The sequence below is a fragment of the Natranaerobius thermophilus JW/NM-WN-LF genome, from assembly GCF_000020005.1.
GTDB lineage: Bacteria > Bacillota > Natranaerobiia > Natranaerobiales > Natranaerobiaceae > Natranaerobius > Natranaerobius thermophilus.
The window spans coordinates 3,091,100-3,148,770 of sequence record NC_010718.1 but is presented as its reverse complement, the minus strand read 5'-3'; the positions used below and the strand labels follow the sequence as shown (position 1 = coordinate 3,148,770).

Annotated in this window: 55 protein-coding genes and 3 tRNA genes (2 of these 58 running past the window's edge); 49 read left to right on the top strand and 9 right to left on the bottom strand. The window is 37.0% G+C overall.

What is annotated here, in order from left to right; genetic code table 11:
* The 10 genes from rpsR to NTHER_RS14670 all read left to right on the top strand — a co-directional run.
* Nucleotides 1–114: the 3' portion of a 30S ribosomal protein S18 gene (rpsR, locus tag NTHER_RS14720; RefSeq protein ID WP_012449292.1), read on the top strand. The gene continues 111 nt to the left of window position 1, outside the view; 114 of the gene's 225 nt are visible here — the last part of the coding sequence; its start codon lies off the left edge, out of view; its stop codon occupies nt 112–114.
* Between the two features lie 245 nt (nt 115–359).
* Nucleotides 360–677, top strand: a complete 318-nt coding sequence (locus NTHER_RS14715) for a MazG-like family protein (protein ID WP_012449291.1) — start codon at nt 360–362, stop codon at nt 675–677.
* 4 nt (nt 678–681) lie between these two features.
* Nucleotides 682–1,635 carry a YybS family protein gene (locus NTHER_RS14710; protein WP_012449290.1) on the top strand — a complete coding sequence of 318 codons (954 nt, stop codon included), beginning with the start codon at nt 682–684 and terminating at the stop codon, nt 1,633–1,635.
* A 23-nt stretch (nt 1,636–1,658) separates the two neighbouring features.
* Nucleotides 1,659–2,102, top strand: coding sequence for a 50S ribosomal protein L9 (rplI, locus tag NTHER_RS14705; protein WP_012449289.1), 444 nt, complete (start codon nt 1,659–1,661; stop codon nt 2,100–2,102).
* A gap of 47 nt (nt 2,103–2,149) precedes the next feature.
* A complete protein-coding gene (dnaB, locus tag NTHER_RS14700; RefSeq protein ID WP_012449288.1) occupies nt 2,150–3,496 on the top strand; it encodes a replicative DNA helicase in 1,347 nt (448 codons plus the stop codon).
* Nucleotides 3,497–3,768: 272 nt separating this feature from the next.
* Nucleotides 3,769–5,058 (top strand): adenylosuccinate synthase, encoded by a 1,290-nt coding sequence (locus NTHER_RS14695; RefSeq protein WP_012449287.1) that lies wholly within the window; start codon nt 3,769–3,771, stop codon nt 5,056–5,058.
* A gap of 52 nt (nt 5,059–5,110) precedes the next feature.
* Nucleotides 5,111–5,186 (top strand) — tRNA-Lys (locus NTHER_RS14690).
* A gap of 6 nt (nt 5,187–5,192) precedes the next feature.
* Nucleotides 5,193–5,267, top strand: a tRNA-Glu gene (locus NTHER_RS14685).
* A gap of 1 nt (nt 5,268) precedes the next feature.
* Nucleotides 5,269–5,344 (top strand) — tRNA-Phe (locus tag NTHER_RS14680).
* A 438-nt stretch (nt 5,345–5,782) separates the two neighbouring features.
* A complete protein-coding gene (locus NTHER_RS14670; protein WP_012449286.1) occupies nt 5,783–7,195 on the top strand; it encodes a sodium/glutamate symporter in 1,413 nt (470 codons plus the stop codon).
* 119 nt (nt 7,196–7,314) lie between these two features.
* On the opposite strand, the gene NTHER_RS14665 is transcribed toward NTHER_RS14670, so the two are convergent.
* Nucleotides 7,315–7,506, bottom strand: a complete 192-nt coding sequence (locus NTHER_RS14665; RefSeq protein WP_052291992.1) for a DUF1097 domain-containing protein — start codon at nt 7,504–7,506, stop codon at nt 7,315–7,317.
* A gap of 299 nt (nt 7,507–7,805) precedes the next feature.
* Complete coding sequence (locus tag NTHER_RS14660) at nt 7,806–9,530, bottom strand: ABC transporter substrate-binding protein (protein ID WP_012449285.1); 1,725 nt, start codon at nt 9,528–9,530, stop codon at nt 7,806–7,808.
* A gap of 499 nt (nt 9,531–10,029) precedes the next feature.
* Between NTHER_RS14660 and NTHER_RS15495 the strand changes: the two genes are divergently transcribed.
* The 14 genes from NTHER_RS15495 (at nt 10,030) to NTHER_RS14590 (ending at nt 23,529) form a co-directional block, all read left to right on the top strand.
* On the top strand, nt 10,030–11,436 hold the full coding sequence (locus tag NTHER_RS15495) for a peptidoglycan DD-metalloendopeptidase family protein (RefSeq protein ID WP_012449284.1): 1,407 nt from the start codon (nt 10,030–10,032) through the stop codon (nt 11,434–11,436).
* 240 nt (nt 11,437–11,676) lie between these two features.
* A complete protein-coding gene (locus NTHER_RS15490) occupies nt 11,677–12,108 on the top strand; it encodes a NusG domain II-containing protein (protein WP_012449283.1) in 432 nt (143 codons plus the stop codon).
* Nucleotides 12,109–12,383: 275 nt separating this feature from the next.
* Nucleotides 12,384–13,088 (top strand): winged helix-turn-helix domain-containing protein, encoded by a 705-nt coding sequence (locus tag NTHER_RS14645; RefSeq protein WP_012449282.1) that lies wholly within the window; start codon nt 12,384–12,386, stop codon nt 13,086–13,088.
* Between the two features lies 1 nt (nt 13,089).
* Nucleotides 13,090–14,928, top strand: coding sequence for an ATP-binding protein (locus NTHER_RS14640; protein WP_012449281.1), 1,839 nt, complete (start codon nt 13,090–13,092; stop codon nt 14,926–14,928).
* On the top strand, nt 14,909–16,462 hold the full coding sequence (gene yycH, locus NTHER_RS14635; protein ID WP_012449280.1) for a two-component system activity regulator YycH: 1,554 nt from the start codon (nt 14,909–14,911) through the stop codon (nt 16,460–16,462). The genes NTHER_RS14640 and yycH overlap by 20 nt, the downstream gene beginning before the upstream one ends.
* A 50-nt stretch (nt 16,463–16,512) precedes the next feature.
* Nucleotides 16,513–17,460 carry a two-component system regulatory protein YycI gene (yycI, locus tag NTHER_RS14630; RefSeq protein WP_012449279.1) on the top strand — a complete coding sequence of 316 codons (948 nt, stop codon included), beginning with the start codon at nt 16,513–16,515 and terminating at the stop codon, nt 17,458–17,460.
* Between the two features lie 3 nt (nt 17,461–17,463).
* Entirely contained in the window at nt 17,464–17,997 is a 534-nt protein-coding gene (locus tag NTHER_RS14625; protein WP_012449278.1) for a ferredoxin domain-containing protein, read from the top strand.
* Between the two features lie 48 nt (nt 17,998–18,045).
* On the top strand, nt 18,046–18,672 hold the full coding sequence (locus NTHER_RS14620; RefSeq protein WP_012449277.1) for a histidine phosphatase family protein: 627 nt from the start codon (nt 18,046–18,048) through the stop codon (nt 18,670–18,672).
* Nucleotides 18,673–18,714: 42 nt separating this feature from the next.
* On the top strand, nt 18,715–19,869 hold the full coding sequence (locus NTHER_RS14615; RefSeq protein ID WP_012449276.1) for a DUF362 domain-containing protein: 1,155 nt from the start codon (nt 18,715–18,717) through the stop codon (nt 19,867–19,869).
* 65 nt (nt 19,870–19,934) lie between these two features.
* Nucleotides 19,935–20,720 (top strand): MBL fold metallo-hydrolase, encoded by a 786-nt coding sequence (locus tag NTHER_RS14610; protein WP_012449275.1) that lies wholly within the window; start codon nt 19,935–19,937, stop codon nt 20,718–20,720.
* 78 nt (nt 20,721–20,798) lie between these two features.
* On the top strand, nt 20,799–21,968 hold the full coding sequence (locus tag NTHER_RS14605; RefSeq protein ID WP_012449274.1) for a S1C family serine protease: 1,170 nt from the start codon (nt 20,799–20,801) through the stop codon (nt 21,966–21,968).
* Nucleotides 21,969–22,107: 139 nt separating this feature from the next.
* Complete coding sequence (rlmH, locus tag NTHER_RS14600) at nt 22,108–22,587, top strand: 23S rRNA (pseudouridine(1915)-N(3))-methyltransferase RlmH (protein ID WP_012449273.1); 480 nt, start codon at nt 22,108–22,110, stop codon at nt 22,585–22,587.
* A gap of 35 nt (nt 22,588–22,622) precedes the next feature.
* Complete coding sequence (gene yedF / locus NTHER_RS14595; RefSeq protein ID WP_012449272.1) at nt 22,623–22,979, top strand: sulfurtransferase-like selenium metabolism protein YedF; 357 nt, start codon at nt 22,623–22,625, stop codon at nt 22,977–22,979.
* Between the two features lie 28 nt (nt 22,980–23,007).
* The gene (locus NTHER_RS14590) at nt 23,008–23,529 is read left to right on the top strand and encodes a flavodoxin family protein (RefSeq protein ID WP_012449271.1); all 522 of its coding nucleotides are present in this window, start codon (nt 23,008–23,010) and stop codon (nt 23,527–23,529) included.
* A gap of 179 nt (nt 23,530–23,708) precedes the next feature.
* Here the strand turns inward: NTHER_RS14590 and NTHER_RS14585 are convergent, their stop codons facing one another.
* Nucleotides 23,709–24,830 (bottom strand): P1 family peptidase, encoded by a 1,122-nt coding sequence (locus NTHER_RS14585; RefSeq protein ID WP_012449270.1) that lies wholly within the window; start codon nt 24,828–24,830, stop codon nt 23,709–23,711.
* Nucleotides 24,831–25,100: 270 nt separating this feature from the next.
* Between NTHER_RS14585 and NTHER_RS14580 the strand changes: the two genes are divergently transcribed.
* The 3 genes from NTHER_RS14580 to NTHER_RS14570 are packed head-to-tail and all read left to right on the top strand — an operon-like array spanning nt 25,101 to nt 28,954.
* Nucleotides 25,101–26,183 (top strand): extracellular solute-binding protein, encoded by a 1,083-nt coding sequence (locus NTHER_RS14580; protein ID WP_012449269.1) that lies wholly within the window; start codon nt 25,101–25,103, stop codon nt 26,181–26,183.
* A gap of 45 nt (nt 26,184–26,228) precedes the next feature.
* Entirely contained in the window at nt 26,229–27,860 is a 1,632-nt protein-coding gene (locus tag NTHER_RS14575) for an ABC transporter permease (RefSeq protein WP_012449268.1), read from the top strand.
* A gap of 11 nt (nt 27,861–27,871) precedes the next feature.
* Nucleotides 27,872–28,954, top strand: coding sequence for an ABC transporter ATP-binding protein (locus tag NTHER_RS14570; protein ID WP_012449267.1), 1,083 nt, complete (start codon nt 27,872–27,874; stop codon nt 28,952–28,954).
* A 16-nt stretch (nt 28,955–28,970) separates the two neighbouring features.
* Here NTHER_RS14570 and NTHER_RS14565 read toward each other — a convergent pair whose 3' ends face one another.
* On the bottom strand, nt 28,971–30,584 hold the full coding sequence (locus NTHER_RS14565; RefSeq protein WP_012449266.1) for a CTP synthase: 1,614 nt from the start codon (nt 30,582–30,584) through the stop codon (nt 28,971–28,973).
* A 100-nt stretch (nt 30,585–30,684) separates the two neighbouring features.
* Nucleotides 30,685–31,935, bottom strand: coding sequence for a lysine 2,3-aminomutase (kamA, locus tag NTHER_RS14560; protein ID WP_012449265.1), 1,251 nt, complete (start codon nt 31,933–31,935; stop codon nt 30,685–30,687).
* A gap of 203 nt (nt 31,936–32,138) precedes the next feature.
* On the opposite strand from kamA, the gene NTHER_RS14555 reads away from it, so the two are divergent.
* On the top strand, nt 32,139–34,256 hold the full coding sequence (locus tag NTHER_RS14555; RefSeq protein ID WP_012449264.1) for a transglycosylase domain-containing protein: 2,118 nt from the start codon (nt 32,139–32,141) through the stop codon (nt 34,254–34,256).
* Between the two features lie 189 nt (nt 34,257–34,445).
* On the opposite strand, the gene NTHER_RS14550 is transcribed toward NTHER_RS14555, so the two are convergent.
* Both NTHER_RS14550 and NTHER_RS14545 read right to left on the bottom strand, forming a co-directional pair.
* A complete protein-coding gene (locus tag NTHER_RS14550; protein ID WP_202943856.1) occupies nt 34,446–34,823 on the bottom strand; it encodes a sulfite exporter TauE/SafE family protein in 378 nt (125 codons plus the stop codon).
* The gene (locus NTHER_RS14545; protein WP_012449262.1) at nt 34,805–35,158 is read right to left on the bottom strand and encodes a sulfite exporter TauE/SafE family protein; all 354 of its coding nucleotides are present in this window, start codon (nt 35,156–35,158) and stop codon (nt 34,805–34,807) included. Before NTHER_RS14545 ends, NTHER_RS14550 begins: the two co-directional genes overlap by 19 nt.
* Nucleotides 35,159–35,270: 112 nt before the next feature.
* On the opposite strand from NTHER_RS14545, the gene NTHER_RS14540 reads away from it, so the two are divergent.
* From NTHER_RS14540 to larE, 18 genes are all read left to right on the top strand, one after another.
* Entirely contained in the window at nt 35,271–35,441 is a 171-nt protein-coding gene (locus NTHER_RS14540) for a 4Fe-4S binding protein (protein WP_012449261.1), read from the top strand.
* A 154-nt stretch (nt 35,442–35,595) separates the two neighbouring features.
* A complete protein-coding gene (locus tag NTHER_RS14535; protein ID WP_012449260.1) occupies nt 35,596–36,795 on the top strand; it encodes a carboxylate--amine ligase in 1,200 nt (399 codons plus the stop codon).
* 73 nt (nt 36,796–36,868) lie between these two features.
* The gene (locus tag NTHER_RS14530) at nt 36,869–37,771 is read left to right on the top strand and encodes a PhzF family phenazine biosynthesis protein (protein ID WP_012449259.1); all 903 of its coding nucleotides are present in this window, start codon (nt 36,869–36,871) and stop codon (nt 37,769–37,771) included.
* Between the two features lie 257 nt (nt 37,772–38,028).
* Nucleotides 38,029–38,400: a response regulator gene (locus NTHER_RS14525; protein ID WP_012449258.1), complete on the top strand. Its 372-nt coding sequence runs from the start codon at nt 38,029–38,031 to the stop codon at nt 38,398–38,400.
* A 91-nt stretch (nt 38,401–38,491) separates the two neighbouring features.
* On the top strand, nt 38,492–39,346 hold the full coding sequence (locus tag NTHER_RS14520; protein ID WP_012449257.1) for a class II fructose-1,6-bisphosphate aldolase: 855 nt from the start codon (nt 38,492–38,494) through the stop codon (nt 39,344–39,346).
* Between the two features lie 29 nt (nt 39,347–39,375).
* Nucleotides 39,376–40,023, top strand: a complete 648-nt coding sequence (gene fsa / locus NTHER_RS14515; protein WP_012449256.1) for a fructose-6-phosphate aldolase — start codon at nt 39,376–39,378, stop codon at nt 40,021–40,023.
* 52 nt (nt 40,024–40,075) lie between these two features.
* Nucleotides 40,076–41,047: a class II fructose-bisphosphatase gene (gene glpX, locus NTHER_RS14510; RefSeq protein ID WP_012449255.1), complete on the top strand. Its 972-nt coding sequence runs from the start codon at nt 40,076–40,078 to the stop codon at nt 41,045–41,047.
* Between the two features lie 367 nt (nt 41,048–41,414).
* Nucleotides 41,415–42,659 (top strand): transcription termination factor Rho, encoded by a 1,245-nt coding sequence (gene rho / locus NTHER_RS14505; RefSeq protein WP_012449254.1) that lies wholly within the window; start codon nt 41,415–41,417, stop codon nt 42,657–42,659.
* 99 nt (nt 42,660–42,758) lie between these two features.
* The gene (gene rpmE, locus NTHER_RS14500; protein ID WP_012449253.1) at nt 42,759–42,959 is read left to right on the top strand and encodes a 50S ribosomal protein L31; all 201 of its coding nucleotides are present in this window, start codon (nt 42,759–42,761) and stop codon (nt 42,957–42,959) included.
* A 60-nt stretch (nt 42,960–43,019) separates the two neighbouring features.
* Nucleotides 43,020–43,907: a DUF1385 domain-containing protein gene (locus NTHER_RS14495; protein ID WP_012449252.1), complete on the top strand. Its 888-nt coding sequence runs from the start codon at nt 43,020–43,022 to the stop codon at nt 43,905–43,907.
* Nucleotides 43,901–44,974 (top strand): peptide chain release factor 1, encoded by a 1,074-nt coding sequence (gene prfA / locus NTHER_RS14490; RefSeq protein ID WP_012449251.1) that lies wholly within the window; start codon nt 43,901–43,903, stop codon nt 44,972–44,974. The genes NTHER_RS14495 and prfA overlap by 7 nt, the downstream gene beginning before the upstream one ends.
* A 19-nt stretch (nt 44,975–44,993) precedes the next feature.
* A complete protein-coding gene (gene prmC / locus NTHER_RS14485; RefSeq protein ID WP_012449250.1) occupies nt 44,994–45,959 on the top strand; it encodes a peptide chain release factor N(5)-glutamine methyltransferase in 966 nt (321 codons plus the stop codon).
* Nucleotides 45,960–46,236: 277 nt separating this feature from the next.
* A complete protein-coding gene (gene sigG / locus NTHER_RS14480) occupies nt 46,237–47,058 on the top strand; it encodes an RNA polymerase sporulation sigma factor SigG (protein WP_012449249.1) in 822 nt (273 codons plus the stop codon).
* A 1-nt stretch (nt 47,059) separates the two neighbouring features.
* A complete protein-coding gene (locus NTHER_RS14475) occupies nt 47,060–47,755 on the top strand; it encodes a stage II sporulation protein R (protein WP_158438308.1) in 696 nt (231 codons plus the stop codon).
* Between the two features lie 87 nt (nt 47,756–47,842).
* On the top strand, nt 47,843–49,453 hold the full coding sequence (locus NTHER_RS14470; RefSeq protein ID WP_012449247.1) for a Na/Pi cotransporter family protein: 1,611 nt from the start codon (nt 47,843–47,845) through the stop codon (nt 49,451–49,453).
* A gap of 59 nt (nt 49,454–49,512) precedes the next feature.
* A complete protein-coding gene (locus tag NTHER_RS14465; RefSeq protein WP_012449246.1) occupies nt 49,513–49,962 on the top strand; it encodes a Fur family transcriptional regulator in 450 nt (149 codons plus the stop codon).
* A gap of 5 nt (nt 49,963–49,967) precedes the next feature.
* A complete protein-coding gene (locus NTHER_RS14460; protein WP_012449245.1) occupies nt 49,968–51,323 on the top strand; it encodes a YibE/F family protein in 1,356 nt (451 codons plus the stop codon).
* Entirely contained in the window at nt 51,298–52,134 is an 837-nt protein-coding gene (gene larE / locus NTHER_RS14455) for an ATP-dependent sacrificial sulfur transferase LarE (RefSeq protein WP_012449244.1), read from the top strand. Before NTHER_RS14460 ends, larE begins: the two co-directional genes overlap by 26 nt.
* Before the next feature lie 88 nt (nt 52,135–52,222).
* On the opposite strand, the gene larC is transcribed toward larE, so the two are convergent.
* Nucleotides 52,223–53,458: a nickel pincer cofactor biosynthesis protein LarC gene (larC, locus tag NTHER_RS14450; protein ID WP_041367227.1), complete on the bottom strand. Its 1,236-nt coding sequence runs from the start codon at nt 53,456–53,458 to the stop codon at nt 52,223–52,225.
* 32 nt (nt 53,459–53,490) lie between these two features.
* Nucleotides 53,491–54,255: a nickel pincer cofactor biosynthesis protein LarB gene (larB, locus tag NTHER_RS14445; RefSeq protein WP_012449242.1), complete on the bottom strand. Its 765-nt coding sequence runs from the start codon at nt 54,253–54,255 to the stop codon at nt 53,491–53,493.
* Nucleotides 54,256–54,397: 142 nt separating this feature from the next.
* On the opposite strand from larB, the gene NTHER_RS14440 reads away from it, so the two are divergent.
* The 3 genes in view from NTHER_RS14440 to NTHER_RS14430 are tightly spaced (at most 44 nt apart) and all read left to right on the top strand, a layout consistent with a single transcriptional unit that may run on beyond the window.
* Entirely contained in the window at nt 54,398–55,501 is a 1,104-nt protein-coding gene (locus NTHER_RS14440) for an L-threonylcarbamoyladenylate synthase (protein ID WP_012449241.1), read from the top strand.
* A 44-nt stretch (nt 55,502–55,545) separates the two neighbouring features.
* Nucleotides 55,546–56,097: a low molecular weight protein arginine phosphatase gene (locus NTHER_RS15485; RefSeq protein WP_012449240.1), complete on the top strand. Its 552-nt coding sequence runs from the start codon at nt 55,546–55,548 to the stop codon at nt 56,095–56,097.
* Nucleotides 56,098–56,121: 24 nt separating this feature from the next.
* Nucleotides 56,122–57,671, top strand: partial view of a methyl-accepting chemotaxis protein gene (locus tag NTHER_RS14430; protein WP_012449239.1) — the 5' portion only. The gene runs 118 nt beyond the window's last position; 1,550 of the gene's 1,668 nt are visible here — the first part of the coding sequence; its start codon is at nt 56,122–56,124; its stop codon lies off the right edge, out of view.

The window sequence follows — 57,671 nt, the reverse complement described above, 5'->3', positions numbered from 1 at the left end:
AAAATTTTACCGCGCAGAATCAACGGAAATTGTGCTAAACATCAAAGACAGTTAACTACTGCTATCAAAAAAGCAAGGCAGTTAGCTTTACTTCCGTACACTGTTGAAAACTAAGCATTTTAAGCATTAGGACAATACCTGCCAATACAAGCTAATACAACTATCATGAGGGGGCAATTTTGCTCCCTCTTTGTGTTTGGCTGTATTTAGGTTTGATACATCTAATACTTTCAATTGAAGACTTTTACAGTATCAACTACTAAATATCACAGTGTCTTGTGTTTAAAGACAGGAATTCTACTTATCTTGGCGAATTATACTTAGGCGGGTGGAAATAAGGAGAGGTAGGAGGCTAAAGGATGAGCTGGAAAAATGAAAGTGGTAATATAGCGAAGAATATTCGTTTTTTAGAATGGCTTAAGGGAGAACTAGTTGAATCAGTAGGAAAGCTATTTAAGGCACTCATAGAAGGATCTGAAAAGTTAATACTAGATGCCTTGACAGGTATTTTAATTACAGTGTATTTACTGGCCAAAAGAGTGGGGATTGATTTTGACGATCTGGAAGCAGCTTCAATTGAGAAAATTGATGATCAAATAGAAAAAGGTCATGAAGCTGAGAGTTGGTATGGTGATTTAAGTGCCCTCAAGTCATATCTAGATAATCAAAAGAGGTGACTGCATGACTGGTCCTGACAATACAAAAAATATAGCAGAAGGAGCTATCCTAACTGCCTTATTTCTAGTACTTGCCATCCTAACTTATTATACTCCATTGTTTATTTTGTCTTTTGTGATACTACCAACTCCCTACGTAGTGATTATGGTACGTACCAATTTTAAAATTTTTCTAATGGCTGCTATTGTAGGTTTGGCAGCACTATTTACAATAGTAGACCCTGTATTTGCACTTAGTATGGGGATAACTGCCTTACTAATTGGAGGAGGTCTAGGCTACGCTTTTAAAGCAGGGTGGAAAGCTTCAACAGCCATGGTTATGGCAACAGTAGCCATTTTAGCAATATTTCTGGCTTTTTTTGGACTCATACAGCTGGTTTTAGATATTGACCTGTTTCAAGAAATGTTAGTTACCTTTGAAGGAGCATTCAAAAGTCAAATAGAGATTTTAGAAATGATGGGTGCCCCTGAAAGTCAAATTGAAGAGTTACAAGATGTTAAAGAAATTATCAGGGAAAATGTTGTGATTTTTATCCCTGCAAGTTTGGTCGCTGTTTCAATTATTCTAGCTTATTTACAAAATCTAATAAATGGTAAAATTTTGGAAAAATTAGGGTATGTAATAACAAAACTTCCAAATTTCAGGGATTGGCGCTTCCCTCCATTTTTTACCTGGTTTTATATAATTTCTGCCTTTATGCTTCTTTTTCAGCTTGACCTGCATGGATACTGGGGCATGTTAGCAGCCAATTTATTTTTAATATCTAATTACATCCTGTTAATTCATGGTTTAGCTTTTGCTTATTGGTTTCTCAATGAAAAAAAAGGTTTCTCAAATATCTTGATTATAGTAATATTAATTATAGGGCTAGTTATGCCTATCTTAAATATGCTCTTAGTTCTGATAGGAATAATTGATCAACTCTTGAATTTAAGGGTTAAATTAGAAAAGCAGTAATTACACAGAAGGAGGTTATTAAGATGAAGGTTATTTTAAAACAAGATGTTAAAAAATTAGGAACAGCAGGAGAAGTTAAAGAGGTCAGTGATGGCTATGCTAGAAATTTTTTAATTCCAAGAGGTATAGCTGTTGAAGCAAGCAAAGGACATATGAAAGACTTAGAACTTCAACGCAAACAAGAGGAAGAAAGGCAGCAAAAATTAAAAGAAGAAGCTGAAGAGTTAAAACAAAAATTAGATAATGAAAAAGTTGTTATTTACCAGAAAACTGGAGATGAGGGAAAACTATTTGGTTCTGTAACCAATAAAGATGTAGCTGAAGAACTTAAAAGCAAAGGATACACTGTAGAAAAAAAGAAAATTGAAATGGAACCTATTAAGTCCTTAGGGACACATAAAGTACATGTTAAACTACACCCCGAAGTCACTGTAGATATAGATGTTCAGGTATCAGAAAAAAAGTAAAATAAATCAATACAGTATGGAACAAATTTTAGAAAGAAGGGATAGGAGTGGCTGGTATAACAGATCGAATTCCACCGCAAAATATAGAAGCTGAACAATCAGTTCTTGGTGCGATGTTACTTGATGGTGAAGCTATATCATCCGTGACGGAATTTCTCAGACCAGGTGATTTTTACAAAGAGGCTCATGAAAAGATATTTAGAGCGGTGGTTTCCCTGGCAGAAAACAATGAGCCAGTAGATTTAGTTACTCTTTCAGAACAGTTACGCAATGAGGGGCTGCTAGAAGAAGTTGGTGGTGCATCATATTTGGCTGACTTAGCTAATGCGGTGCCCACAGCAGCCCATGTTCATTATTATGCAAAAATAGTAGAAGAAAAATCTTTGCTCCGCCAACTAATCTCAGCATCAACAAAAATTGTTAGTATGAGTTATGAAGATCCCGATGAAGTTGATAAAATTCTTGACGAAGCAGAAAAACTTATTTTTGAAGTTAGTCAAAAGACTACTACTCAGGATTTCGTTCCAGTGAAAGAAATTTTAATGGAAACCTTTGATAACATTGAAAATTTATATCATAATCAAGGGAATGTTACAGGACTTCCTACTGGTTTTATTGATTTAGATCAAAGGTTGTCAGGGTTTCAACCTTCTGATTTAATCATTCTTGCGGCTAGGCCTTCCATGGGTAAAACAACTTTGGCCTTGAATATGGCTCAACATGTATCTATTAGAGAGTCCCGACCAGTGGCAATTTTTAGTTTAGAGATGAGTAAAGATCAACTGGTACAAAGAATGCTATGTGCCGAGGCTAATATCGACGCCCATCGTTTACGTACAGGTGATTTAACAAGTGAAGACTGGCCTAAACTAACCAAAGCTATTGGACCGATATCAGAGGCACCTATATTCATTGATGATACGGCTTCTATTTCTGTAATGGAAATGAGGGCTAAGGCCAGACGATTAAAGGCAGAGCATGGATTAGAGGCAATATTTATTGACTATCTGCAATTAATGCAGGGTCATCAGAACCCAGAAAACAGACAGCAAGAAATTTCACAAATTTCCAGATCATTGAAGTCTCTAGCTAAAGAATTAAATGTACCTGTCATAGCTCTTTCTCAGTTATCTAGAGCGGTTGAGCAAAGACAGGACAAGCGTCCAATGTTAAGTGATTTGCTTGAATCAGGTGGAATTGAAGCTAATGCTGACGTTGTATTATTTATTTACAGAGATGGTTATTATAATAGTGAAAGCGAAAAACCAAATATAGCAGAGGTAATAGTTGCCAAACAAAGAAACGGTCCTGTAGGAACTGTTGAATTATTTTTCAAAAATGACTTTAATAAGTTCTTAAATACTGAATATAGATATGATGAACAGGTAGAATGAATAATACAAGGGAATACTCCCTTGTATTATTTTGTTTATGGAAATTAACGGTTATATAATAGAGTTTATTTGGAGGAAGTCTCTCAATAGTATAGAGCTTAGTTCCCGAACGAATAAATTTTAAATAATAAAATGTTCGGAAATATATTGACACTAGTTATCACCTTTGGTAAACTAAAACCCGTTAAAAGTGAGATTTATTGTATAAAATTGATTTGATAGAGTTATTAATAGATTATACCAATAAAAGGTATGAGAGGTGGGGTAATTTAATGTCAAGTGTTATAGTGGTAGGAAGCCAATGGGGAGACGAAGGTAAAGGAAAGGTTACGGACTATCTAGCCGAAGATTCAGGTGTCATCGTTCGCTATCAAGGTGGCAATAATGCAGGACATACTGTTAGTATTGGAGATAAAGTTTATAAATTACATTTGATTCCCTCTGGGATTTTCCATGGTAACAAAACTTGTGTTCTAGGGAATGGTATGGTAATAGACCCCAAAAGCCTGATTGAGGAACTAGAATACTTGAAAAATCATGGTATTACTTCCTTTGAATTGATTATTAGTGACCGGGCTCATGTGATAATGCCATATCATAAAGTCATCGATGAAATGGAGGAACAGGAAAAAGGAGATAAGAAAATTGGTACTACTGGTAAAGGAATTGGCCCATGCTATATGGATAAAGCTTCAAGAGTAGGAGTGAGAATGGGCGACCTAGTTGATGAAGAAGAATTAGAGGACAAAGTGCGCTGGGCCGTTGAGAAAAAAAATGAGCTACTAAAGGATGTATATGGAGCGGACGGTTTTGACTCAGAATCTGTAATTCAAGAGTATAAGAAATATGCCGAGAAACTAAAGCCATTTATTAAAGATGCATCAGTATTTTTAGAGCAAGCATATAATAGGGGTGAAGAGATCCTTTTTGAAGGTGCACAAGGAACTCTACTGGATTTAGACCATGGTACTTATCCTTACGTGACAGCTTCGAATCCTGTAACAGGTGGAGCTTGCGTTGGCGCTGGAGCACCACCCCACCTTATCAACAGTGTAGTAGGTGTGGTCAAAGCATACTCTACCAGAGTTGGTGACGGTCCTTTTCCCAGTGAACTGACAGGTGAAATTGGAGATCAAATTAGGGAAAAAGGCAAGGAGTACGGAACTACTACTGGAAGACCTCGTAGAGTTGGCTGGCTTGACACAGTAATATTAAATTACTCCAGAAGAATTAACGGTTTTAACCATATTGCATTGACATTGCTTGATGTTTTATCAGAATTTGATACAATAAAGATCTGTGTTGCATATAAATATAGAGGAGAAACAATTGAACATTTTCCAGCAAGTCAAAAAATATTATCGGAATGTGAACCGGTATTTGAAGAACTACCTGGTTGGAAAGAAGATATATCTCAGATTCAGGACTGGGATGAATTACCCGATGCAGCTAAATCTTATATTAAAAGAATAGAAGATCTGACCTCTGTACCAGTCTCTATAGTTTCTTATGGTCCCCGGCGATCTCAAACTAAGATAAGAAATAAAATAAAAAATAAATAAAGGGTTGACAGATTAAGCTGAGTAGTGTACCATTAGTAAATGTCAGAGGCGTGAGCCATTAGCTCAGTTGGCAGAGCACCGGACTTTTAATCCGGGTGTCCCAGGTTCGAATCCTGGATGGCTCACCATCTAGTGGCCCCTTGGTCAAGTGGTTAAGACATCGGCCTTTCACGCCGAAGTCAGGGGTTCGAATCCCCTAGGGGTCACCATGGCGAGATAGCTCAGTCGGTAGAGCAGCGGACTGAAAATCCGCGTGTCGGCGGTTCGATTCCGTCTCTCGCCACCAACACAAAATTCCTTGAAAGCGGTTCTCGAGAAATTCGAGAACCGCTTTTTTGTTTGGATGTATTAAAGTTGAATGTTGATTACTGTTCAATTGTCAGAAACATAATAAGTGGCCCACTTATTCAATAGCACGTGGCTCAGTAATTGCTAGAATAGGTGGCTCAAAAATTCATGAGCAGGTGGGTCAGATTTTCATTGACATTCGCATGCTCTAGTTTAAATAAGCTTTTTTAAAAAATGCAATAACATTATGAACATTTTTAGCCATCGCTCAACTGAAAGGGTATTAGCCAATAATGTTGAATTAAATAATGTCGGATTATGTTGAATTATGGTGAATTCCATGTCCATCTGAAATTGACTAAAGGTTTTAATACCGGCTTTTAAAACAAATTGAGACAGTTGAATCAAATAAACTTCGCCATAGGAGGTGGTGCTCATGACTGAGTACTCCGTTGGTTTTAGCATTTTGCTCTTAGGTATGCTATTATTAATTGGAAAATTTATTAGGGTTAAAATCACTTTATTACAGGATTTATTTCTCCCTAGTTCTGTAATAGCAGGTTTTGTAGCTTTATTATTGGGCCCAGAAGTTCTAGGTAATATAGTAAATCTAACTGACGTATTTCACTGGTCTGAGGCAGGTCTATTTCCTAAACATAGCCTGGAAACTTGGGGGTATTTACCTGCTCTAATGATCAATGTAGTTTTTGCCGCTCTTTTTCTTGGAAAGAAACTGCCAACTTTAAGTAAGGTTTGGAATTTGGCGGGACCTCAAATAGTTTTAGGGTATATATTTTCTTTTGGTCAATATATTGTAGGTCTACTATTAGTTATTTTCTTTTTAACTCCTGTCTTCGGAGTTGATCCATTAGCAGGAGCATTAATTGAGATTGGTTTTGTAGGAGGTCATGGTACAGCAGCTGGATTGGGAGACACCTTTGCGGAAATGGGCTTTGAAGACGGAGAAGCACTTGCTACAGGTATGGCTACAGTTGGAGTATTAGGAGGAGCCATTATTGGTATCACTCTGATTAATTGGGGTGTTAGAAAGCAAAAGTTTCAAAACAAAACTGAACCTCAAACAAGAGATGATGTTGAAAAGAAAGGATTAACTGAGCTAGATCAAAGACCTCCCGCCGGTCACCTTAGCACTAAAGCCGAATCTATTGAACCATTATCATTGCATTTTGGGTATATTGCTTTGTCAATTATATTGGGTTACGGTATTTTACAAGGACTTGTTTGGATAGAATCCTTGACCTGGGGAAGTGCTACTGGTGTTTATTTAATTGAATACGTCCCTCTCTTTCCTCTGGCAATGGTGGGAGGTATTATAGTTCAGTATGTTTTGGATAGGATTGATGTTTATAAAACTCTCGATCCGGATTTGATTTCTAGAATTCAAGGCTTTGCTTTAGATATTTTGATAGTTAGTTCTTTGGCTACTCTTGAATTAGCTGTAATTAGGGATAATATAGTTCCGTTTACGGTGTTAGCTCTTGGTGGAATTATTTGGACTGTATTTGTCTTTAGAGTACTTGCTCCTAGAATTTTAACTTCGTTTTGGTTTGAAAGGGGTATAGGTGACTTTGGACAGTCTATGGGAGTTGCCGCTACTGGTTTATTATTAATGAAAGTAGCAGATCCAGATAACGATACACCTGCCCTAGAAAGTTTTGGGTATAAACAAATTCTTTTTGAACCTATCGTTGGTGGAGGTTTGTTTACAGCAGCCTCGGCACCACTAATTTTCCAATTTGGAGCTGTTAATATATTAATTTTTCTTTCAATTATTACAGTAGCGTTGTTGATTTTTGGATTACTCTACTTTAAGAAAATGAGGATATAATTAATAAAAAAAGAGCGGCCTTAGCCAATGTTCTAATAGGCTAAGGCCGCTTAAATTAACTCAACCGTTCTACATTATGTACCAATGGGATTAGTTTATCAAGACAACTCTATATCGTACTATCGTCCAGAAAACCCACTCAGAGTTGTAAAAAGGGCACTTTTAAACCCTTCGAATTTTCCGTCTGCTGCAAAAAAGGCAGTACAACCTGCAAAGCCTGCCCATGCAGGAAGGTTTATAAAGTAACTTACCTCAATCCAAATACCGCACAAAATAGCTGTCGTAATCGATAAAGCAGTTAACTGTTTCAATTTTTTCCCCTCCTAAGGTTAACCTTACTTAATTTTAAGTTATTCGAGTTAACTTTTCGTAAATCAATAAAGGTCCACTATAACACCTTGCTTAATACTGTCTAAAAAGTCTAATATTACAAATAACCCTAGACCGAACCTATTGGCCGGTCTAGGGCTTAAAAGTCTTGTGTTTAGATATGAAATTTAGTCCGAGATATTCTGGAACGAAGCCGTATTGGATTAGTAAATTTGCGGCAGTAAGAGGGACGGCGGTTAGTCACTGTTATCTAACTTAATTGTTTTAGTTTAAAATTATTTTATTCTTGATACTCTGATACTTCCCATTCGTGAACATTCCAGCTTAATGCTTGCCACGCTGAAGGCTCAAAGTTTTCTACCCTATCATTTTGGGACCAGAGTTCTTTGGAACTATATACGAAAATATAGGGTAGATCTTCATTAAATACATGTGCTAATTCATGATATATTTCTTGTCTATCGTCTTGATCAAAGGTTCTGATACCTTCTTCCATTAACTCTTCTGCTTCTTCATTGTGATAATGTCCTGTGTTAAATTCACCAATACCAGTGTATTCTACACTAAAGATATTGCTTGGATCTGGGTCTGTACCCAAACTCCAGCCCATATTCCAAAGATCGAATTCTCCACGTGCATCATCTAGACGGTCCACCATTGAGTTAAATTCATAGTTATCAATATTGAGTTCAACCCCGATTTCCGGCCATTGCTCTAAAGCTAAAGTAGTCAGGTGCTCTGACCATTCATTATCCGCTATGGTGTCCCATTGTAGAGAAAGTTTTTCGCCATCTTCATCAACTCTAAACTCTTCATTTTCATCCCATTCGTAACCAGCCTCATCTAATAATTCATTTGCCTTTTCTGGATCATATTCGTAGTAATTTAACTCACCTTCAGGATAAGCCCAACTTACAGGTGAAAATGGAGCAGCAATAGCTCTACCTAACTCATCACCTAGTAAACCTTCAATAAAAGCATCTATATCTAAACCATAGGCCAACGCTTGCCTAACTTTTTGATTTTCTACATGCTTATTATCGTGCTGAATTCCAATATAATTATAAGAATTATCCAAGAAAGTTAATTCTTCTTGAAAATCTATATCTTGTAACATTTCTAAATTTTCAGGAGTTGAAGAAACTTGAACGATATCAGCTTCACCAGTTTCAACCAATGGTAACTGCTGTTCGGATTCTATTTCTTCGTAAATGATTCTATCCACTTCAGGCTCTCCTAGATAGTAATCTTCATTTGCTACCAGAATTGCGTGTTCATCGGGTCTATACTCTTCAAGCTTAAAAGGACCACTACCCATGGGGTCATCAGTTAACTCATGCAGTTCCTCATACTCGTCAAATTCATAGTAATGACTTGGCATTACCCAGGTAGAATAATCATAAATGTCACCAGCATTGGGTTCTTGTGAAGTGATTTGAATGGTGTAATCATCAATGATTTCGATACCTTCAATTTCATCGGTTTCACCTTCTCGATATTCTTCTACTCCCACAATATTATCGGACCAAGTAGAACGAGGGCCGTCGTATTCAGGATGTGCAGTAACTTCTAAAGTGAAGGCCACATCCTCGGCTGTAATTTCCACACCATCATGAAACTTCCACCCTTCACGCAGGTAAAAAGTGTATTCTAGACCATCATCTGATATCTCGTAATCTTCAGCAACTGACCTTTGGCCTGTAGTTAATTCACCATCTTCATTAACTGTTAAAACTGTGTCAAAAATCATACCCAAAATCCAGGAGTCATAAACGGTGCTTTGTAATGGCGGATTAAAGATTCCATCAAGATCAGGTCCACCAATAATAATCTCATTTGGTCTTTCAACAGCAGGATTTTCTACTTCATCCGGGTCTTCTTTTTCTTCATCTTCGACTTGGGGTTCTTCGTCTTTAGCTTCTTCAGGAGGTGCGCAACCCGCCAAAGCAAAGGAACTCGCAAACAACAAGACAACAAAGAGAACTAGTAATTTTGAGTTTCTCAAAGAATCCCCCTCCAAAATAATTGTTTTAGTTCACTAACTTTAGTTCAATGGGCAAATAACTATTTAATTATGTTAACAAATATCACCTCCTGTTTTTTTATTTAAGTTCTAAATTATATGCTTGTCATTAAATTGATTACGACCTTATAAAGCTCTTTATAAATATATATTTATAAGGTCACGTACATTATTAAAACTTTTTTCTGGTAGTAGTATATAGTTAATTCTATTTTTATGTTAATTTTCCTGCTGAAAAATTAAAAATAATTTCAATATTATGAAATTTCACTATTAATAAAAAAATTGCATATACAGATCAAATTTTATAAAGTTTTTTATCGTTTTTTTAAATTTAATGGCAAAACATGTTTTAAAGTATTACATTTTGTAAAAATATAATGAAATTGTAAAAAATTTAAAGAAGGTATTTTTGCATTTCTGAAGAATAAAAGTTGACGGGTCTGAGTATACTAGGATAACAGTTTAGGGGAGGGATATTATGGAAGATAAATCAGGAAATGACAGTTTAAAAGAAAGTTTCAAGAGTATAATGGCTCCTAAAAAACTATTTTGTGGATTCGTGGCAGTACTTACTTTAGGAGCTGGCTTATATACATATTCCCAAACAAAAGAATTCAATGCAGGGTATGTAAATACCTTATATATACAGAATGAAGAAATAGCAGTAATTGATAGAGAGCAAAGGGATAAAATTGAGGAAATTTTAAAGGAAATTAAGTCAGAAGTAGAGGACGAATACGATATTGATAATTTATATATTGCAGAAGAACTTGAAATTGAAGAAGAACATAGACAAACTAGTCCTACTGACGATATGATTGAAATCAAAGAAAAGCTCAAAGAAAACTTGACTTTTCACACCAGAGGTTACGCTTTATACGTGGATAATGAGAAAATAGGGGTTATTAGAGAAGAGCTCTCTCCTGATGAGATAGCAGAAGATGTGGCTCAACACTTTGTAGATGGTGATATTGAAGAAGTTGAAATTGAAGAAGATATTAGAGTGGAAACTAAAGAGATTTATCCTGGTAAATTAATAGACAAGGATAGTGCTATAAGTATTATTTTAAATGGGACTGAGTACACAGAAACTTATGAAGTTCAATCAGGGGACTCCCTTTGGACTATTGCCGATGAAACCGATAAAACAGTAAGTCAATTGAGGGAGGCAAATCCTCAGCTTGATGAAGATGAAATGTTGCGCCCTGGTGAAGAGATAGAGTTAGTGAAAACCGAGAGTTATGTCAATGTGCGTACTACTAAAAAACGAAAGGTTAAAGAATCAATTTCCTATGATACAGAATATCGAACTGATTCTTCTCTTTGGTGGGATGAATCTAAGGTAATGGAACCAGGAAATGTAGGGAAAAGGGAAGTAGAATATAGAGTCCATAAAAAAAACGGGCAAGAAAAGGAACAAGAAGTTTTAAGAAAAGAAATATTAGAAGAACCTGAAAATCAAGTAATTGTTAGAGGTTCAGCGCAAAGGCCTAGAGCTGAAGGTGATAGGTTTTTATTTCCTATAAACCCTTCTAGTGGACGTTTCACCTCAGGTTATGGCCCTCGTGGAGCAGGCTTTCATAGTGGTGTTGATTTTGCTGCTCCTCGGGGAACACCAGTTAGGGCAGCTGCAAGCGGAACAGTTACTTTTTCAGGTTATAAAGGTGGTTACGGAAATCTAATTGTAATAGAACATTCTGGCGGTTATGAGACCTATTACGCTCATAATTCTGAAAATCACGTTCAAGAAGGGCAACAGGTTAACAGAGGAGATGTAATTGGCCTTGTAGGTAGTACAGGCCGTAGTACCGGGGCACATCTTCATTTTGAAATTCACCGACATGGGAGCCATACTAATCCGTTAAATTACTTTGCACCTCAATAATAAAAATAAATACCCAAACTAGGATTTTTGTAAAGTGATTTAGGTGAACAGGCTCTACCTTTTATTGGTAGGGCCTTGTTTATTTGTAATCATTTTAATTAGGAGCTGCTATAACTAGCTGATACTGTATAATTGAAATTTTACAGTTATAGATATCCAACTTTAATACAGCCATAATTAATAATCTTGCTAAATATATTATTTATTTGTATAATCAAGAAGACTCTGGAGGTGAGGAAATTGAGCTTGTCTAAATACTTACAGGTGATTACAAAAGGCGATATAGTTGTTGCTGTTTTAATATTAGTGGCTTTTTTAGCTAGCATGGCTTTTTTTTGGTTGAATCCTGGGGCAGGTCAAGAAACTCAGGATATAATAGCAGTTATTGAATTACATGGAGAAGAGGTAGATCGTGTAGAGTTACCTCCTGAAGGAGAATCAAAGGAAGTGGAGGTACCATTGCAAGATGTGGATTATGAAGCTATTATTGAACTGGAACACAATCGGGCGCGAATTCAAAGAATGCCAGAAGATGTTTGTCCAAGAGGTATCTGTGCAGACACTGGATGGGTACAGAGAGAAGGACAGGCTATTGTTTGTGTCCCCAATAGGCTGATAATTCATTTAGAGGGGATTGAAGATGATGATGATTTAGATAGAATTACAGGTTAATGAATCCTTTGATAATGTAACTTGTGACTCACAGAGGGGGTTGTTACGGAATTTTAACCTGTTTGTAATATTCTTGTAACATTTATGGGTTATAATAAAGATAACAGTTAATCAAATTAGGTCTGACCCCCTCTTAATATAGATTTATCGATAGCGGTGCTAAGCACCGCTATCTTTTTTTATGTAATTTTATCCTTTTATATATGAGCAGGAATTGTTTAGTTAAGAGCGAAATAATGTATAAAAGTAATAATTATGTTAAGCAGGTGAATTAAATGAGTTACAGAGTTTTAATTGTAGAAGATGAACAACCTATAGCTGATATCATTAATTTCAATCTTGTCAAAGAAGGGTATGAAACAGAGGTCGCCTATAATGGTGAAGATGGATTAGAGAAGTTTGCCAGCTTTTCTCCACACATAATAGTTTTAGACCTGATGTTACCTGGAAAAGATGGTTTTTCAGTTTGTAAGGAGATTCGCTCCCAAAGTTCGGTTCCCATTTTAGTATTAACAGCCAAGGATTCGGAAGTTGATAAGGTGTTGGGATTAGAATTGGGAGCAGATGATTACGTTACTAAGCCCTTTGGAAACAGAGAACTGTTAGCCAGGATTAAGGCCTTACTCCGAAGAGTCAATTTATCTGGGCAAGATTCTTCAAGTAGTGAAAAAGATGAGGATATTTTGAAGTATAACGATGTTGAAATAAATCTAAAAACTGCTGAAGTAAAAAAACAGGGGCAAGCCATAGATCTGACTTATCGGGAATTTCAATTATTCGTTTATTTAGTCAAACGACAAGGAGAAGTAATTTCTCGGGAACGGATGATTGAAGAAGTCTGGGGATACGACTTTATTGGGGAAGACCGTACCGTTGATGTTACCATTAGGCGCTTAAGAGAGAAATTAGAAGATGATCCAGGGAGCCCAAGCTATATAATGACTAAAAGAGGTATGGGTTATTACCTTAGGAGGACTTAATATGTTTAAAACAGTCCAGTGGAAACTGGTTGTTATATATCTATTACTGGTGCTATTAGCCATGGAGCTAATTAGTGTTTATCTATTACAGTCACTTGATCAATACTATCTAGATGATTATAGTGAACGTATGTCAACAGAAGCCGAACTAGCAAAAAGCTTGCTGCAAAGGCACATGACCGAAGAACAAGATGCTGATCAAATTTCTCAATTGCTCGGGGAGTTTGGCCAGCAAGCTCATAATGAGATTACAATATTAGATGAAAATGGTAGAGTCCTGGCTACTTCCTCGGGCGAGGAAGAACTTCAAGGAAATATTATTGTGGAAGAAGAAATTACTAGAGCCCTAGCTGGGAGTCAAGGGAGTAATATTAGAATAAATCCAAATACAAATATTCGACAAAAATCCCTTGCAATTCCTATAGAAAGCGGGAACCAAGTAATAGGAGCTGTTTATTTGGTAGGTTCATTAGAACGTGTTGATAATACATTGAGTGAAATTAGAACTATTTTATTTACAGGGACACTTTTCGCCATGCTTGTAACAGCTCTCCTAGGGATTATCTTATCTAAGACGATAACTAAGCCTGTGAAAGTAGTTACAAGGACAGCTCAGGCTATGGCCCAAGGTGATTTTAATCAACGTATCGATGTAAAAAGTGATGATGAAATCGGGAATCTTGGTCGAATGTTTAACCATTTAGCCTCTCGCTTGGACTCGACTTTGAAAGAAATTTCGTCAGAAAAAGGGAAAATTGAAGCTATCCTAACACAAATGAGTGACGGAGTTATTGCTGTTAATAGCAATAAGGAAATAATTCATATTAATCCAGCTGCGGAAAGAATGTTAAATGTTGAAAGAGAAAAGTTACGAGGTCAGTGCGCCAAAGAGTTACTATCTAAGTTTTTTACTGATGAAGAATTTGATCAAATACTGAAAGGTGAAACAAATGTTAAGGAAGAAAAAAACCTGACAACAAATGAAGATATGGTGGTGAGAGCACAATTAGTCCCCTTTAAATCTGAAGAAAAACAATACGAAGGAGTCATCATTGCTTTAAATGATATAACGGAGCAGGAAAAATTGATTCAAATGCGCCAAGAATTTGTAGCCAATGTTTCTCATGAACTTCGAACTCCTTTAACCTCAGTTAAGAGCTATGTGGAGACTCTTTTAGATGGTGCCCACAAGGATGATGAGATTGCTCCACGGTTCTTAAAAGTAGTGCAACAAGAGACAGATCGAATGGTAACTATGGTGAAAGATCTGCTAGTATTGTCCCAGCTTGACAGGAAGGAGCCTATTATAGAATGTAGAGATATTAATTTTATGGATGTACTTGATAGAAGTATATCTGCAATTGAATCACTTACAAAAGATCAAAAAATAGAACTGCATTTAGATTATAAAAGTTTAGAAGGAGAGTATATTGACGTCTTTAATGAAAAACCTGAATTTATCAGGATTTCTGGGGATTCAGATAAACTGACTCAGGTATTTACAAATATATTAGAAAACGCAATTAAATACAGTCCTTCTGGTGAATGGATTCAAATCACCGTTGAAGATTATTATGAAAACATTAAAATTTCAGTGAAAGACAATGGTATGGGTATCCCGGCTGAAGATTTACCCCGGATCTTTGAACGGTTTTACCGGGTGGAAAAGGCTCGCTCTAGGGCCCGGGGAGGAAGTGGCCTCGGCCTGGCTATTTCCCGGGAAATAATCAGAAATCATGGTGGAGACATTAACGTATCCAGTCAAGAGGGAAGGGGAACGGAAGTGATCGTTTATCTCCCGAAAAATCAGGAGGTTCAATATGAATTGGGAGCAAATTAAAACTGTATTGTTAGTTATATTAGTCATAAATAGTATTTTCCTTACTAGTCGTCTTTGGGTCACGGATTATCACTATGAAAGGTCTGAAGAACCAAATATAGAAGAAATAACCTATGGCGACAATCCTGAACTATTTCAACAGGTTAAACCTGAAAAAATTGTCTATCATGCTAATGAGCAAATTTTTCTTTTAAGACGGGACAGAGAGGTATATGAACAAGTCTGGAAGCTATTTTGGGACAACATTATAACAGGAGAGAATTTTACTACTGGAAATATTAAAGATAAAGAATCATTAGAGCTAACTAAACCTTATTTTATATATAAATTTTCTGGAGTATCACCTTTAAACTTGATGCTGAATGGAGAATACGGGTTACCTTCCAATTATGACGAAGAATATTCAGATTTACTTGTGACCTTAGATGAAAATCCCCAAATTTATCTAGTTGATAACGGCTCTCAAGATGGTTATCCTGTTAACATGTCAGTGTTAGGATTTGAAGAGTTTGAACAAGAAGAATTAGAAAAACGGAATTTAGAATCAGGTCAAGAAATAACTTCTCAGGATATAGCTGAAATTTTCTATCATACGGGACAGGAGTACTTGGCGGATATTGAAGACCTGTTAGGTCAAGTTCCTGACTCCATTTCAAAAGAATGGTATGAAATCTTAAAATTAAAATCAGAGGAGATTCACGATAAAGGGTATACAATGTACTTACCCACTGACAAAGAGCTTGAAAACCTTGATCTGATTCCTCAAGTTTTAAATTTTGAAGAGCAGAACAAGGAGAAATTGGCGAAAGCTTTCTTTTTAGACTTATCCTTTGTTAGAAAAATAGAGGAACGAGATGGTACTACTATATATACCGATGGTCAAAGAGGGCTCAGGTTTTATCCTGATGGCGGTTTACAATATAATGCCCCACAAACCAGGGATAGTATAAGAACTGCTGATTCTAATACTTTCTTAGATAGAGGTGGACGATTTATTTCACTTTATGGTGGCTGGGTTGATAATCTGAAAGCAGCACAGCTAACTACGCCTAGCAGTGAATTTCAAGACTCTACCTACAATTTGACTGAAATAAATTATCTGTATTATCATCATGGTTTTCCAATTTTGAATGAATTTTTATTGAATATATCTATGGCAGATAATAAGTTAGTAGAGTATTTTAGACATATACCAGAGAGCTTTAAAAAGCTTGATAAAGAAGAGGGGAATTTGGTAGAGATTCAAGAAATTATCAAAAACTGGATTGCTGAAGAACTTTATGATGGTGGAGAAGAGCTTAGTTTTGATATTGAACAAGAGCAAGATTTACAGGTTTTAACTAAAGAATTAGAAAAACAGATTTTAGATGCAGCTAATAAATTAAAAGGGCTAGATAACATCACCCTTGGGTATGAACTTCAATCTGCAGAAGGCGAGAACGAGTATTATATTCTTCCAGTTTGGAATATAGAGTCAGGTGATGAATCTAAGAATTTTCCTGCTTGGAATTCATCGAGAGATAGTTTATATTAGATTATTTAAAGTCAATTCTTTGGGATGATATGAAGGAAGGGTGAATTTATGTGGATTGGGGACAGGCTAAAAATATTTTATTAGTTGCCTTTTTGCTTTTGAATATAGTTTTAGGTTATAAAGTTATTAATGATTCTGATTTGACTTATCTAAGAGCCCAAATATCAGAAGAAGAACGAGAGGAAGTTAAACAAAATTTAGAAAAACAAAATGTGGTTTTTGATGGTGATATTCCCGATAATATTTTTGATTCCCAGCATATCTCTGTTAGCAATTATGAACTAAGAGTAACCGAGGTGGCGGAAGCTATTGTTGATGGTAGTTTTTTAATCGATGGCAATGATGACAATAGTGGTGAAACAAGAATTTTATCCCATGACGAAAATATGATAATTACTCAAGGATCTTCTGGAAAGCTATCTATAAGATTTAAGGAAGCTTATTTACCTGACTCCCAGAAGCAATTAACTAAAGATTCAGAAGAAGCCTCTCGAGAATTGATCAATAATTTTTTAAAAAAGCTAAATTTAACAGATGAATTTAGCTATCATGGGAAATACCGTTATTCTAAAGAGGAAATTACAAGAATCCATGATGAGAATGAAAATTTTGAGTGGTTAAATGATGAAGAAGAGTTAGTCGATATGATCTACTATCAAGAATTTGATGACCATTTGATGTATGGGGGGTACGCTGTAATTACTCTATCGCCTAACGGAATCAAAGGAGCGGAGATTTATCTTTTACAAAAAGAAGGACTTAAAGAAGAAAATATTGAAGTTATACCTGCCACAATGGCATTATTAAGATTGGGTGAGTATTTACCAAGTTATACGGAAATACAAAGAATTACTGGAATCACCTTTGGATACTATACGGAAGAATATACTGCCGAAACATGGGAAGCGGTTCCTGTTTGGAGAATTGAATTTGATACCAGAGAAGTTTATTATATAAATGCGTTTACAGGTGAAATAGAACGGGAAGGGGTGTATTGACAGATGCAGGTAAACGGAGAAGAACTAGAACAAAATGGGTTAAGAACAGCAGCTGAGTTAATTGCTATAGCAGCGCGGACAGCTCCTAAGGGTAAGGGTGTGGATAACCTGGTCACCTCAGTTGTATCAGAAGAAAATTTGGAGCGTTTACGGGAACAAATGTACAATATTGCCGACAGAGAAGGGTCAATTGCCGATTTTTTTAAAAGAGATGCTGACAATCTTAAAAAAAGTCCTTATGTAGTGCTTTTTGGCACTAAAGTAAGTAGACTAGATGTACATCCTTGTGGGTTTTGCGGATACAATAATTGTCAAGAGAATCATCGTGATAATGGAATCTGTGCGTTTAATCCCGGTGACTTGGGTATTGCTATTGGTTCGGCTGTTAGCAAAGCGGCTGACTTGAGAGTGGACAATAGAGTCATGTTTACTGTGGGTAAAGCAGCTCTAGAGCTCAAACTTTTAGGTGATGATGTAAAAATAGCCTATGGATTACCTTTATTTTCAGGTGGGAAGAGTATTTACTTTGACAGATAATTTGTACCTGATATTCCAAAATAATAATCAACAAGAGAGGGTTGAACTATGAGATTATTATTAATTCGCCATGGTGAATCAACAGGAAACTTTGAAGAACGATTTCAAGGTAAGAAAGAATACCAATTAACAGATCGTGGATGCAAACAAGCTCAAAACCTTGCAGAAAAATTAAGAAATGAATCTTTTGATGCAGTGTACACAAGTTCTTTATCAAGAGCTCACGATACTGCTAAGGAAATCTGCAAATATCACTCTTTGGATCCCATAGTTGATGAATTGTTAAGTGAATATTGCTGGGGTGTGATTGAAGGCCATACTAGAGAGGAAATTAAAGATAAATATCCTGATCTAGGTATGAAATTGGAAGAAGATTTCTTTGCTACTTCCATTCCCGAGGAAGAAGGGATGATGAACTTAAAAAATAGAGTTTCAGATTTTTATGATAAAATTTTTTCAAATTATAATGGTAATCTGAATCGTCCCAATATCGCAGTAGTTAGTCATGGACGTGTGCTGGGAGGTTTGGTTGTTTATTTGACGGGATATAGTTTTTATCATACCCCATGGCCGTATACTTTTAGCAATGCTTCTATAACAGAGATTTCCTATTGGTATGAGTATGATAAAGGAAGAATTGTCAAAATGAATGATACATCTCATTTATTTAATTAAGACTTTTAGTCTTAATAACTTTACTAGCAGGAGGGATGGAACTTGACAAATAGCAAAATTTGGTTTGCAGACGCGAGAGCGACGGAGTTTGATTATTATTACAGTTTGGTAGCCAAGTTAGAGGAAATTTTAGATCAGGTAGATGTAGGGAACTATTTTGAAAAAGATGATTACGTAGCTATTAAAACTCATTTTGGATCCTATGGAGGACACAGGGTTGTTAGACCTATTTTTATTCAAAAAGTAGTTGAAGCTGTGAAACAAGCGGGAGGAAAACCTTTTGTAACTGATACTGTCCGCATTCCTGGTATTGAATACCTAGAAGTGGCCAATAGTGAAGGTTTAAATCACCTGTCTTTAGGAGCTCCCATGGTCTTAGCTGATGGTTTATTTGGCAAGGATTTAGTAAATGTAGAGTCAGGCCCGATTTTAGGTGAAATAGGTATTGCATCGGCAATTCATGATGCACCAAGTATGATTGTAATCTCTCATTGTAAAGGTCATATCGGCTCTGGTTTTGGCGGAGCAATCAAAAATCTTGGTATGGGAGCAATTAGTTGTAAAAATGAGTGTGGACATGCGGAACGGGGACGTATTCACTTTGCTCAAAATACTGGTTTGAAGTGGGAACCCGAAAATTGTACTCTTTGTGAAAGATGTGTAGATGTCTGTCCCCATGATGCGATATATCGTACTGAAGAAGATCAAATAGAAATTAATTATGAAATATGTGTGAAATGTGGACGTTGTGCCAGGGTATGTAAAGAAGAAGCTTTAATTGTACCCCAATCTGAAGAGCGCTTCCAAAAGGGGTTAAGTGAAGCAGCCTATGCAGCTGTACAGACATTCCAAGAAGGAAGAATTTTATACATAAACTTTATATTAGAAGTTCAACCTGAATGTGACTGTATGCCCATGGCAGATACCCCTCTCATCCAGGATCAGGGAGTGCTAGTATCTGATGATATAGTTGCTATTGAACAAGCCACTCTAGATATTATAAAAGAAGCTGAACCCCTACCTCAGTCAAAAGCAGCGGAAAACAATGTCACTCCTGGCAAGGAATTGTTTAATCAAGTCACTGGTAAACATCCACAGTGGCATGTAGATTACGCCGAGGAATTAGGCATGGGGCAAAAAGATTATGATTTAATAAAAGTCAACAGTAAAGAAAAACCTGAAGAAGACAAAAAGTAAGTGACTTATAAACTACAACAATAGATGATTCTTTTAGATAATTGTTGAGAAAGTGAGGGAAACCGGTGGAAGTTGCTGTTTTAGCTAGTGGAAGTAATGGAAATTCAATTTATATAGAATACTATGATACTAAGCTTTTAATTGATGCTGGTCTGTCCGGGAAAGCAATTGAGAGGAAAATGGCCAATGTAAATAAAGATCCTAAAGAATTAACGGGTATAATTGTCACCCACGAACATAGAGATCATGTAAAAGGTGTGGGAGTCCTAGCTAGACGTTTTAATATCCCTGTTTATGCAACTAGAGATACTTGGCCATTATTGCCAAGTATAATAGGAACTGTCCCTGAGAAATCTGAGAAAGAACTTCCCAAACAAGGCTTATATATACAAGATCTTTACATTGAACCATTTCCTGTAAGCCATGACGCTGTTGATCCAGTGGGACTGTGTCTTTATACACCTGAGAAAAAGTTAGGTATTGCAACTGATTCAGGGATTTTTACACCACCCATGTTTAAGAAACTTACTAATTGTCATGGATTGATTTTAGAATCAAATCACGATCCAGATTTGTTATCTCGTAGCAGTTACCCCGAATACCTTAAAAAAAGAATTCGTAGCAGGAAGGGTCATATATCTAATAATACTTTGGTTCATTGTTTACCTAATTTAATTAATGAAAATTTACGTTGGTTAATTCTTGGTCATTTAAGTGAGAATAATAATTGTCCTGATCTGGTCAGGAACTTTGTATCAAACTCTTTAAGCAAGATAGGACAGGATATGGGTATTGATGTACCTTTTAAAGTTGCCGAAAGATCTGGCCCCCCTATAACATTCACTCTTTAATTAATAAACCATTTGAAGCTCGTAAAATGGCTGTGCTATAATTTTATCACAGCTATCAAAACTAGAGGGGGTAATAACATGTCTTTTTATAAACGACAAGGACCTAGTTTTGTCTCCATAATTATAGTTGCCTTACTAAGTGCTATCATCGGAGGGGTATTAACTGCTATTATACTTCCTCCTGCCGTTGCAGGTAGATTAGAAACAGAAATGAAAGAATCCCCTCAAAAAGAGGCGGAACAGTCAGAGCCAAATAGCGATGAAGAGGATCACTTATTTTGGGAAGATATTGACCCCGAAGAATATCAAGATACTCCTGTAGTTCGTGCTGCCCAAGAGGTGATGCCAGCAGTGGTTGGTGTCACTAACAGGGCTCAAGCTTGGGATCAAACTATGGATCGAGGTACAGGTTCAGGTGTTGTCATTGAACCTGAAGGTTTAATCGTAACTAATTATCATGTTATTGAAGCTGCTGAAGAAGTGGTCGTCACAATAGAAGAAGGGAAAAGTGCAGAGGCAGAAATAGTTGGTGAAGACCCTGAAACAGATCTGGCAGTTTTAGAAGTTGATCCACAAAACTTTGATAAAGAAGAACTTCATAGTGCAGAATTTGGTGATTCTGATGAGTTAGTTGCCGGTGAGATGACTATTGCCATTGGTAACCCATTGGGATTGGCTTTCCAGCAATCAGTCACTGCTGGAGTGATTAGTGCTACGGATCGGAAAGTAAGAGTTGGTGAAGACTACATTAGCCTAATTCAAACAGATGCAGCTATTAATCCCGGAAATAGTGGAGGCCCCCTGGTAAACGCTTTAGGTGAAGTTATAGGTATAAACAGTGTAAAAATTAGGGATGCTGGAGTAGAAGGTATGGGATTTGCAATACCAAGTAACCGTGTTTCGGAAATAGTTGAGGATTTAATTGAATACGGCTTTGTGGAACGACCTTGGATAGGAATTTACATCCAAGAAATAGACCCCTATATTGCTGAAATATATAATTTACCAGTGAACTACGGTATATTTATCCAGGAAATAGAACCAAACAGCCCTGCTGCTGAAGCCGGTATGCAAAGAGGGGATATTTTAATTGAGTTTGCAGGAGAACAAATAGATAGTCAAGCGAAATTGCGAAATGTTCGTAATGATTATGATGTTGGCGACAATGTAGAAGTGACTGTATTAAGAGAAGGAGAAGAAATTACTTTAGATATGACTTTAGAAGGTGATCCTAGACTAGATCAATAGTAGAAATTGTAATAAATACCGGGCAATTCTTCTGTCCGGTATTTATTTTTATCAAACTCGCATGATGCGTTCAATTGAAAATTCTACAGTACCAATAAATAAATATAACAGCTTTTTTTATTAAAATGGGGGATTGAGGATGAAATTTAGAGTGGTAGCAGTAGGGAAGATTAAGGAAAAATATTTAATCCGAGGTATTGAAGAATATCAAAAACGATTGCGACCGTATACGGGTCTAGAAATAACTGAAGTTAAAGATTCAGTTCTTCCCAATAAATTATATCAAGCAGAAATTGAAAAGGTTTTAATAGAAGAAGAAAACCGAATTAAATCAAAATTGTCCTCAAGGGATTATATTATTGCTTTAGATTCGGAAGGTTCCCAATTCACATCCGAAAATTTTGCTCAACAAATAGAAAACCTAACTCTAGAAGGAATTAACCAATTTACTTTTATCATTGGAGGCACCTTGGGTTTATCGAATTCATTAAAAAAGGAAGCTAATATGCTATTATCTTTTTCTAAGTTTACATTCCCTCATCAGTTAATGAGACTAATTTTGACTGAACAACTTTATCGAGCTATTAAGATAATCCACAATGAACCGTATCATTACTGAAAATTTAATATATACTCAAATAAGGAGGGAAACCCATGTCCGATCAATTAAATAATTATATTTTATTAATTACCGATGAATCTTTTGGTGAATCTGACAGAGAACTTGGAAAAAAATTAATGTCGAGTTATCTTTATACCTTGGAAGAAGGCGATAATGAACATTTACCTACCCACATTCTACTGTTAAATGAAGGGGTTAAACTTGCTACAAAAGAACCTACATTATCATCTCTAAGAGTATTAGAGGAAAAAGGTGTGGAAATAATGGCCTGTGGAATTTGCGTAGAGTATTTTGATTTGGAAGAAGATATTTCAGTAGGACAGATTGGAAATATGTATTTGAATATGGAACTAATGGCTCAGGCAGATAAAGTAATTACAATTGGATGATTAATTATGGCTTGTAAACCTAATCTAATTGCAAGGAGGTGGAAATATAAAAGAGCAAGGAAATTCACAAACTTTACTTGTTTATTATTCCAATGAGGGATCGACTCGGGAGGTTGCTCGAGGGATATCCAAAAGGTTACCCTGTGAGCTTTTGGAATTACAGCCTGTTCAAGATGTTCCTGATAGTAAATTCCTTAAGTATTTGTATGGAGGAAAACAAGTATTTTTGAAAGAAACGCCGAAATTATCAAGTTATGAGATTCAACCGGAAAACTACGATTTATTAATTCTTGGAACTCCAGTATGGGCGGGTTCCTATGCACCAGTGATTCGTTCTTTTATTAGAAACCATTTCTTTCAAAATCAGAAATTTGCCCTATTTTGTACATATAGAGGTCAAGCTATGTCTGCTTTAGATAAGTTAACTGAACTTGTTTCTCATAAAGATAATCAAGTTATTACTCAAATGGATATAAAAGAAGAGATTTTAAAAAAACCTGATCAATTAAATCAAAAAGTTGATGAATTTATAAATATGTTGAATAAATAAAGCCTCCGTTTTTCGGAGGCTTTATTTAATTTATCCACAAGAGTTGTTAACATTTCTGTGGAAAACTTGTTAATTACTTTTGGATAACTAGGAACTTGTGGATATTTTATCTTAAAATTTGTATTATCTATTAAAATCCTTAGAGAAATTTTATAGTATTAACAAGAAATATAACAGCGCTATTTATTGAATAGATGGGTGATTTCATCCCAGGGAAGTGCTTTAACAGTTCGATCTTGATAGGCTGTTATCGAATTACTACAGCTTAATGCATTTAAAACACTTTCCTCTACTGTTTCTACAGCAGCTTGAAAAATATTGTTCATAAGTTGGGGGTGGTCAAGATAACTTGTGGATAAATAATGTTCTCTTTCTTCAGTTATATTTAATTTATTATTGGGAGTATTTTTAGAGAGAAAAGGTGATATATTTACATTTGAAAAAGCTAAAGCAACTTCTCCACTACCATGAGAAGCAAATCCACCAACCTTAGAAAGGCCAAGAGGAGCTCTTTTAGCTATCCTTTTTAGTTGACGGCTATTCAATGGGATATCAGTGGCTAAAATCATTATAATTGAACCACTGGAATCGGAAAGTTCGGGCTTTTCATCTTGATCTGTATTAACAGAATTATTCTGGTTCAAATATTTCCCAACAGGTATGCCTTGAATTTCAAGATTATTCTTACTACCAAAATTAGATAAGACTAAGGTTCCCAGGGTATAACTTCGATTTTCCCAGGAAATTACCCGTGAGCTAGAACCAATCCCTCCCTTAAAACCAAAGGTTATCATACCTGTACCAGCACCTACGCTTCCCTCTTTAACTTTTTTACTGGAAGAATTGTTAATAGCAGAATAAACATGGGACTTTTCTACAGGACGCTTCTGGATGTTATTTAAATATCCATCATTACATTCAAGAATGACCGGATTTATACTATTAATTCGATATTGTTCATTACTTTGATTAACCATATAATCTATCGTAGCATCGGAAACCTTACCTACATTTAAAGTGTTAGTCAGCATAATGGGAGTTTCAATGGTTCCAAGTTCTTGGACTTGCAATAAGCCAGTACATTTTGTAAAACCATTCATAATGTGAGCAGCACCTGTGACTTTTTCTTGAAATAGATCTCCACTATGGGGGAGAATTGCAGTTACACCTGTACACAAATCTTCTTCAAGGATTGTCTCATGTTCTACACAAACTCCAGATACATCTGTAATACAATTTTTAGTACCTGGCATTAGCGAACCAGGGAAAATCCCCCTATCTCTAATTCTTAGAATTTCCATAAAAGTTCCTCCCATCAATTCTATGTTTTCAATTAGAACTTCAACGATATAGATGTTAATCCTTCCTATTAAATTAGTTCTAAATATAACAAAATCCGAGTAAAAAAGTCGGAAATCAAGGGAAATATTTATTTATAGGAGAATAAAAGAGCAATTCAAATAAAATTTAATGTGAGAAACTTTGCGTTAAAACTAATAACCGAGTATGATACAGGGGTGAGAATGATTTTCAATTTCAACACCAAAACCAATAGAAAAGGAGTGTCTTATATGAACAAGCTAGTAGCAAAAATTGAAAAAACTACATTGACTCTACTTATAATAGTACTTTTATCCGGGGTTTTTATGCTGACCGGATGCGGAAGTGGTGGAGAGCAAGCTGATGAATTGGTAGTTTACTCGGCTCGTAATGAAAGATTTGTCAACGAATTACTAGACAAATTCACAGAGGATACGGGAATTGAAGTAAAAGCATTACATGGTGCTGATCCCCAACAAATAGAAGAAGAGGCTAATAACGTTCAGGCGGATATCTTTATTTCAAATGATCTTGGGGCTTTGGGTTACTTGGATGAACAAGGACTATTACAAGGATCTGAACCTGAGGGGATAGAGAGTATTCCTGAAAATTTCAGAGCAGAAAATAACGCTTTTTTTGCTATTTCTTTAAGGTCTCGTGGCTTTATATATAATAAGGATATGATCTCTGAAGAAGATATGCCAAGCAGTGGTGAGGACCTTTTCGACTCTAAATGGGCCGATGTAGAGGGCGGATACGCAATTACTAGAGGCGGTAATGGTGGTATGATCGGACATGTATCAGCGCTTAGACATGAATGGGGAGATGATAAAACCTCTGAATGGATTGCTGCTATTAGAGAACATGCCGGGGGTATATACGAGGGTCATAGTGATGTCCGTAGGGCAGTTGGTGCTGGAGAGCATGCCTTTGGTCTTGTGAACAACTATTATTTTCATCAGCAATTGATGGAACCTCAAGATAACAATGTAGGTTTTATTTATCTAGATCAAGGCCAGGATGAGATGGGGACAGTAGCTAATGCCGCTGGGGTAGGATTAGTCAAAGGAGCTCCTCATCAAGAAAACGCAGAAACATTTTTGGATTGGTTACTTGAAGAGGAAAACCAAGCTAAATTTGTAGGAGAGTCATTGGAACTGTTAATTAATTCGGAATATGGAGATAAAGTTGAATATCCATCAGAAGTGGAACCACATATTGTGGATACCGATGAATTGAAAATTCAGGAAATGCCTGTTAAAGAGTTGGGAAATTACTATCAAGATACAACAGAGCTAATTGAAGAATCAGGATTAGATCTGGAATTAAGATAAGCTAAAGGTCAAGTGTAAAATGGTGATAATTGGGGGGTGATTCAATTGAGTAAACAAAACAATAAAAAAATAACTAAGATAATACAGTATAAATGGTTTGAATTATGGAGGGGTAACCCTCCCGGGATGCCGCTACTTAGTTTGGCCATTTGTATAGCTCTGATTATGATAGTTCCCATTCTTTATGTTATTTGGCAGTCTTTATCTGCTGGAGCCAACAGCTGGATGCGTTTATTAGATGATAGAATCCCCCAATTATTATGGAATACTGTTTCCCTAACTGTTGCGGTCACTGTATCTGCCACGGTGATGGGTCTTTCCCTGGCTTGGTTAGTTGTCCGGACGGATATACCTGGGAGGAATTTTTGGAGATGGCTGTTGGCTCTTCCCTTAGTAATACCTCCCTATGTAGGAGCTGTAACTTTCATTATAGTACTGGGACCTAGTGGCTGGTTACAGGAGTTTTGGTCAAACACACGGCTGTTAAGCTTTCTATTTGGAGAATATCCTGTAAATATATATTCTTTTTTGGGAGTGTTTTTAGTTCTGACTTTGTTCACCTATCCCTATGTATTTTTAATAATCAGTGCCTCTCTACGAAAAATGAATTGTAATTACGAAGAAGCAGCACGGGCTCAAGGCATGGGAACACTTGAAATATTTCGTAAAGTAAATTTACCAATGCTGCGCCCTGCTATTGGTGCAGCCGGTATTTTGGTATCATTGTATGTACTTTCTGATTTCGGGGCCGTATCAATGCTTAGATATGTAACCTTTACCGCTGCTATCTATTTCCAAAGAGCGGGTTTTGACACAGCTTCTGCCTCAGTGCTTAGTCTAGTGCTCATCCTGCTAACAGCAATTATAATTTGGATAGAATCACGTACTCGCCGGAAAAACAAATACTATCAAACATCAAATAGCTTTAGGGCACCTGCTATTTTAAAGCTGGGTAAATGGAAACCTCTAGCTTTAATTTTTGTAGCCTTGATCTTTGCTTTATCGGTATTAATACCAATTAGTGTTTTGATTTATTGGTCAAGTATAGGTATTTCCATGGGTGCCTTAAGTGTAGATTATTTGGAATATGCATTCAACAGCCTGTTAGTTTCTGGAATTGCAGCTTTAATTTGTATGGTATTTACCATGCCAGTGATTTATTTGAAATCCAGATACCCTTCCATAGTTTCAACTGTTATATCCAATATTAGCTATTCAGGTTATGCTCTACCGGGTGTTATTGTAGCTTTGGGATTTGTGTTTATCTTTAATAATCACATTCCTTGGTTATATGGTACTTTTTATATGATAGCGTTAGCTTTAGTAGTACGCTTTCTTCCACAAGCCTTACAGGCGGGAGATGCGGCTTTGAGTTTTATTTCACCAAGAATTGATGAAGCTGCTCGTAGTTTGGGATATCCTCCATGGAAAGTAATGTTTAAAGTGGTTCTTCCTAACATGCTGCCAGGGATTCTATCTGGTGGTGCCTTGGTTTTTGTTAGTTCTCTAAAAGAGCTACCGGCTAGCTTAATGTTAAGGCCACCTGGTTTTGATACTCTGGCCGTTCGCATTTATTCAGATGCTCATGATGGGATTTACCATATGGCAGCCCCCGGGGCATTACTGATTATTTTAGTGTCACTTATTCCTTTAAAATACATGTTAAACAAATACTAGGAGGTGAGGAGATGCAGGAGAAGTTTACTATCAAGTTAGACCAGGTAAGTAAAACTTATGTTGGATCATTTGAACCAGCTGTTAACAATATTAGTTTGGCCGTTGAAAAAGGTTCAATAATTACATTACTAGGTCCAAGCGGTTGTGGCAAATCAACCACTCTTAGATTGATAGCAGGTTTTGAATGTCCTGATAATGGTGTAATAACTTTGGGAGATCAAGTAGTAAGTGATAATAATTATTGGGTTCCACCTGAAAGACGAGGTGTGGGGATGGTTTTTCAAGACTATGCTTTATTTCCTCATCTTAATGTATTTGATAATATAGGTTTTGGCTATAAAGCTAAGGATCGACTTAGCAGAATCAGAGAAGTTATTAATTTAGTTGGTTTACAGGGTTTCGAAAATCGTTATCCCCACGAATTATCTGGTGGACAACAACAAAGGGTAGCACTGGCTAGGGCTTTAGCTCCCCGGCCAGTAGTAGTTTTACTAGATGAACCTTTTAGTAATTTGGACGCAGATATGCGTGCAAATATGAGGAATGAAGTCAAGAAAATTATAAAGGAGGCACAAGCAACGGCGATTTTTGTATCCCATGATCAGCTTGATGCCTTTGCAATCTCTGATGAAATTATAGTGATGAATAAGGGGACTATCCAGCAAAGAGGCACTCCAAGAGAAATTTATCAGTTTCCAGAGAACAAATTTGTTGCCGAATTTGTTGGGCAAACCAATATCTTAAAAGGAAAGATAGCAGAAGATGGACTGTTTGTTGAGACTGAACTTGGGCAAATTCCATATCCTCATAAATATAATTTGAATTTAGATGGAGAAGTTTATATTTCTATTAGACCTGAAAGTTTAGAACTAGATGATAATGGTCCTTTTGAAGGAATATTGAAGGAATCAATCTATAGAGGAGAAACTATCGATGCTCTGGTAGAGGTTCAGTTTACAAACGGCAAAAAGGAACTATTAATGCATATTCATCCAGAAAAGGTTGTAAATATTGGAGAACAGGTTAGGTTTAAAATTTTACAGGATTTTGTAGCTATAATCTGTAATAATCAACAAAGCATAAATGAGTGTTAATAAAAACAGCCTCTCATCATTTGGATGAAAGGCTGTTTTTTAATGCTTGCTGAACAAAACTATTAAATAAAGGATGTGGAGCTCCTGGTCTTGATTTAAATTCTGGATGGAATTGAGTGGCTACAAACCATGGATGATCTTCTAACTCCACAATTTCAACAAGACGATCATCAGGTGAAACCCCTGAGACAACTAGGCCATTGTTCGTAAGCTGTTCTTTGTAATCATTATTAAATTCGTATCTATGCCTATGTCGTTCCTGGACGATATCCTGTTGATAGGCTTCATAGGCACGAGTTCCCTCAATTAACTTGCATGGATAAGCACCTAGACGCATAGTTCCCCCTAGATCTTTTACCTCCTTTTGTTCGGGGAGCAGATCAATTACAGGATATGGTGTTTCTGGATGAAACTCCGAACTGTAAGCCCCATTTAAACCAGCAACTTCGTGAGCAAAATCAATTACAGAACAATGCATACCAAGACAAATTCCTAAAAATGGAATATTGTTTTTCCTGGCATATTGAGCTGCCATTATTTTTCCTCCAATTCCTCTATCTCCGAAACCACCTGGGACTAAAATACCGTCAACTCCTTGAAATGCTGTTTCAACTGAACCGTTTTTCTCTAATTCCTCAGAGTTAATCCATTTGACTTTAACTTTGGAATCGTAATTAAAACCAGCGTGGTCCAAAGCCTCTGTTACGCTAATATAGGCATCCTGTAGAGAAACGTATTTTCCTACTAACCCGATAGTTATTTCCTGAGATAAATTCTTTATCTGGTCAACAAGTTGCTTCCATCTTTCCAACTCCAAGCTACCTGAATTTAAATTTAACCTATCTGCTATTAGTCCATCTACCCGCTGTTCATTCAGGGCCATAGGTACTTCATAAATATTTTCTACATCTAAATTTTCAATGACTGCATTTACATCAATATCACAAAATAATGCTAGTTTTTCTTTGATTTCTTGGGACAGTTCGTAATGAGTTCGACAAATTACCATATCGGGTTGAATACCTAGGCTTCTGAGTTCTTTTACACTGTGTTGAGTAGGTTTAGTTTTTAATTCCCCGGATTTTTCCAAATAAGGGACTAGGGTAACGTGAATATACATGACGGAATCACGACCGATATCACTTCTCATTTGCCTAATAGCCTCTAAAAAGGGTAGACTTTCAATATCCCCCACAGTTCCACCTATTTCAGCTATTACCACATCTGCATCGTTATCTTTACTGGCCTGGTAAATGCGAGATTTAATCTCATCGGTTATATGGGGGATTACTTGCACAGTTTTTCCTAAATACTCACCTTTTCTTTCTTTACTGAGTACTGACCAGTAGATTTTCCCAGTGGTTATATTGTTGATTCTACTTAGGTTTTCATCAATAAATCGCTCATAATGACCCAGGTCTAGGTCGGTTTCGGCACCGTCCTCGGTCACAAAAACTTCACCGTGTTGGTATGGGCTCATTGTGCCAGGATCAATATTAATATAAGGATCAAACTTTTGGATAGTGACATTTAAGCCACGATTTTTTAGTAAGCGACCGATTGAAGCTGCTGAGATTCCTTTTCCCAGGGATGATGCTACGCCTCCGGTTACGAAAATGTATTTACTCATTCTGGCACCCTCCTGTATAGTATTCCACGACTTGCACTCATGTCTTATATTATCTAATACTAACACTGGATTTGCAACCGGTTAAATTATGATTTTAAATTTATTTTTTTCGACGTTGTCTTCGTGCTAAATTTCTAGGTTCTAAGCTGATTTCTTTATCCTCCATTAGAGCTGTCACTCCTGTGGCTGTATTATCAGATAACTGACAATCGTTGCAGCTTTGTTTGCCACACCCTCTGCTCTTATCTTGTGGTTCTGAGTACTTGGCTATTACACCTTCATAATTTCTTAGAATAACACTTTCAGGAGATTGAGAAATTAAATATTGGGGCATTACAGGGATCTTTCCACCGCCTCCTGGGGCATCTACCACATAGGTTGGCACGGCAAAGCCACTAGTATGCCCTCTTAGATGTTCCACAATTTCAAGACCTGCCGATACGGAAGTTCTAAAGTGTTCAATACCTTGAGATAGATCACACTGATAAATGTAATAAGGTCGAACTCTATGCTTAACTAACTCGTGAACTAAATTTTTCATAGTTCCGGGACAATCGTTGATTCCTTTTAACAACACAGACTGATTACCTAAAGGTATACCAGCATCCGCTAATTTTGCCAGGGCTTTTTGCGCTTCTGAGGTTAATTCTTTAGGGTGATTGTAATGGGTATTAAGCCAAACAGGATGATATTTTTTCAATATTGAAACCAGATCATCCGTGATTCTCTGAGGAAGTACTACAGGAGCGCGAGTGCCAATCCTAATTATCTCTACGTGCTCAATTTTATATAATTGGTCCAGGATATATTCTAGCCTTTCATCTGAAATTATTAAACCATCTCCACCGGAAATTAGTACATCCCTCACACGAGGGGTGTTTTTAATGTATTCAATAGCATTATCAACTACTTCTTTAGGAGCAGCTTTATCTGTGGTACCGGCTATTCTTCTTCTGGTGCAGTGACGACAGTACATGGAGCATTGATCGGTTACCAGAAACAATACCCGATCTGGATATCGGTGAGTAATACCTTCTACGGGAGAGTCAGTATCTTCACTCAAAGGATCTTCCAGGTCAGAATCACCAAAATTCAACTCCAGGGAGCTTGGAACTGCCTGGCGTCTAATGGGGCAGCTAGGATCATCCTTATCCATTAAAGATGCATAATAAGGGGTGATGGCCATTCTTAAAGTTTTTAAAGCTTGCTGGATTCCTTCTTCCTCTTTGTCAGTTAAGTTAATAATCTCTTTTAGTGATTCTAAATCAGTGATCCTGTTTTTTAACTGCCAGTTCCAATCTTGCCAATCCTGAGTACTTACATGGCTAAATAACGGATTAAATTCAGTCATCAAAACCCGCCTCCTTTAATTTTTATTTGTGTTTTTATTGAATTTTTTAACATTTTAGATCTCAAATAAATTATTTTATAGATATTATATCAGACTTATCTATTTGCGGAACAGGGAGAATCCATTGAATAATTGGATAACAACCTCAAATTCTGGGAAGACTTATATAGATAGAAAAATTATTAGGAAAAGAGGGAATTATTTTGAGGCGCAAAAGATCGCCATCAAAAGAACAATACCTAGAGAACAAAAAAAGACCGGGCTTTATTAATATATTTAAAAAAATTTTCAAATTGCTGTTTATTGTAGCAATTATTTCTGTCATTGGATTTATTATCTTATTACCAGTTGTAGTATCTGCTTTAGAAGATGTCTCGCCTCCTGAATTTGAAAGTGCTACTGTTATGTTAGATAAAAATGGAGAGGAATTCTATCATGAGTACGATGATTATCGGATTTATATTTCAATAGATGAAATGCCAGAAGAAATGGTAGAAGGGATCATGGCCGTAGAAGACAGGAGGTTCAAGGAACACTTAGGAATAGATATAAGAGGTATAACTAGGGCTATGTGGCGTAATATTAGAGCCAGAGAAGTCGTCGAGGGTGGTAGTACTATTACCCAACAATTAGCTAAAAATTACTTTTTAGATCATTCCAGGACAATAGATAGAAAAGTTCGAGAATTTTTCTTGACTTTGCATCTAGAAAGGACATTGAGTAAAGAGGAAATTTTGGAACAGTATTTAAACGGTATCTATTTCGGCCATGGAGCTTATGGTGTAGAAGCTGCCAGTAGAATGTATTTTGGAAAAAATACCAATGAATTAGAGCTTCAAGAGATTGCTATGTTAATTGGAATACCGAGAAGTCCCTATTATTATTCACCATTTCGAAATCCAGAAAATGCTCAACAAAGACGTGATGCAGTCTTACATATAATGGCTCAAGAAGGAGTGGTTAATCAGGACACAGCTCAAGCAGCTGCTGTTGAAGCACTAGATGTTACTGGATATAATCCTCCCAAGGAAAATGCTTCTTATTTTGCAGATGAGGTTAACAGGCGACTAGAAGAGAAATTGCCAGAAGATTATACAGAAGATTTTCAAAGGGGAGGCTTTCGTGTATATACTACTTTAGATCAGGAAATGCAGTCAGAAGCTGAAAGAATTTTAGATGAAGACTTGGGAGTAGTCAGATATGCTGAAAGAGGGGATTCGGAAATTCGTCAACCACAAGGTTCTATGGTAGCATTGGAGCCTGATACCGGTAGGGTGAGAGCTTTCGTAGGTGGTCGGGACTATGAAGAAACCCCTTTCAATCGAGCTAATCCTATTAGTCCTAATAGACCAGTTGGTTCTACGATTAAACCATTTGTATATGCTGCAGCTTTATCGGAAAATGAAATCACACCTGCTACTACCTTTACTTGTGAGGAAACTGTATACCCAGAGGAACCGGGATGGGATAATGGCCCCTTCGTACCTACTGATTATGGCGGTGTTTACCATAATGATGACCTGACAATTCGCAGAGCAATTCGGGAATCGTGTAATGTAACTGCTGTTAAAGTTCATGATGATATGGGGCGGTATCCTAGTGTGGAGCAGGCTGAAAGTATGGGAGTAATTGACGATATTCCAACTACCCTTTCCTTTCCTCTAGGACAGGTCGAAGCTTCGCCTTTAAAACTTACATCAGGATATACACCTTTTGCCAATGAAGGAATTTTGGTAGAACCGAAACTGATAAAAAAGGTTGAAGATAGTAGGGGCACAGTTATCTATGAAAATGAGCCAGAGCGGTCAGTAGAGCTGAGTCAACAAACAGCTTATCAAATGACCAGTATAATGGAGGATGTGATTTCTCCTAGAGGCACGGCTTCAAGTATATGGGATGAAATTGATTTTCCAGCTGCCGGGAAAACAGGCACAACGGAAGGCCGAATGGATGCAGTTTTTGTAGGTTATACCCCCGAACTAGTAACTACTGTATTTGTAAGTGATGATGGCAATGTAGAACCCGTTCCCGGAACTGGAGGGAGTTTAGCTGCACCTCTTTGGAGTGAATTTATGAATTCTGTTTCTCATAAATTGGATCATGAAGACTTTTCTCGTCCTGATGGACTAATTGAACGTGAAATCTGTGAAGATTCGGGGAAACTAGCAACAGATTATTGTCCTGAAGAAGTAGTAACAACTGAATATTTTGAACCGAGAACCCAACCCGATAATGATTGTGATGTACATTTACCAGAAAAAGAGGAAGGCCCTGGCTTTCCTCCTCCTTGGTGGCCATTTTTTCAAGAAGATAACGATTAGTTCTATAGGGCGATGAAAAAGTTTACCAGGATTGGCACTAAAATGGACAATATGGCTCAATTAAAAAAAGCAATTGGTATATATTGTTTGCCTGTTCCCTGGGCTATAATTGGGAGTGTCACATCCATATTATAGCTTTGCCCCCATCTATTTTATCTGATTGTAGGGAGTTTTGTCATCACTGAGTATCTACATAGAACTGTAAAATTCGTAACATCCCATAACAATTAGAAAACCACCGTATATTTTAGTCAAAACTTCTGGAGAAAAAGACATAGCTAAAATAGCTCCTCCTATCGCTCCTATAATACTGCCACTAGCCAGTGGAATTATAAGACTTTTGTTGACATTTCCTTGTTTGTAATGGGTTATTATGGCAATAATAGACATAGGTAAAAAGGCGATTAAAGTGACTCCCTGGGCTACATGTTGTTCTATTTGTACCAGAAGTACCAAAAAAGGTATCAAAACTGCTCCACCGCCAAGGGCTAGCCCTGTCACTATACCTGTTATAAAACCAATAACATAAATTAAGATTGTCTCTAATATCATGACATTATCAACCAAATTCCTGTAATAATAATGAAAGTTGCAAAAATTCTCTTTAAAAAATCTGGGTTTAAGAAATTCATAAGTTTAGCTCCTAAGAAGCTACCCAGGGCTCCACTAGCAATTACTTTCAGAGCTAATAAATAATCTACCCTATCATGAAAACCATAAATGGCAGCACTGGCCAGGGCGGTGGGTAAGATTACAGATATGGTAGTACCATGAGCGATATGCTGTTTGAGTTTTTTTACATGAGTCAAAGCTGGAATTAAAAAAGTGCCTCCTCCTACACCTAGTAAACCATTGATACTTCCAGTGATCAATCCTATGACTACTAGTTTGATGTGGCTCATAAAATCACCTCATCCCCATTGTTCCCAGAGATATGTAAAATAATCCTTGTTGCCACTGTTTTTAAAAAGTGCTACTATAAGGGGGACAATAATTAAAAGGGAGGGGAGTTACATGGCCTACAAGATTACTGAGGAATGCATTAAGTGTGGCGCTTGTGAACCTGAATGCCCAACAGAAGCTATTTCTGAAGGAGAAGAGATGTACGTAATTGATGCCGATAACTGTATCGATTGCGGGGCATGTGCTGATGTCTGCCCAGTGGACGCTATAATTCAAGAATAACCTCCTGAAGTTTTATTTTAGGAGAGATTATTTGACGTTACTTAAAGTGTTTTCAAAGAGTTACGGGGTAAATGTTACATTTACCCCGTTATTACCCTATAAGAAATACGACACAACAGTAAGTTTTGGATGATTTGATTCGGAGGAATTGCTTATGACTAAGCGCAAGGCTATTGTTCTAGGAGTAAATTATTATATTGGACTTAGTGCTATTCGCTCTTTAGGAAAAGAAGGCATTCCCGTAATTGCCATGGATTATGATCCTCTATCCTATGGATTTGGTTCCAAATATGTGTCTGAACAGGTGTTGATTCCTGATATTAATAAAGAAGGTGAAAATAAGGTAGTCGAATTTTTAAAAAACTTTGGAAAAAAGTTTTCAGAAAAACCTGTATTATTGCCTGCCGCTGACCCCTATGCCATAATGATATCTAATTCTGTTGATGAACTGGAGGATTATTACTTATTCCCCCCATTACCTAAGGGGCTGGTGTCTGATTTAGTTAATAAACATAAACTCTACAAACTTGCTCAAAAACATGGAATGCCAATACCTAAAACTTTTTTTGTTCAAGGTATTGAAGATTTAGAAAATATTAAGAATGAAATGGTTTACCCTTGTATAGTTAAACCCGAATTGAGCCACGAATTTGTAAAGAAATTCCGAAAAAAGGTTTTTGAAGTCAGTAACTACCGCCAACTATATGAAGCGGTATCTTCGGCTACTGATGCCGATTTAGATGTAATGATTCAAGAAATTATTCCTGGTCCAGATGATCATGTTTATACTTATGATGCCTATTTTAATAGAAATGCTGAACCTGTTAAGGTATTTACCAATCGAAAACAAAGGCAGTTTCCTATACATTTTGGAGCATCAGTCTTTACTGAAAGCGTATTTGAACCTAGAATCATACAATTAGGCGAAGATTTTCTTAAAAAAATTGGGTATCATGGAATAGTTGAAATTGAATTAAAAAAAGATCCTCGTAATGGCAAGTTTTATATGATTGAAATCAATCCCCGAGTTACCAATTTTAACAATGTGATTTTAACAAGTGGGATTAATCTTCCTGCTGCCCAATATTACGACATGATTGGTGAATCACTTTCCCAACAGATAAACCGCGAAGAGGGTCTGAAATTCGTTTATTTTTATGAAGATGTCAAAGCAGCTTTTAATTACATGTCAAGTGGTGAATTAAGCTTTTTTAGATGGATCAAATCGTATATTGGGCCCTTAAGTTATGCCATATTTGATTTGCAGGATCTAAAACCTTTGATATTATTTATCAAGAAGTTAATTAAGAGGTTTTTTAAAAAAATTACTGGAGCTCGAACAAAGGGTGTTTGAATTTTTGAAAACTAGTACATGAACAGAGATACGATTATAATTATGAACCCTTGATTTGCAAAGGAGGTTAACTTTGAAAGCAAAATTTTTTCAGGTTGATTCTTTTACAGAGACATCTTTTGGTGGCAACCCGGCAGGGGTAATTATCTCTGAACAAGAGTTACCTCGTGAGACGATGCAAAACTTGGCCAAGGAAGTCAATGCTTCTGAGACGGCTTTTGTTTTGCCGGGTTTGGAGTTTAGATTCTTCACTCCTACAGTAGAAGTTTCCTACTGTGGACATGCAACAGTAGCGGCTTTTCATGCTTTAGTGACTTCTGGATACCTAACACCAGATCAAGATGGTACTACCTATACTCAAACTACTCAAGAAGGATCTTTTCCGGTGACTGTTTATCCCAGAGGAAATGGTTCTCCCTTAATATGCACTTGGAAACATGATAAAGATATCGAGATGGGAGATAAGGTTTCTCCTTATGTATTAGAGGACCTGTTTTATATTAAAAATTCAGTGAATGCTACTTTTACTAGTGTTAATGAGTTTTGCCCTATGGATTTGCCTTTACAAGTGATTAATGTCGGGATTTCTGACCTTCATGTTCCCGTGAAAGACGTAAAAACCCTACAAGATTTAGTTCCTCGCTTAGACAGATTAGCACTATTATCAAGAAAAATGGATATTGTAGGACTACATTTATTTACTTTTTCTAGTCCTCGAGGCGGGGACTTATTTGTCCGAAACTTCGCTCCCTTAGTAGGAATAGATGAGGAGGCAGCAACTGGCTCTGCAAATAGTGGATTAGCTTACTATTTGGCCCAATACGGAGCCGTTGATTATGGGAAAAGATTACTAATTGATCAGGGTGACACTCTAGGTAGGCCTTCCAGAATGTATATAACTCCAGAAGAACAGGGAAGTGTACTGGTTGAAGGAACTGGTGTTACTATTTTCTCAGGGCAGGTGGATATTTTATAACAAAAGTACTAGTTTTATAATAAAATATGCCCACATTTATATTAATAAAATTATCAGGAAGGAATTAACAAACCCTCCGTAGAAATTTTTACTAAAATCACCTTAGTGTCAGTGGTTGTTTTCATAAAATATTTAGGTAGGTGTTAATTAGAGCAATATTTCGATTATTTTCGGAATTTTTAGACGGTTATTCTTGGGTTTATCTTTAGTATGTATGTTTTATCTGGATAACTCAGAAAATAATGGGGGGCGAAAACATGAAAGGCCGGATATTAGTGGTGGATGACCAGGCAGGAATCCGAATGCTTATTAAAGAAGTATTGGAGTTAGAGAGCCATCAGGTTGAGACTGTTTCTACAGGCGAGGATTTTTTTAACTTACTAAAACAGGATGATTACGATTTTATGATTGTTGACTTATTACTGCCTGGATATGCTGGATCGGAGTTACTTACTGAATTAAATAAGTATGCTTCGTTATCTAAAGCCATGGTGATCAGTGGTATAGGCTGCCCTGAAACAAGGGAGAAGGTGAAAAAACAGGGGGTTGCCGATTATATGGAAAAACCTTTCGACCTACAAACTTTAAAAGAAAAAGTCCAAAGAAGCCTTGAACAAATAACAGCCTAATTATAATATTATTGTAGGGAGTTTCCGCTTCTTAGGAAGCGGAGAATTTTTGTTAGTTAGTTTAAACGATACATAATAGGAGGGAGTACCAATGCCATTAGTTAAAGGCAAACAACTGGTAGATATAGCGGAGCGGAATGGCTTTGCTGTTGGTGCATTTAATGTGAACAATCTTGAAATTATCAAAGCTATCATTGAATCTGCTCAAGAAGAACGTTCACCTGCAATTTTACAGGCTAGTCAGGGAGCTATTAAATATGCCGGAATTGATTTTATCGTTGCCATGGTAAAAGCTGCTAGTGAACAAGTTGATGTTCCCCTTGCGCTACATTTAGATCATGGAACTAGCTTTGAACAAAACATGCAGTGTATCAGGAAAGGATTCACTTCTGTTATGTTTGACGGCTCTAAATACTCTCTAGAGGAAAATATTCACAAAACTCGACAAGTGGTTCAAGTAGGGCAAGCTGCTGGTGTATCCGTTGAAGGTGAACTGGGTAAAATTGCAGGTACAGAGGATGATATTTCTGTTGATGAAAGAGAGGCTTTCATGACAGATCCTAAGGAAGCTGAACGATTTATGCGAGAGACAGAAGTTGATTATTTGGCTGTTGCCATTGGGACTGCCCATGGTCCATATAAAGGTGAGCCAAAATTGGACTTTGACAGACTTAAAAAAATCAGAGAATTGACTGAAGCTCCCATTGTGATGCACGGTGCTTCAGGAGTACCAGAAGAATCTATTAAAAAAGGGATTGAGCTAGGAGTTCGAAAGATCAATATTGATACTGAATTGCGACAGGCCTTTACTTCTGGATTAAAAGGGGTTATTTCAGAAAAACCGGAAGAATATGACCCAAGAAAACTATTAGGCCCTGCCAAGGACTCTATGAAAGAAGTTATTAAAGAAAAAATGCGATTATTTGGGTCTTCAGGAAAAGTATAATATTACACCACTGAAGGGTGATGAAGTATATGAAAATATTTTTAGACACTGCCAACTTAAATGATATAAAAGCGGGAGTATCTTTAGGTGTCGTAGATGGAGTTACTACAAATCCAAGTCTTGTGGCTAAAGAAGGGGTATCTCTGGAGAACAGAATCAACCAAATTGCTGAAATATGTAATGGCCCTATTAGTGCAGAAGTTATCGCTGACAAACGAGATGAAATGGTGGCAGAAGCAGAGGAATTAACCAAAATTTCTCCTAATATAGTTGTGAAAATCCCTCTAACTCAAGATGGATTGCAAGCAACTAAAGTTTTATCTGAAAAGAATATTAATACTAATCTAACCCTGGTTTTTTCACTAAATCAAGCTATCTTAGCTGCAAAGGCTGGTGCGACCTATGTTAGTCCCTTTGTAGGCAGGGTTGACGACATAGGTGGAAATGGTATGCAGTTAGTAGAAGAGATAGTGACTACTTTTAATCAATATGCCATAAATACCGAGGTGATTGCAGCTAGTATTAGGCACCCAAGACATGTTACTGAAGCAGCTCGAATCGGCTGCGATATAGTAACGATACCAAAAGCTGTGTTAGAAAAGATGGTAAATCACCCTTTAACGGATAAAGGAATAGAAAAATTCATGGAAGACTGGCATAAGAATAAACAAAAATAGATAAGCAGGTTAACTAGATTTTTCGAATGTTAAATAAGGAGGAGGCTGGCTAATGGAGAGAGAATTAGCTTTAGAACTAGTACGAGTAACCGAGGCTGCTGCTCTTGCTTCAGGAAGAATGATGGGTCGTGGAGATAAAGAAGGTGCGGATCAAGCCGCAGTTGATGCGATGAGAAGGGCTTTTGATACCGTTCAAATAGATGGACGTGTGGTGATTGGAGAGGGTGAAAAAGATGAGGCACCCATGCTATATATAGGAGAAGAAGTTGGAAGTAGAGATGGAATTCCCGTTGATATAGCCGTTGATCCGGTAGAAGGCACTAACTTAGTGGCCAAGGGTCTTCCCAATGCCCTTTCTGTAGTAGCTGTAGCACCAAAAGATGGATTATTGTATGCCCCTGATATTTATATGGAAAAAATAGCTGTAGGTAAGGAAGCTAAAGGGTGTATTGATCTGGACGCTCCAGTAGAGGAAAATTTATCAGCTATTGCCAAGGCTAAGGGAAAGGATGTTTCTGATTTAGTAGCCATCGTATTGGATAGACCAAGACATGAAGATATTATCCATGAAATTAAAAGGGCAGGAGCTAGAATCAAATTAATCAGCGATGGTGACGTTTCAGCAGCCATAGCTACTGCTATACCTGATACTGGAGTAGATGTTTTATTCGGTGTTGGGGGTGCTCCTGAAGGTGTAATTGCAGCTACTGCATTAAAATGTCTAGAAGGCGAAATGCAAGCACGCTTGAAGCCTAAAAATGGAGAACAAGAAGATAGGCTTAAAGATATGGGGATCAATGACCCCTCTAGATTACTGCAAATGGAGGACCTAGTCAGTGGAGATGATGCTATGTTTGCAGTTACTGGAATTACAGATGGAGACTTATTAAGAGGCATCAGATATGAAGCTGGAAAGAAAGCACGCTCTCATAGTTTGGTTATGAGAGCAAAAACTGGTACAGTTAGATTTATTGATGCCATTCACAGATTGGATAAAAAACCCTCTTACTATTATGAAGAGTAGTGTCAAAAACTTCCTGGTTGCTTTACTATGGCAACCAGGAAAATCTTAATGTTGTCTAGCATTTTGAGCTTGCACGCTTGCCACGCTACAAGCAATGGTTGTTTAACCTTCCAATCCCCACTTAACCTATTTTAAATAGGCGCCTGTTACATTTAGTTTATTTTAAATAAATAATTTATACTCGTTAAGTGAGGTTTGTTGTTTATCCCCATTCTGAAGAATAATTTCTTACCCAATAGTTTCCCTATTATGTCAATCTATACATCAATTTAAAATTTTATGTTTTAATTGATTTTACCTTGTTAAAAGATGTTACAAGGTAATATTCGTAATTAGGTTGGGGTAGTTTTTAAGGAGGTAATAAAAATTGGATATTAAAGATTTAGAACAAAAAACAGTATCTGAACTACATGAAATTGCCAAAAAATATGGCGTGAAAAACTATACTAGATTAAAAAAAAGTGATTTAATTTTTAAATTAATTGAAAGCTATACTGAAAAAGATGGTTATAATTTTTCTGAAGGTGTTTTAGAAATTATGCCCGACGGATATGGTTTTTTAAGACCGGACGGCTATACTCCTGGTAGTAATGATATTTATATTTCGGCATCTCAAATCAAGAGATTTGGATTAAAAACTGGCGATCTGGTTTCTGGTAAAGTGCGTCCACCCAAGGATAATGAAAAATATATGGCTTTGTTGCATGTAGAAGCTGTGAATTCACGTCCCCCTGAAGAATCAAAAACAAGAAAAGATTTTTCTATCCTTACCCCGATTCACCCAGATGCCCCTTTTCGATTAGAAATTAGGCAAGATATGTTAGCACCTCGCATGATTGATTTATTCTCACCAATAGGGCGCGGACAGCGAGGGATGATAGTTAGTCCTCCTAAAGCAGGTAAAACTGTGTTGCTTAAGCAGCTAGCCAATTGTATAGCTGAAAACCATCCAGAAACTGAGATTATAATTTTATTAATTGACGAGCGTCCAGAAGAAGTTACTGATATAGAAAGGTCTGTTGATGCTCAAGTGGTCAGTTCTACCTTTGATAATTATCCTGAAAATCATGTCAAACTTGCTGAACTAGTTATGAAACGGGCTGAGCGCATGGTGGAAAACCAAAAGGACGTTGTAGTCTTGTTGGATTCTATGACACGTCTGGCTCGAGCTTATAACTTGGTAATTCCCCCCAGTGGCAGAACTTTATCTGGAGGTATTGACCCTTCAGCTCTACACAAACCAAAGAAATTCTTTGGAGCTGCCAGAAATATAGAAGAGGGAGGCAGTTTAACAATACTTTCTACTGCCCTAGTTGATACTGGAAGTCGTATGGATGACGTAATTTATGAGGAATTCAAAGGTACTGGTAATATGGAGCTTCACTTGAGTAGAAAACTGGCTAATAGAAGAATATTTCCAGCTATTGATATTTCACGTTCTGGTACCAGAAGGGAAGAGCTGTTACAAGATAAAAAACATTTAGAGTTAATTTGGACTCTCAGGCGAGCTATGATGGATGCTAGTCCAGAAGAATTCTTAGAAACTGTAGGAGAAAAATTAAAACGAACTTCAAACAATGATGAATTTTTAAAGAATCTTCATCATATGTAAAATGGGCTGTTGCTCTTAGAAGGGACTTGTGTTATGATAATGGTTGCGAATTTGAAAATAATATTCTAACTTGAATTTATATGAGCGAGGTGAAATATAATGAAAAGAGAAATTCATCCAGAATACAAAAAGGCCAAAGTGGTTTGCGCCTGTGGTAACTCTTTTGAAACCGGGTCTACTAAAGAAGAGCTAAAAGTTGAAATTTGTTCCAGTTGCCATCCTTTCTTTACAGGGAAGCAAAAGTTAGTAGATAGCGGTGGAAGAGTTGAGAAATTTAAGAGAAAATATGGCCTTGAATAAAACAAGGATTCGTGAGAAGCAGGGCGTAATAGCTCTGCTCTTTTTGTAGGAGGTTGTTATATGAATCAAAAAGAACACATTGGTGGCCAGGCTGTCATCGAAGGTGTTATGATGCGATCTAAGGGAAAACTCTCCATAGCAGTTCGACAGGCAGAAGACAACATTTCAATAAAATGTCAACCCATAGTATCTTTAGGAGAGCGGTTTTCCCTATTTAAATTACCGATATTACGTGGTATGGTGGCATTTTTTGAATCTCTTGTATTGGGTGTTAAAACCCTAACTTATTCTGCTAACCAAGTTTTGGAAGAAGAGGAAGAGGAACTTACTGATTTCCAACTTTTTCTGACAGTATTTGTATCTTTACTGTTTGGTGTCAGCTTGTTTTTTTTGCTACCTACTTTCATTATGGGAATAGTTAAGGGCCCTATTGAAACACCTCTTCTAATAAACCTTGGTGAAGGTCTAATCAGAATTAGCATTTTCCTGGGATATGTCCTGTTGATTTCCCGGATGAAAGATATTCAAAGAGTTTTTCAATATCATGGTGCCGAGCATAAAGCTATTCATTGTTATGAAGCGGGAGAGCAATTAACCATAGACAATGCCAAAAAATATACTACATTACATCCTAGATGTGGTACCAGCTTTTTGTTGATCGTTATGTTGACTAGTATTATTTTGTTTTCTTTTTTTGGCTGGCCCAATTTACTTATGAGATTTGTCATTCGATTAGCAATACTTCCGCTGGTTGCAGGAATTTCTTATGAAGTTATTAGACTGGCTGGAAAAAAGAAAAACACTTTTACTAGGTTGATATCAGTACCAGGATTGTTTTTACAAAAGTTTACAACGAGAGAACCCGATGCTGAGCAGATAGAAGTGGCTTTGACTGCTTTAAACAACTTGATTTCTGAAAGTGAGGAAAGAGAGGTGAATCCATGCTAGATAAATTAGAAGGTATAGAAAAACGATATCAGGAACTGGAAGATTTAATGTCAGATCCTGAAGTTATAAATGACCCTGAAAAGTTAAAACAATATTCTAAAGAACATGCATCTCTTGAGGAAATCGTTAATAAATATCGACAATATCTTGAAACAAAACAAGAATTTGAAGAGGCTAAGGAAATGCTAGAAGAAAATGATGAAGATCCGGATATGGAAGAATTTTTAAAGGATGAAATTCCTCGACTGGAAAATCAAATGCAAGAGATCTATGACTCTCTTAAAATTCTGTTATTGCCCAAAGATCCCAATGATGAAAAGAACGTAATTGTTGAAATTAGAGCCGGAGCGGGTGGTGATGAAGCAGCTTTATTTGCTGCGGATCTGTATCGTATGTATACCCGCTATGCTGAGATAATGAACTGGAAAACAGAAATAATGGATAGTCATGAGAAAGATATGGGTGGCTTTAAAGAGATTGTTTTCATGATAGAAGGTAAAAATGCTTATTCGCGTCTAAAATTTGAAAGTGGTGTCCACAGGGTACAGCGAGTGCCCTCTACCGAATCTTCTGGTAGGATTCACACTTCAACTGCTACTGTTGCTGTATTGCCTGAAGCGGAAGATGTAGAAATTGAAATTGATACCAATGAACTCAGAATAGATACATTTTGTGCTACAGGACCAGGAGGGCAAAGTGTTAATACCACACAATCGGCAGTTAGAATCACCCATGAACCAACTGGAGTTGTTGTTAGTTGCCAGGATGAGAAATCTCAGCATAAGAATCGAGATAAAGCCATGAAAGTATTGCGAGCTAGAATATATGATATGTATCTGGAGGAACAACAACAGCAAGAGGCAGAAGAACGAAAAAGTCAGGTGGGAAGTGGCGATAGGAGCGAAAGAATAAGAACTTACAACTTTCCCCAGGGGCGAATTACCGATCACAGGATAAACTTCACAACTCATAGACTGGAACAAGTGTTAGAAGGCGAAATCGATGAATTAATTGATGCTTTAATAACTACAGAACAAGCTGAACAATTGAAAAAAATGGGAGCCTAAACTATGGGAAGGTGTAAAAATGAAAGACTACGAAGCCGAATATGAAAATAGAGAAAATGACGTGACAGTGGCAGAGGCCCGAAAATGGGCCTCTGATTATTTAAAAAGAGCCAAGATTGAAAATTACATTAAAGAAGCAGATTTCTTATTAGCATTTATCTTAGATTGGGATAGAAGCAAATTATTAGCATATCCGGAAAAACATCTGAGCAGTGGTCAGTACAAGGAATTGAAAGAACTCGTAATTAAAAGATCTGAAGGAACTCCCTATGCCTACTTAACGGGAAAAAGAGAGTTTATGGGACTTGAATTTACTGTTACAGAAAATGTGTTGATTCCCAGACCTGATACAGAAGTGGTTGTGGAATTTGCTTTAAATTGTCTTGGAAAAATTATTTTGAAAGATAATCCTAATAATAAAAAGGAATTACAATTTAATGAACTGAATTCTCCTATTAAAATATTGGATATCTGTACAGGTAGTGGCAACATTGGCCTTTCAATTGCTTATTATTTTAACAAAATGTATGGGCAAAATTTAGAACTAACTCTATCAGATATCTCGGATAAAGCCTTAGAGATAGCCCATATTAATGCTTCCAATTTAGGTTTGCTATCTCAATGTAAGTTTGTTAAAAGTGATTTATTTTCTAATACTTCGGATGATAATTATCGATTAATAACAGCTAATCCCCCTTACATTTCTTCAAAACATTACTCGACACTATCTAAAGAGGTTAAGTTGGAACCAGCTCATGCCCTACTAGCAGGGGAAGATGGTCTATATTATTATAAAAAAATCTCGCAACAGATTAAAAAATATCTATCCCAGGATGGGGTACTTATCTTTGAGATTGGCGAAGATCAGCAAGAAGAGGTTGAAAATATGCTTTCAACTCAAAACCTTGTAGTGACAAGTGAACAAGATTTGGCAGGGCGACCACGGTTGATTGCAGCTAGTAGAGGATACGAACCATTTGGTTAATGAACTAAATATTGCAACTTATTAAGATTTACCGGCGGGAAAACCGCCGGTTTTTTAATTTATGTGCTGTTATATTTAGTCGTTGATACTGAAAAACTTTCAATAAATAGATTCTTGTGTTTAACAGTACTTCTAACGAGTGAACTGTGAAAAATTTTTTAAGTTATTTGTAATTTTTATGTCTAATTTTTGAAAAAACTGGCAATACTCTGGTATAGAGGCGCTTTTGAGCCGGCTTAAAAGCCCTTGCCTTTTTGTTAATAGGGAGGGTTGTATAATGAAGTTACAAAGAGTTACTCTGAGCGGTATAAATACATACAAATTACCAGTTATTTCATCTGAAGAAACTCAAAAACTTTTTGAGAGGTTAGAGCAGGGAGATGAACAAGCCAAACAAGAGTTAATTAACGGTAATTTGCGACTGGTATTGAGCGTGATTAATAAGTTTAAAAATCGGGGAGAAAACCTGGACGACTTATTTCAAGTAGGTTGTTTAGGTTTAGTTAAAGCCGTGGATAATTTTGACCCCAAACAAGGTGTTAAATTTTCTACTTATGCTGTTCCTATGATTATGGGAGAAATAAAAAGATATCTAAGAGACGATAGTCCCATGAGAGTCAGTAGAAGTTTGAAATTGCTTGGTCAAGAGGCGGCGAAAGCCAAAGAAAAGCTGCGAAAGGAAAAACCTTATGAACCTACAATAGAAGAACTTGCCAGTGAATTGAATATTAGCCGAGAAGAGCTTGTGGAGGCTTTGAACTCTTCTTCTGAACCTTTAAGTTTATATGATCCCGTTTATTCGGATAGCACAGACCCCGTGCTGTTGGTAGATCAAATTAAAGACGAAGAAGAACGACTTGAAAACTGGGTCGAAAATATGACTTTAAAAGAAGCCATTGCTAAGCTTCCGGAGAGACAAAGGAATATTGTCAACCGCAGATTTTTTAAAGGACAAACCCAGGTAGAAGTTTCAGATGAGTTAAATATTTCTCAGGCCCAGGTTTCTCGTTTGGAGAAATCAGCTTTATTACAGTTGAGAAAACTAGTTAAAGAAGAAGTGGCAGCTAATCGGGAGGGGAGGTCGAATCAAGATGATTAATATGAACAAATTTATTAATAAATTCAGGGAGTTAACAGACCGTACAAAACTATTAATCATTACGCACAAGATAACTAAGAGAACATTTCTAATTATATTTATGTGTGTTTTGGGAGTATTTTTTGCTACCCACTCACTGTTTCTAGGTGTAGAAGAGTTAACGAACTCTATTGGCCATAGGCATGAGTCTCAAAATCAAGTTGATGAAGATATACTTAGATTACATATAATACCAAATAGTGATCTGGAACAGGATCAAGATGCTAAGGAAAAAGTTAGAAATTGGCTAATAGGAGAATTAATGAAAAACAGGGAGATAAAAAACAGAAGGGCATTTACTAATTACATAGAAACCCATAAGGATGAACTTGAGGAGGAAATGGAAAATCACTTAGTAAATAACGGTTATTACCATGATGTTAACTTATCCCTAAAGGAGAAAGTGTTTCCAACTAGGAGATATCGGACTGAAGTTTTACCAGGAGGAGAGTACGAATCTCTAGTTGTTACTTTAGATAAAGGTCAGGGAAGCAATTGGTGGTGCGTCCTATTCCCCCCATTATGCTACGTGGACTTGGCAGTCATGAATGACGAGAAATTAGAAGATCCCGAAGAAGATCAGGAGACAAAAGGGGATAGTGATGAGCTAGAACTTAAATTTGTATTGTTTGAATGGGTTTCTGAACTGTTATCATAAATCAAGATCTTTCCGGTTGCTAAAGTCTGTGTAATAAATTATAATGGCGTAGAGTGATAGTAAACAAACTAGCGGGGGGTACCTTAAGTGGGAACAATTGGAGAGGTATTGGTGGGCCTTTTGGGTGGTTTGGGTCTCTTTATTTATGGCATGCAAATCATGTCTGAAGGGATGCAAAAGGCTGCGGGAGACAAGCTCAGGAATATACTTGAAGTTCTAACAAAAAACCCTGTCATAGCAATGTTTACAGGCGTCATTCTAACTGTACTAGTTCAGAGTAGTAGTACAAGTACAGTCATGATTGTCAGCTTTGTAAATGCAGGCTTAATGAGCCTGGGACAGGCTGTTGGAACTATATTTGGAGCAAATATTGGAACGACAATTACCGCCCAGGTAGTTTCTTTTGACCTGGGTATGTTTGCTTTACCTGCCATTGCTGTAGGGGTGGCTCTTAATTCTTTTGCAAAGCGACGATTGAAAAAATACGTGGGAAGATCTATCCTGGGCTTTGGTATCCTTTTTCTAGGATTAACTATGATGAGTGATGCCATGGTGCCCCTAAGAGAACAGGAAATGTTTATTAATATGCTGAAACAGTTTGGAGCCTTTCCGGCCTTAGGGGTTCTGGCAGGAGCTATGTTCACTATTGCTGTTCAAAGCAGTAGTGCCGCCACAGGTGTAATTATTGCTTTAACATTACAGGATTTGCTCACTTTTGAATCAGGTGTGGCTTTAATTTTAGGAACCAATATCGGTACTTGCGCTACCACTTTAGTTGCAAGTGTGGGTTCAAATTTAGCTGCCAGGCGTACAGCTGCTGCGCATATAATTTTTAATACCATTGGAACCTTGTTGATACTAATTATTTTATCACCTTTTTCAGAAATTGTACGTATGACAGCAGATACAGTCCCTAGACAGGTGGCAAATGCTCACACAATTTTTAACGTGGGAATGGCCGTTGTTTTTTTACCTTTTACTAATAAATTTGTCAATTTAGTAATAAAACTTATCCCTGGTGAAGAAACAGGTATCCAGCAGGGAAGTAAGTATTTGGATAAACGTGTTTTGGCCACCCCAAGTGTGGCCATTTCAAATGCTAGAAAAGAAGTTATTCGTATGGGTAAGCTAGCTCACGAGATGGTTGATGAAGCTTATGAAAGTTTTTTAGAAAAGGATTTTCGAAAAATGAAGTTAGTAGAGCAAAAAGAAGATGTGGTAGACCAACTAGAGAAAGAGATTTCAACTTATTTATCGGCTATTTCTTATAGTTCGTTGACTACCAGTCAAAGTAAACAAGTAACTTCTCTCATGAACGCTATTAACGATATTGAAAGGGTAGGAGACCATAGCGAAAATTTAGTCAATCTGACAAAAGCAATTATAGAAGATAATCTTCCGTTTAGTGATACAGCTATCAAAGAACTTTCGGACTTCCACGAAAAAGTGTCTGGAATGTACCAAAAAGCTATTAATGCCTTTGAAGACGAAGATTACGAAAAAGCAAGAGAAGTTGTTGAATATGATGATGTGATTGATGAAATGGAAAAAATATTGAGAAAGCATCACATGATGAGATTGAATGAAAAGCGCTGTCATCCTTCTTCAGGTGTGGTGTATCTTGATATCTTAAGTAATTTCGAACGAATTGGAGACCATTCAACTAACTTAAGTGAAGCTATCTTTGGTGATGACTAAAAATTGATTTAGCAAATTACTTTGATTAATTTCTTATTGATTTTATTGGAGTGAGCCCCATGAAAAAAGATGATCATAAACTAAAAGAGTACGAGCATAAATTTAAAGAACACAAACTGACCCCACAAAGAAAAGCTATTTTACAAGTTTTTCTAGAAAATCACGGAGGACATTTGAGTGCAGAAGAAATTCTTAAGTATGCCCAAGAAAAAAATAATGATATTGGTTTTGCAACGGTTTATCGTGCCCTAGATTTATTTGAAAAACTTAAAATAATAAATAGAGTTAACTTTGGTGATGGTAGAAGTAGATATGAACTAGTACAGCGGGAAATGAAACATCATCATCACCATTTAGTTTGTATGAATTGTCAGCGAATCATTGAAGTAATGGATTCTTTACTTCATGAGTTAGAAGAAAATATAGAAGAAGAGCATAACTTTAGCATTTATGATCATAGACTTGAGTTTTATGGATATTGTGAGGATTGCCAAGAAGGGGAGGACTAACAATTATGAAGTGGTCACCTAAATTTAATAAGCTAAAATCACAAAGATTAACAGCCCAACTGTGTACAGTACTTGTGATGTTATTAATTTTGCAGCTTATGATACCTTTTGTTAGTTTCACTAATGATTCCGTTCTAGCTATTGAAAATACAGATGAGCAAACTGAACAAAAAGACCAAGACAAAGAATCGAAAGAACTGGAATCCCCTGAGGAAAAACCTTCTGAGAAAGCTCCCTCTGTGGACCCCACACAAGAAAAAGGGGAGTCTCCACACCCCGAAGCGGAAGTTATTCCTGAAGAAGAGATGGAAATATTTAGAGGTCGTGTTTTGTCCATTGAAGAAAGAGAAGGCGATGCGCAAACAGATGGGTTCTTTTCTGACACTCAATATGCTGAAGTTGAACTAACCTCTGGCCCCTTAGAGGGGGAAACTCGTGAAATAGAAAATATTATAACAGGTAACCCTCAATATGATATCCACTTAGAAGAAAATCAAGAGGTATTATTAGCTGCCAACTATCAGAATGGAGAAATATTGGAGCTGACATTATACGATGTGGCCAGGGATAGATATATATATTACGCTTTAGGATCATTTTTGGTTTTGATACTGCTCATTGGTGGCGTCACGGGTATTAAGACTATCCTTACTCTTGTTTTCACTGGCTTTATGGTAATTAAAGTGCTACTGCCTCTTATTTTGGAGGGATATAATCCACTTATTTTAAGTGTGTTAATAAGTACTTTTGTGGCAGTTGTCACTCTCACAGTTATTGGTGGTTTAGCTAAAAAAACAATAATTGCAGTCTTGGGTACAATTGGAGGATTAATCGTTGCTGGTTTCCTGGCTTTATATGTTGGAAACCAAGCTTCTCTTACGGGATTATCTAGTGAAGAAGCCCAGATGCTCCAATTTGCCGATGTGGCTGACCTGGACTTACAAGGATTGTTATTTGCTGGAATTATTATAGGTGCATTGGGAGCTGTTATGGATATTGGTATGAGTATAGCTTCAGCCTGTCAGGAAATGGTTGAAATTAATCCCAGGGTTCAGCGTTCCCAATTGATTCAGGCAGGGATGAACATAGGTCGAGATATTATGGGAACCATGGCCAATACTTTAATTCTCGCCTATGCAGGGAGCGCTATGCCGCTACTACTGTTGTTGACTCTATATGATATGAGCTATATTGAAATTGTTAATATGGATTTGATGGCAACGGAAATAATTAGAGCTTTAGCCGGTTCCATTGGACTGCTGGTAGTTATTCCATTGACTTCTCTAGCTTCCGGATTTATGTTAACCCCCGATAATAAAAGGAGGGCTAAACGTGATGAGCCAAAAACAAAGAGCGAATGATAAAATGGGATTAGAGGAGAAGCATCGAAAATTAAAGAATTATTTAAGCACAATGGATGGTGCTGTTGTTGCATTTTCAGGTGGAGTTGATAGTACTTTACTTTTGAAAGTGGCTCAAGAAGTTTTATCTGATCAGGTGTTAGCTGTTACCTCAACTTCAGAAACCATTCCCGAACGTGAGCTTGACAGGGCAAAAGAATTAGCTGAAGATATTGGTGCTAAACACAAAACGATATACACAGAAGAGATACTACAAGAAGAATTTCGAAAAAATCCCCCCAATAGATGTTACTACTGTAAACAGGAGTTGTTCAGCCATCTTTGGGAGATAGCAAAAAGTTATGGATTTAGCTATGTTCTTGACGGGTCCAATTACGATGATGGGGGCGATTTTCGCCCTGGCCTGGAGGCAGCTGCCAAGCTACAAGTGCAAAGCCCATTGAAAGAAACCGGATTTACCAAAGAAGATGTTCGTCAGTTATCTAAAGAGCTAGGGCTTCCCACTTGGAATAAACCAGCTATGGCCTGTCTTTCATCAAGATTCCCTTACGGTGAAGAATTGACGAGAGAAAAAATTGACCAAGTTGAAAAAGGGGAGGATGTCCTAGATGAGCTAGGTTTTTCCCAATTTAGGCTTAGATACCACGGAGGTATGGCACGCCTTGAGTTGAGCAAAGAAGAGTTCGATATCGCCATTAAGCATAGTGAATACATTTCACAAGAATTGAAGAATTTGGGCTTTCAAAAAGTCACTTTAGATTTAGAGGGATATCGAACGGGAAGTATGAATGAAGAATTGCAAAGCTCTTAACCAAAATCTTAAACTGTCATAAAAGTAAATTAAACACAACAAGTTAATAAAAAATATCCAGGGTTTGTCAAAAACCCTGGATATTTTACTATGGAATATTTGGATTTGGCTGGTACTCACTGCACACAATTTGATAAGCTTCTTTAATAGGGAGACCATGTTTAGCTGCTAAGGACTTAACACTTTCAAATTCAGGTGCCCAATTATAAACCTTTCCATCTTTAATACCCTTTTTGATAACTGCTTTGCCCAAAGAAGTTGTTACCTCATCTTGATGTCTGGTTAGTTTAACTCTTTCCATTAAAGAACTTCTGACTCCTAAAGTGGTAGTCCCTTTCAACATGAGCTCTCTTAATTGATTCACCTTATCAGGAGGTGATAGTATTTCAATTAGAGTTCCAGGTCTTTGCTTTTTCATTTGTGTAGGTGTAAAGAAAACATCTAGTGCTCCGTATTCAAAGGCCTGTTCCATTAAATAAGTATAGAATTCTGGATTCATGTCATCAATATTGGCTTGCAATACAAATACTCTATCGCAATTTTCATGTATTAGTTTTTCCTTGGAATTGTTATTGAGATCTTTATCCGAGTTATTAGATATAACTTCCGTTCCCAATATTCCTCTCAACAAATTGGGTTGTTCCAATTGTTTTTTTCCTGCACCGTAACCAGTTTTGATAATATTCATTTCAGGATATGGGCCAAAGCCATCAGCCAGGCTGCTTAAAATACTGGCCCCGGTAGGGGTGCATAACTCGCTCTGAATGCCTTGAGAATAAACTGGGACATTTTTATAGGATAAAAGTTCTAAAGTAGCAGGTGCCGGTACGGGAATTTTTCCATGTTCGCATTCAATAAAGCCAGTACCTAAATGAACTGGAGATGAATAAATTTTGTTAATATTTAACAGATCCAGACCAATGGCTGAACCAAAAATATCAATAATAGAATCCAGGGCTCCCACTTCATGAAAATGGACTTTTTCTGGACTTGTTCCGTGAACTTTAGCTTCTGCCTGGGCTAGATTGTGGAATAAAGAATGAATATTATCAATCACATTATCATTAAATGGACCTTCATCTGCTAATTTGAGGATATCTTTTAGGTGTCGGTGGGCATTTTCTTTAGGAACTCGGACATGAATACTTGTGCCTGTAATGCCATTATAACTAACTTGTTCACTTTCTAAATTAAAATCAGGCAGTGGAAGTTCTTTTAAAGAAGCTTCAATTTTTTCTAAAGAAGCTCCTAGATCTACTACTGTACCCAAAAACATATCCCCAGAAATTCCCGAGAAACAATCGAGGTATAGAATTTTCTCCATATGTAATCTTACACTCCTTTGTTTTAAATTGCTTATCTTGTGTCCAGTTTACTAATTAAAGCGGCTTGATAACCAGCGCCAAAACCGTTATCAATATTGACTACACTTACTCCCGAAGCACAGCTGTTTAACATTGTTAACATGGAACTCAATCCATTAAAATTTGCACCATAGCCTATGCTTGTAGGACAAGCTATTACTGGTACATCAACAAGTCCTCCTACTACACTAGCAAGGGCTCCTTCCATGCCCGCTACTACTATTACACAACTAGCTTCTGTCAACTGATCATAAAAATTTAATAAGCGATGAATTCCCGCAACACCAACATCGTAAAACTTTTCAACAGGAGCTCCCATAACTTGAGCAGTCTCAAATGCTTCTTCTGCGACAGCTAAATCGGATGTCCCTGCTGAAACTAGGGCCACTTTCCCATACTTTGAATTTGGTGTTTTACAAGCTTCTTTTTGGTATATAATAGTTCTAGCGAGATCGTTGTATCTAGCTTGTGGTATTAAATGGCGTACTTTGTTGAATATTTTATCACTCGCCCTGGTAGCCAGTACATTATCGTTATGTTTTACAAGACTTTGAAATATTTCTGCTACTTGATGAGGCTCTTTACCTTGACAGTAAATTACTTCTGGGAATCCTTGCCTTTGACTTCTGTGATGGTCAATTTTGGCGTAACCTAGGTCTTCAAAAGCTGTTTGCTTAATTTTATTGGCAGCATCTTCTGGTTCTAAGTTACCACTAGAAACTTTATTTAAGATTTCCAATATTTGTTCTCTTTTCAAAGCTTTCACCTCTCAGTTTTTCGTTATCGTCACTATTAAAATTATATGTCATGGTGAAAAATGGGTCAATTAACAGGAAATAATTAATAAATGTAGAAAATCATAGAGAATCAAAAAGCTTGCAATAAGGAAGTGATAAAAAATGACTAAGTTTGAAAAAGTCGACAAAATAAAACCAGATAAAACTATTATAAAACAAGCGGCAGGAATTGTCCGCCAGAACGGTTTAGTCGCCTTTCCAACAGAGACTGTCTATGGACTAGGAGGGAATGGACTTAGTCCTGCTGCAATACAAAAAATATTCCAGGCAAAAAACCGCCCATTGGATAATCCGGTGATTTTACATTTGCACTCTGTCAATCAAGTTGAAACACTAGGCTTTCCACCTGAAGAATTCTTTTTTTTAGCCGAAAAATTTTGGCCTGGTCCCTTGACTATGATTATACCTAAAAAAAATATTGTCCCAAGGGAGGCCTCTGGAGGTTTAGATACAGTAGCGGTTAGAATGCCGGATCATAACGTAGCCCTTGCTTTAATCCAGGAAGCTCAGGTTCCCATGGCTGCTCCTAGTGCTAATTTATCAGGACGTCCCAGTCCAACAACAGCTGCCCATGTGGAACTCGATCTTAGCGGTCGAATAGACATGATCATAGATGGAGGAACAACAGGGGTTGGTTTGGAATCAACTGTGATTGATCTTTCCGAGAAACCTTATCAGGTGTTGCGCCCAGGAGGAATCACAGCAGAACAACTTGCTTCTGCCCTTGATTATTGTCAGGATACCTTTTTGTATACAGGATCAGAGGAGGATTATTACGCGGAAGGAAATCAATCAAGTTGTGACGAAATGATTACAAAGGATAAAAATTCCATTAAATCACCAGGTGTTAAATATCGACACTATTCTCCTCAAGGTGAGTTATATCTGGTGGAAGGTAGTGGACACAAGCTTTTACATAAAATGTATGAATATGCAAATGATTTTTCAAAGCAGGGTTATAGGATCGGAATATTGTTGACTAATGAACTATTAGAAGAGGATGGCAACCTTCATAAGTTTTGCTATGTAAGACGCCTCGGCAATGAAGATCAACTGACAGAAGTGGCTCATAGCTTATACGATGCCCTTAGGGAAATGGACCAACAAGGAATAGAAATCATTTTATGTCGTACATTTTCTCCCAAGGGAATTGGTGTTGCTCTTATGAATAGGCTCTTAAAGGCATCAAATGGTAAAGTCCTTTAAATCACTACTTGTTTACACAATTATTAAACAGCTAGATCCAATAAATGAAAGGAGGACTTATTATTAGGACTATATTATTTGTTTGCACAGGAAATACATGTCGTAGCCCCATGGCAGAATGGATCTTTAATAACAAAGTTGAAGAATGGGGCCTTTCTGATAAATTACAAGGAAAATCTGCAGGAATTTTTGCTGTTGATGGAACTCAAGCATCAGAACATGCCAAGAAAATAGTTAACTCAAAAGGAGGTGACTTATCAGAGCATAGGGCGCAAGTGGTTAAACAGGAGTTAGTGGATCAAGCTGATTTAATCCTGACCATGACAGCTGAGCAAAAACATTTTGTTGAAAGTAATTATAGCTCTGATAATAATAACGCGTCCGTTTATTTAATTACAGAATATGTCTCTAAGTTACTAGAAAACCCTGAGGAATTAAATCAGACAGGCACATCCGAGTCAACTTCGATCAATAGTTGTAAAGATGGGGAAAAAAGTGAAGTTAAAGACCCCATAGGTGGAACCTATGATGAATATCAAGCTGTGTTTTTTGAATTAGAAGAGTTGATTGAGATTATTGTGAAGAACCATAACTAGTTTAATGTTTAAGGGGGATTTGGCTTGGAAAATTCTACGGATCATCCTAAAAAGTATAAATCTTTAGGTATGGTTTTAGGAGTATTAGTGTTTATTTTAGCCGCTGTCCCTTTGCTGACTTCTGCAATATTACTAGCGGTGCAAGATATGCTGGTAATCAGACCTTGGCAGATATTTGTGATTGTAGGCATTACAGTTGTATTTGCACTTTTAGTTTATTTTTACATAAGATCCAGAGTCCTTGGTCCCTTATCATATTTGTTAAAGGCCTGTGAACAGGCATCTCGCGGAGATTTGTTAAGGACAGTGGAACCAAGTTCACAAATCAGGGAAATTAGGCAAATAGAAGTTGGGATGGGTCAGTTATTTGGATCATTGCGTCAAATGGTAGGCAAAATTCAGATATCGGCAGAACAAACCCAGGAGTATGCTAAGTCACTGGCTTCAGGTATAGAAGAAGCTAATGAAGCTATTAATCAGATTGCAACCACAGTCAACGATATTTCTTCAGGAGCAGAAGAACAGTCTCAAGCAACAGATCAGACTCTTCAAGGAGTAAATGAACGCTTAGAACAAGTGGAACGGATCTCAAGTAATGCAAAAAGTGCCCAAGAAACAGCTGAACAAATGGAACAAGTCATCGAAGATAGTTCCAGCAAAGTAGAAAACTTAATCAAATCTTCTGAAGAAACCGCCGAAAACAATCAGAAGGCTAGAGAAATGATTAAGAAACTAACAGATCAAGCAGAAAAAATTACTGAAATTGTGAATGTTGTTACTGATATATCAGAACAAACTCATCTCCTAGCTCTAAATGCGTCAATAGAAGCGGCCCGGGCTGGTGATTCAGGTCAAGGTTTTGCGGTAGTGGCACAAGAAGTCAGGAATTTGGCTGAGGAATCGGGAAAATCAGCAGAAGAGATTTCAAATTTGATTTACAAAGTTAAAGAGATGGTTAATGAGGCGGATAGATTAGTTGAACAAAGTGTTAACAATTCACGCCAGGGTGCTGAATATGCCGATACAGCCAGAAACGCTCTGAAAGAGATAGTAACTGCAGTTCATAGAGTAGCGGAAAAAGTTGATGATGTTCAGAGCGGAGCTCAGGTTCTAAAAGAAAGTATTCAGGAAGTTCAGGATTCTGTTCAAAAGATTAACGAAATAGCTCAAAGTAATGCGGCAGGGGCAGAAGAAACCGCTGCATCTACTCAAGAGCATACAGCCACAATGGATGAAATGAATACATCTTCTGACAATTTGAGTAAGATTTCGGAGGAACTATTGCAGCTTGTGAATGAAACTCTAGCCAGTGAAGAGGTCTACCAAAAATACCAAGATGGGATTAATGATATTAAAGAAAAACTCCAAGAAGCCTCTGAAAACTTGAAAGAGATTGAAATTGACAAACAAGAACAAGACCCTTATTTAAATGAACTAGCTAATAATCCTAATGTTGAAATGTTATTTACTACCGATAGAGATGGGAAAATCGTCTATATTTCTCGAGATGTGGGTGTCTCCGATGTTTCTTATCGCCCCTGGTATAAAGAGGCTATTAAAGGAGAGGAATATAT

What these genes read in the sequence shown, in the direction of transcription:
- prmC (WP_012449250.1), top strand. Translation starts at nt 44,994, where the DNA reads ATGAAAGACTACGAAGCCGAATATGAAAATAGAGAAAATGACGTGACA.
- glpX (WP_012449255.1), top strand. Translation starts at nt 40,076, where the DNA reads ATGGAGAGAGAATTAGCTTTAGAACTAGTACGAGTAACCGAGGCTGCT.
- NTHER_RS14605 (WP_012449274.1), top strand. Translation starts at nt 20,799, where the DNA reads ATGTCTTTTTATAAACGACAAGGACCTAGTTTTGTCTCCATAATTATA.
- NTHER_RS14670 (WP_012449286.1), top strand. Translation starts at nt 5,783, where the DNA reads ATGACTGAGTACTCCGTTGGTTTTAGCATTTTGCTCTTAGGTATGCTA.
- NTHER_RS14460 (WP_012449245.1), top strand. Translation starts at nt 49,968, where the DNA reads ATGAAGTGGTCACCTAAATTTAATAAGCTAAAATCACAAAGATTAACA.
- NTHER_RS14710 (WP_012449290.1), top strand. Translation starts at nt 682, where the DNA reads ATGACTGGTCCTGACAATACAAAAAATATAGCAGAAGGAGCTATCCTA.
- NTHER_RS14535 (WP_012449260.1), top strand. Translation starts at nt 35,596, where the DNA reads ATGACTAAGCGCAAGGCTATTGTTCTAGGAGTAAATTATTATATTGGA.
- NTHER_RS14525 (WP_012449258.1), top strand. Translation starts at nt 38,029, where the DNA reads ATGAAAGGCCGGATATTAGTGGTGGATGACCAGGCAGGAATCCGAATG.
- prfA (WP_012449251.1), top strand. Translation starts at nt 43,901, where the DNA reads ATGCTAGATAAATTAGAAGGTATAGAAAAACGATATCAGGAACTGGAA.
- kamA (WP_012449265.1), bottom strand. Translation starts at nt 31,935, where the DNA reads ATGACTGAATTTAATCCGTTATTTAGCCATGTAAGTACTCAGGATTGG.
- NTHER_RS14495 (WP_012449252.1), top strand. Translation starts at nt 43,020, where the DNA reads ATGAATCAAAAAGAACACATTGGTGGCCAGGCTGTCATCGAAGGTGTT.
- NTHER_RS14570 (WP_012449267.1), top strand. Translation starts at nt 27,872, where the DNA reads ATGCAGGAGAAGTTTACTATCAAGTTAGACCAGGTAAGTAAAACTTAT.
- NTHER_RS14695 (WP_012449287.1), top strand. Translation starts at nt 3,769, where the DNA reads ATGTCAAGTGTTATAGTGGTAGGAAGCCAATGGGGAGACGAAGGTAAA.
- NTHER_RS14620 (WP_012449277.1), top strand. Translation starts at nt 18,046, where the DNA reads ATGAGATTATTATTAATTCGCCATGGTGAATCAACAGGAAACTTTGAA.
- fsa (WP_012449256.1), top strand. Translation starts at nt 39,376, where the DNA reads ATGAAAATATTTTTAGACACTGCCAACTTAAATGATATAAAAGCGGGA.
- rlmH (WP_012449273.1), top strand. Translation starts at nt 22,108, where the DNA reads ATGAAATTTAGAGTGGTAGCAGTAGGGAAGATTAAGGAAAAATATTTA.
- NTHER_RS14640 (WP_012449281.1), top strand. Translation starts at nt 13,090, where the DNA reads ATGTTTAAAACAGTCCAGTGGAAACTGGTTGTTATATATCTATTACTG.
- rplI (WP_012449289.1), top strand. Translation starts at nt 1,659, where the DNA reads ATGAAGGTTATTTTAAAACAAGATGTTAAAAAATTAGGAACAGCAGGA.
- NTHER_RS14585 (WP_012449270.1), bottom strand. Translation starts at nt 24,830, where the DNA reads ATGGAAATTCTAAGAATTAGAGATAGGGGGATTTTCCCTGGTTCGCTA.
- NTHER_RS15495 (WP_012449284.1), top strand. Translation starts at nt 10,030, where the DNA reads ATGGAAGATAAATCAGGAAATGACAGTTTAAAAGAAAGTTTCAAGAGT.
- NTHER_RS14540 (WP_012449261.1), top strand. Translation starts at nt 35,271, where the DNA reads ATGGCCTACAAGATTACTGAGGAATGCATTAAGTGTGGCGCTTGTGAA.
- NTHER_RS14545 (WP_012449262.1), bottom strand. Translation starts at nt 35,158, where the DNA reads ATGAGCCACATCAAACTAGTAGTCATAGGATTGATCACTGGAAGTATC.
- sigG (WP_012449249.1), top strand. Translation starts at nt 46,237, where the DNA reads ATGAAGTTACAAAGAGTTACTCTGAGCGGTATAAATACATACAAATTA.
- NTHER_RS14645 (WP_012449282.1), top strand. Translation starts at nt 12,384, where the DNA reads ATGAGTTACAGAGTTTTAATTGTAGAAGATGAACAACCTATAGCTGAT.
- NTHER_RS14715 (WP_012449291.1), top strand. Translation starts at nt 360, where the DNA reads ATGAGCTGGAAAAATGAAAGTGGTAATATAGCGAAGAATATTCGTTTT.
- NTHER_RS14465 (WP_012449246.1), top strand. Translation starts at nt 49,513, where the DNA reads ATGAAAAAAGATGATCATAAACTAAAAGAGTACGAGCATAAATTTAAA.
- NTHER_RS14475 (WP_158438308.1), top strand. Translation starts at nt 47,060, where the DNA reads ATGAACAAATTTATTAATAAATTCAGGGAGTTAACAGACCGTACAAAA.
- NTHER_RS14565 (WP_012449266.1), bottom strand. Translation starts at nt 30,584, where the DNA reads ATGAGTAAATACATTTTCGTAACCGGAGGCGTAGCATCATCCCTGGGA.
- NTHER_RS15485 (WP_012449240.1), top strand. Translation starts at nt 55,546, where the DNA reads ATGAAAGGAGGACTTATTATTAGGACTATATTATTTGTTTGCACAGGA.
- yycH (WP_012449280.1), top strand. Translation starts at nt 14,909, where the DNA reads ATGAATTGGGAGCAAATTAAAACTGTATTGTTAGTTATATTAGTCATA.
- NTHER_RS14580 (WP_012449269.1), top strand. Translation starts at nt 25,101, where the DNA reads ATGAACAAGCTAGTAGCAAAAATTGAAAAAACTACATTGACTCTACTT.
- NTHER_RS14625 (WP_012449278.1), top strand. Translation starts at nt 17,464, where the DNA reads ATGCAGGTAAACGGAGAAGAACTAGAACAAAATGGGTTAAGAACAGCA.
- larE (WP_012449244.1), top strand. Translation starts at nt 51,298, where the DNA reads ATGAGCCAAAAACAAAGAGCGAATGATAAAATGGGATTAGAGGAGAAG.
- larC (WP_041367227.1), bottom strand. Translation starts at nt 53,458, where the DNA reads ATGGAGAAAATTCTATACCTCGATTGTTTCTCGGGAATTTCTGGGGAT.
- NTHER_RS14440 (WP_012449241.1), top strand. Translation starts at nt 54,398, where the DNA reads ATGACTAAGTTTGAAAAAGTCGACAAAATAAAACCAGATAAAACTATT.
- yedF (WP_012449272.1), top strand. Translation starts at nt 22,623, where the DNA reads ATGTCCGATCAATTAAATAATTATATTTTATTAATTACCGATGAATCT.
- rpmE (WP_012449253.1), top strand. Translation starts at nt 42,759, where the DNA reads ATGAAAAGAGAAATTCATCCAGAATACAAAAAGGCCAAAGTGGTTTGC.
- NTHER_RS14520 (WP_012449257.1), top strand. Translation starts at nt 38,492, where the DNA reads ATGCCATTAGTTAAAGGCAAACAACTGGTAGATATAGCGGAGCGGAAT.